The 57,671-nt window shown below is 39.9% G+C and carries 49 protein-coding genes, 1 tRNA gene and 1 CRISPR repeat array; of the genes, 16 read left to right on the forward strand and 34 right to left on the reverse strand.

The window, feature by feature from the left end; genetic code table 11:
- The first annotated feature begins 161 nt into the window (after positions 1-161).
- A CRISPR array of direct repeats spans positions 162-3,192; the repeat unit is 28 nt; unit sequence TTTCTAAGCTGCCTACATGGCAGTGAAC.
- Between the two features lie 131 nt (positions 3,193-3,323).
- From cas6f to efp, 13 genes are all read right to left on the reverse strand, one after another.
- A complete protein-coding gene (gene cas6f, locus DYI81_RS08005; RefSeq protein ID WP_117007235.1) occupies positions 3,324-3,938 on the reverse strand; it encodes a type I-F CRISPR-associated endoribonuclease Cas6/Csy4 in 615 nt (204 codons plus the stop codon).
- A 1-nt stretch (position 3,939) separates the two neighbouring features.
- On the reverse strand, positions 3,940-4,953 hold the full coding sequence (gene csy3, locus DYI81_RS08010) for a type I-F CRISPR-associated protein Csy3 (RefSeq protein ID WP_117007236.1): 1,014 nt from the start codon (positions 4,951-4,953) through the stop codon (positions 3,940-3,942).
- Positions 4,954-4,969: 16 nt separating this feature from the next.
- Positions 4,970-5,869 carry a type I-F CRISPR-associated protein Csy2 gene (csy2, locus tag DYI81_RS08015; protein WP_117007237.1) on the reverse strand — a complete coding sequence of 300 codons (900 nt, stop codon included), beginning with the start codon at positions 5,867-5,869 and terminating at the stop codon, positions 4,970-4,972.
- A complete protein-coding gene (gene csy1, locus DYI81_RS08020; protein WP_117007238.1) occupies positions 5,869-7,119 on the reverse strand; it encodes a type I-F CRISPR-associated protein Csy1 in 1,251 nt (416 codons plus the stop codon). Before csy1 ends, csy2 begins: the two co-directional genes overlap by 1 nt.
- Before the next feature lie 9 nt (positions 7,120-7,128).
- Positions 7,129-10,500, reverse strand: coding sequence for a type I-F CRISPR-associated helicase Cas3f (cas3f, locus tag DYI81_RS08025; RefSeq protein WP_117007239.1), 3,372 nt, complete (start codon positions 10,498-10,500; stop codon positions 7,129-7,131).
- Positions 10,497-11,465, reverse strand: coding sequence for a type I-F CRISPR-associated endonuclease Cas1f (gene cas1f, locus DYI81_RS08030; protein WP_117007240.1), 969 nt, complete (start codon positions 11,463-11,465; stop codon positions 10,497-10,499). Before cas1f ends, cas3f begins: the two co-directional genes overlap by 4 nt.
- Before the next feature lie 158 nt (positions 11,466-11,623).
- Positions 11,624-11,700, reverse strand: a tRNA-Val gene (locus tag DYI81_RS08035).
- A 46-nt stretch (positions 11,701-11,746) separates the two neighbouring features.
- The gene (locus DYI81_RS08040; RefSeq protein WP_117007241.1) at positions 11,747-13,747 is read right to left on the reverse strand and encodes a transglutaminaseTgpA domain-containing protein; all 2,001 of its coding nucleotides are present in this window, start codon (positions 13,745-13,747) and stop codon (positions 11,747-11,749) included.
- Positions 13,748-13,750: 3 nt separating this feature from the next.
- Entirely contained in the window at positions 13,751-14,656 is a 906-nt protein-coding gene (locus DYI81_RS08045) for a DUF58 domain-containing protein (RefSeq protein WP_117007242.1), read from the reverse strand.
- A gap of 12 nt (positions 14,657-14,668) precedes the next feature.
- Complete coding sequence (locus DYI81_RS08050; protein ID WP_106984748.1) at positions 14,669-15,580, reverse strand: AAA family ATPase; 912 nt, start codon at positions 15,578-15,580, stop codon at positions 14,669-14,671.
- Between the two features lie 295 nt (positions 15,581-15,875).
- A complete protein-coding gene (locus tag DYI81_RS08055; RefSeq protein WP_106984723.1) occupies positions 15,876-16,178 on the reverse strand; it encodes a YbdD/YjiX family protein in 303 nt (100 codons plus the stop codon).
- Positions 16,179-16,191: 13 nt separating this feature from the next.
- Entirely contained in the window at positions 16,192-18,291 is a 2,100-nt protein-coding gene (locus DYI81_RS08060; RefSeq protein WP_106984722.1) for a carbon starvation CstA family protein, read from the reverse strand.
- Between the two features lie 182 nt (positions 18,292-18,473).
- Entirely contained in the window at positions 18,474-19,043 is a 570-nt protein-coding gene (efp, locus tag DYI81_RS08065) for an elongation factor P (RefSeq protein WP_106984721.1), read from the reverse strand.
- Positions 19,044-19,429: 386 nt separating this feature from the next.
- Here efp and epmB point away from each other — a divergent pair, with 386 nt between their 5' ends.
- The 3 genes from epmB to DYI81_RS08080 are packed head-to-tail and all read left to right on the forward strand — an operon-like array spanning position 19,430 to position 24,359.
- Complete coding sequence (epmB, locus tag DYI81_RS08070; RefSeq protein WP_106984720.1) at positions 19,430-20,446, forward strand: EF-P beta-lysylation protein EpmB; 1,017 nt, start codon at positions 19,430-19,432, stop codon at positions 20,444-20,446.
- A gap of 14 nt (positions 20,447-20,460) precedes the next feature.
- Positions 20,461-22,206: a GTPase gene (locus DYI81_RS08075; protein ID WP_117007243.1), complete on the forward strand. Its 1,746-nt coding sequence runs from the start codon at positions 20,461-20,463 to the stop codon at positions 22,204-22,206.
- A complete protein-coding gene (locus DYI81_RS08080) occupies positions 22,188-24,359 on the forward strand; it encodes an EAL domain-containing protein (RefSeq protein ID WP_106984718.1) in 2,172 nt (723 codons plus the stop codon). Before DYI81_RS08075 ends, DYI81_RS08080 begins: the two co-directional genes overlap by 19 nt.
- A gap of 143 nt (positions 24,360-24,502) precedes the next feature.
- Here the strand turns inward: DYI81_RS08080 and rpmE are convergent, their stop codons facing one another.
- The 5 genes from rpmE to DYI81_RS08105 all read right to left on the reverse strand — a co-directional run bounded on the left by rpmE (position 24,503) and on the right by DYI81_RS08105 (position 29,438).
- Complete coding sequence (gene rpmE, locus DYI81_RS08085; RefSeq protein ID WP_106984717.1) at positions 24,503-24,727, reverse strand: 50S ribosomal protein L31; 225 nt, start codon at positions 24,725-24,727, stop codon at positions 24,503-24,505.
- Positions 24,728-24,926: 199 nt separating this feature from the next.
- Entirely contained in the window at positions 24,927-25,430 is a 504-nt protein-coding gene (locus DYI81_RS08090; protein ID WP_137287921.1) for a hypothetical protein, read from the reverse strand.
- 119 nt (positions 25,431-25,549) lie between these two features.
- On the reverse strand, positions 25,550-26,524 hold the full coding sequence (locus DYI81_RS08095) for a bile acid:sodium symporter family protein (protein WP_106984715.1): 975 nt from the start codon (positions 26,522-26,524) through the stop codon (positions 25,550-25,552).
- A gap of 175 nt (positions 26,525-26,699) precedes the next feature.
- Positions 26,700-27,101 carry a lactoylglutathione lyase gene (gene gloA / locus DYI81_RS08100; RefSeq protein WP_106984714.1) on the reverse strand — a complete coding sequence of 134 codons (402 nt, stop codon included), beginning with the start codon at positions 27,099-27,101 and terminating at the stop codon, positions 26,700-26,702.
- A gap of 195 nt (positions 27,102-27,296) precedes the next feature.
- A complete protein-coding gene (locus tag DYI81_RS08105) occupies positions 27,297-29,438 on the reverse strand; it encodes an MFS transporter (RefSeq protein WP_117007244.1) in 2,142 nt (713 codons plus the stop codon).
- A 180-nt stretch (positions 29,439-29,618) separates the two neighbouring features.
- On the opposite strand from DYI81_RS08105, the gene DYI81_RS08110 reads away from it, so the two are divergent.
- Complete coding sequence (locus tag DYI81_RS08110; RefSeq protein ID WP_117007245.1) at positions 29,619-32,258, forward strand: ATP-binding protein; 2,640 nt, start codon at positions 29,619-29,621, stop codon at positions 32,256-32,258.
- A 57-nt stretch (positions 32,259-32,315) separates the two neighbouring features.
- On the opposite strand, the gene grxD is transcribed toward DYI81_RS08110, so the two are convergent.
- The gene (grxD, locus tag DYI81_RS08115; protein WP_106984711.1) at positions 32,316-32,657 is read right to left on the reverse strand and encodes a Grx4 family monothiol glutaredoxin; all 342 of its coding nucleotides are present in this window, start codon (positions 32,655-32,657) and stop codon (positions 32,316-32,318) included.
- Positions 32,658-32,855: 198 nt separating this feature from the next.
- Between grxD and DYI81_RS08120 the strand changes: the two genes are divergently transcribed.
- A complete protein-coding gene (locus DYI81_RS08120) occupies positions 32,856-34,067 on the forward strand; it encodes an aspartate aminotransferase family protein (RefSeq protein ID WP_117007246.1) in 1,212 nt (403 codons plus the stop codon).
- Between the two features lie 75 nt (positions 34,068-34,142).
- Here the strand turns inward: DYI81_RS08120 and DYI81_RS08125 are convergent, their stop codons facing one another.
- The 3 genes from DYI81_RS08125 to surE all read right to left on the reverse strand — a co-directional run bounded on the left by DYI81_RS08125 (position 34,143) and on the right by surE (position 36,876).
- A complete protein-coding gene (locus DYI81_RS08125) occupies positions 34,143-35,072 on the reverse strand; it encodes a LysR family transcriptional regulator (RefSeq protein WP_117007247.1) in 930 nt (309 codons plus the stop codon).
- A gap of 91 nt (positions 35,073-35,163) precedes the next feature.
- Positions 35,164-35,988 carry a peptidoglycan DD-metalloendopeptidase family protein gene (locus tag DYI81_RS08130; RefSeq protein ID WP_117007248.1) on the reverse strand — a complete coding sequence of 275 codons (825 nt, stop codon included), beginning with the start codon at positions 35,986-35,988 and terminating at the stop codon, positions 35,164-35,166.
- 111 nt (positions 35,989-36,099) lie between these two features.
- A complete protein-coding gene (gene surE / locus DYI81_RS08135) occupies positions 36,100-36,876 on the reverse strand; it encodes a 5'/3'-nucleotidase SurE (protein ID WP_106984707.1) in 777 nt (258 codons plus the stop codon).
- 112 nt (positions 36,877-36,988) lie between these two features.
- On the opposite strand from surE, the gene DYI81_RS08140 reads away from it, so the two are divergent.
- The 4 genes from DYI81_RS08140 (at position 36,989) to DYI81_RS08155 (ending at position 39,867) form a co-directional block, all read left to right on the forward strand.
- Positions 36,989-37,366, forward strand: coding sequence for a hypothetical protein (locus DYI81_RS08140; protein WP_117007249.1), 378 nt, complete (start codon positions 36,989-36,991; stop codon positions 37,364-37,366).
- Between the two features lie 212 nt (positions 37,367-37,578).
- Positions 37,579-37,953, forward strand: a complete 375-nt coding sequence (locus DYI81_RS08145) for a hypothetical protein (RefSeq protein ID WP_106984705.1) — start codon at positions 37,579-37,581, stop codon at positions 37,951-37,953.
- Positions 37,954-38,069: 116 nt separating this feature from the next.
- Positions 38,070-39,218, forward strand: a complete 1,149-nt coding sequence (dacC, locus tag DYI81_RS08150) for a D-alanyl-D-alanine carboxypeptidase PBP5/6 (protein ID WP_106984704.1) — start codon at positions 38,070-38,072, stop codon at positions 39,216-39,218.
- A gap of 109 nt (positions 39,219-39,327) precedes the next feature.
- Entirely contained in the window at positions 39,328-39,867 is a 540-nt protein-coding gene (locus tag DYI81_RS08155) for a gamma carbonic anhydrase family protein (RefSeq protein WP_117007250.1), read from the forward strand.
- Positions 39,868-39,966: 99 nt separating this feature from the next.
- Here the strand turns inward: DYI81_RS08155 and DYI81_RS08160 are convergent, their stop codons facing one another.
- The gene (locus tag DYI81_RS08160; RefSeq protein ID WP_117007251.1) at positions 39,967-40,929 is read right to left on the reverse strand and encodes a multidrug resistance efflux transporter family protein; all 963 of its coding nucleotides are present in this window, start codon (positions 40,927-40,929) and stop codon (positions 39,967-39,969) included.
- Between the two features lie 116 nt (positions 40,930-41,045).
- On the opposite strand from DYI81_RS08160, the gene DYI81_RS08165 reads away from it, so the two are divergent.
- The 5 genes from DYI81_RS08165 to purB all read left to right on the forward strand — a co-directional run bounded on the left by DYI81_RS08165 (position 41,046) and on the right by purB (position 45,559).
- The gene (locus DYI81_RS08165; RefSeq protein ID WP_106984700.1) at positions 41,046-41,576 is read left to right on the forward strand and encodes an XRE family transcriptional regulator; all 531 of its coding nucleotides are present in this window, start codon (positions 41,046-41,048) and stop codon (positions 41,574-41,576) included.
- Between the two features lie 163 nt (positions 41,577-41,739).
- Complete coding sequence (locus tag DYI81_RS08170; RefSeq protein ID WP_106984699.1) at positions 41,740-42,225, forward strand: NUDIX hydrolase; 486 nt, start codon at positions 41,740-41,742, stop codon at positions 42,223-42,225.
- Positions 42,226-42,229: 4 nt separating this feature from the next.
- Positions 42,230-43,366 (forward strand): tRNA 2-thiouridine(34) synthase MnmA, encoded by a 1,137-nt coding sequence (gene mnmA / locus DYI81_RS08175; RefSeq protein WP_117007252.1) that lies wholly within the window; start codon positions 42,230-42,232, stop codon positions 43,364-43,366.
- A gap of 13 nt (positions 43,367-43,379) precedes the next feature.
- Entirely contained in the window at positions 43,380-44,111 is a 732-nt protein-coding gene (gene hflD, locus DYI81_RS08180; RefSeq protein WP_117007253.1) for a high frequency lysogenization protein HflD, read from the forward strand.
- 59 nt (positions 44,112-44,170) lie between these two features.
- Positions 44,171-45,559: an adenylosuccinate lyase gene (purB, locus tag DYI81_RS08185; RefSeq protein ID WP_106984697.1), complete on the forward strand. Its 1,389-nt coding sequence runs from the start codon at positions 44,171-44,173 to the stop codon at positions 45,557-45,559.
- A gap of 186 nt (positions 45,560-45,745) precedes the next feature.
- On the opposite strand, the gene DYI81_RS08190 is transcribed toward purB, so the two are convergent.
- A complete protein-coding gene (locus tag DYI81_RS08190; protein WP_106984696.1) occupies positions 45,746-45,988 on the reverse strand; it encodes a hypothetical protein in 243 nt (80 codons plus the stop codon).
- 250 nt (positions 45,989-46,238) lie between these two features.
- On the opposite strand from DYI81_RS08190, the gene DYI81_RS08195 reads away from it, so the two are divergent.
- Positions 46,239-46,877 (forward strand): DUF2238 domain-containing protein, encoded by a 639-nt coding sequence (locus DYI81_RS08195; RefSeq protein ID WP_106984695.1) that lies wholly within the window; start codon positions 46,239-46,241, stop codon positions 46,875-46,877.
- Positions 46,878-46,908: 31 nt separating this feature from the next.
- Here the strand turns inward: DYI81_RS08195 and DYI81_RS08200 are convergent, their stop codons facing one another.
- The 10 genes from DYI81_RS08200 to DYI81_RS08245 all read right to left on the reverse strand — a co-directional run bounded on the left by DYI81_RS08200 (position 46,909) and on the right by DYI81_RS08245 (position 55,992).
- A complete protein-coding gene (locus DYI81_RS08200; RefSeq protein ID WP_117007254.1) occupies positions 46,909-47,331 on the reverse strand; it encodes a hypothetical protein in 423 nt (140 codons plus the stop codon).
- Positions 47,332-47,367: 36 nt separating this feature from the next.
- Positions 47,368-47,784: a hypothetical protein gene (locus DYI81_RS08205; protein WP_117007255.1), complete on the reverse strand. Its 417-nt coding sequence runs from the start codon at positions 47,782-47,784 to the stop codon at positions 47,368-47,370.
- A gap of 21 nt (positions 47,785-47,805) precedes the next feature.
- Positions 47,806-48,267 (reverse strand): hypothetical protein, encoded by a 462-nt coding sequence (locus DYI81_RS08210; RefSeq protein ID WP_117007256.1) that lies wholly within the window; start codon positions 48,265-48,267, stop codon positions 47,806-47,808.
- Positions 48,268-48,374: 107 nt separating this feature from the next.
- On the reverse strand, positions 48,375-49,337 hold the full coding sequence (gene sohB, locus DYI81_RS08215) for a protease SohB (RefSeq protein WP_117007257.1): 963 nt from the start codon (positions 49,335-49,337) through the stop codon (positions 48,375-48,377).
- Between the two features lie 137 nt (positions 49,338-49,474).
- Entirely contained in the window at positions 49,475-50,152 is a 678-nt protein-coding gene (locus tag DYI81_RS08220; protein WP_117007258.1) for a hypothetical protein, read from the reverse strand.
- Between the two features lie 228 nt (positions 50,153-50,380).
- Entirely contained in the window at positions 50,381-51,055 is a 675-nt protein-coding gene (locus DYI81_RS08225; RefSeq protein ID WP_117007259.1) for a hypothetical protein, read from the reverse strand.
- 103 nt (positions 51,056-51,158) lie between these two features.
- Positions 51,159-52,085: a phosphate ABC transporter ATP-binding protein PstB gene (gene pstB / locus DYI81_RS08230; RefSeq protein ID WP_106984688.1), complete on the reverse strand. Its 927-nt coding sequence runs from the start codon at positions 52,083-52,085 to the stop codon at positions 51,159-51,161.
- Between the two features lie 12 nt (positions 52,086-52,097).
- Complete coding sequence (gene pstA / locus DYI81_RS08235; RefSeq protein ID WP_117007260.1) at positions 52,098-53,489, reverse strand: phosphate ABC transporter permease PstA; 1,392 nt, start codon at positions 53,487-53,489, stop codon at positions 52,098-52,100.
- The gene (pstC, locus tag DYI81_RS08240) at positions 53,489-54,868 is read right to left on the reverse strand and encodes a phosphate ABC transporter permease subunit PstC (protein WP_106984686.1); all 1,380 of its coding nucleotides are present in this window, start codon (positions 54,866-54,868) and stop codon (positions 53,489-53,491) included. The genes pstA and pstC overlap by 1 nt, the downstream gene beginning before the upstream one ends.
- Before the next feature lie 98 nt (positions 54,869-54,966).
- Positions 54,967-55,992, reverse strand: coding sequence for a substrate-binding domain-containing protein (locus DYI81_RS08245; RefSeq protein ID WP_117007261.1), 1,026 nt, complete (start codon positions 55,990-55,992; stop codon positions 54,967-54,969).
- Positions 55,993-56,421: 429 nt separating this feature from the next.
- Here DYI81_RS08245 and DYI81_RS08250 point away from each other — a divergent pair, with 429 nt between their 5' ends.
- Positions 56,422-57,474, forward strand: coding sequence for a Rieske 2Fe-2S domain-containing protein (locus tag DYI81_RS08250; RefSeq protein ID WP_106984684.1), 1,053 nt, complete (start codon positions 56,422-56,424; stop codon positions 57,472-57,474).
- The last annotated feature ends 197 nt before the right edge of the window (positions 57,475-57,671 follow it).

A 57,671-nucleotide genomic window follows, 5' to 3' on the forward strand; every position in this document is an offset into this window, starting at 1 on the left:
GGATAGTCTTTTTCAGATTCAATCAATAATTGAACCGCTCTTTCTCTGATTTCAGGGGTATATTTTAATTTGGTCATCGGAACATTCTCTCAGAATACTGAGTCTCCGACAAACCCGGTACGGTTCAACGGCAAGTTATCTGCTGATGCATTACAAATATTTTTCTAAGCTGCCTACATGGCAGTGAACTCATAACAAATATCCAGATAATGTTTCTGCTCTTTCTAAGCTGCCTACATGGCAGTGAACGACGCTTCCAGTTACCCTTATGCTCAACATTTTTTCTAAGCTGCCTACATGGCAGTGAACTTAAAACTTCTGTTATTGCTTTAGCTTCTATTTTTCTAAGCTGCCTACATGGCAGTGAACAGATGAAGGTGGATCAATTCCTGTCATTTTTGTTTCTAAGCTGCCTACATGGCAGTGAACGTAACTTGCCTTCGACCAGTACTTCTTCAAGTTTTCTAAGCTGCCTACATGGCAGTGAACCCTAAAACCAGTGCTGATATTTCCAAAAATTTTTTCTAAGCTGCCTACATGGCAGTGAACTTTACCTAATTCCAAGGTATTACCAGTCACATTTTCTAAGCTGCCTACATGGCAGTGAACGTCATAACGTACCGTTAATTCGTGACGCTTTTTTTCTAAGCTGCCTACATGGCAGTGAACATTCATCAGCTCGTTGCGCCACTGCTCGATATTTTCTAAGCTGCCTACATGGCAGTGAACTCCAAATCAAATACGTGTGTATCTGTCTCATATTTCTAAGCTGCCTACATGGCAGTGAACTTGTAGTTTGGAACGGTCCAATTGCACCTGTTTTTCTAAGCTGCCTACATGGCAGTGAACCTTGAATAATCAGCTTCCCGCCTTTTTCCGATTTTCTAAGCTGCCTACATGGCAGTGAACCGGGATTGAAATTTATGTATGCCAAGACAGAATTTCTAAGCTGCCTACATGGCAGTGAACGGTACCCATTGTCAAAAGCAATACCCATACTTTTTCTAAGCTGCCTACATGGCAGTGAACCATCGCCTTTAAACAACATTTCGCTTAACGCTTTTCTAAGCTGCCTACATGGCAGTGAACTATCCAACTTACAGCCACTGCCATACAGATCATTTCTAAGCTGCCTACATGGCAGTGAACGGTGGTGCTGCAGCAAATAGCAACTTTACTTTTTTCTAAGCTGCCTACATGGCAGTGAACTAGCCAGAAGGTCTTTCAGCAGTACCGCCAGTTTTCTAAGCTGCCTACATGGCAGTGAACATTTTCTTTTGTCCAATTAATCCATTCACAGATTTCTAAGCTGCCTACATGGCAGTGAACGACCATTCATCTTTGTACAACCCGAAAATACGTTTCTAAGCTGCCTACATGGCAGTGAACAATTATTCTTTATTGTTGGTTTCTGTGCGATTTTTCTAAGCTGCCTACATGGCAGTGAACGAGAACACATGGGAAGCATATCTTTCTTTGAAGTTTCTAAGCTGCCTACATGGCAGTGAACTTCGGATTGCTGATGATGATGACCGATCCATATTTCTAAGCTGCCTACATGGCAGTGAACGCATGAATATTTTCTATAAGACTACTGGTGACTTTCTAAGCTGCCTACATGGCAGTGAACAGTTTGGTAAAGCATCTATCCCGGGCTTTGTCTTTCTAAGCTGCCTACATGGCAGTGAACGATTCAAATTCCTGTACCCCCATCTTATTAATTTTCTAAGCTGCCTACATGGCAGTGAACAAATACCTGACAGCTCAATTGTGTGCTCGACTTTTCTAAGCTGCCTACATGGCAGTGAACATGCAGATCCGACCGTCTGTGTCCCGAATATTTTTCTAAGCTGCCTACATGGCAGTGAACCCAGATCCAATGCCAAAGGTTCCAGCCCATCTTTTCTAAGCTGCCTACATGGCAGTGAACTAAAAAGAATGTCAATGCGTCGCCACCCATTCTTTCTAAGCTGCCTACATGGCAGTGAACCACAACCAACATTAAACCACTCTCTATCCACTTTTCTAAGCTGCCTACATGGCAGTGAACTAAAGCAGAGCGTGTGAATCGCGGAATGCGCATTTCTAAGCTGCCTACATGGCAGTGAACCTCCCAGTCTGGAAGAGATGTCGACCATTCTGTTTCTAAGCTGCCTACATGGCAGTGAACACACAAATGACCTTTTTGAACCGTGCCAATGATTTCTAAGCTGCCTACATGGCAGTGAACCATTGTGTCTTGAGCTAAACGCTTGTTGCTCGTTTCTAAGCTGCCTACATGGCAGTGAACCAAGCATCTGCTTAACATTAGCTTTTTTTTCATTTCTAAGCTGCCTACATGGCAGTGAACATTCGAAACAGTTGCCAAGATCGTCTTTGATCGTTTCTAAGCTGCCTACATGGCAGTGAACACTTTAACATGTGTGAATGATACATCAAGATATTTCTAAGCTGCCTACATGGCAGTGAACCCTCAGCTATTCCAACTGATCAAACTGCTGAATTTCTAAGCTGCCTACATGGCAGTGAACTTGACGTTATGAAGCGTTTTATTGAGCCAGTATTTCTAAGCTGCCTACATGGCAGTGAACAATCGGTTGTGCCTGTAGAGGTGGTATCAGATTTTCTAAGCTGCCTACATGGCAGTGAACCATGCTCTTATGGAGGGCATTGATTACGTGATTTTCTAAGCTGCCTACATGGCAGTGAACTACCTGTGTAATGAGTCGGGAGACTTTCATAATTTCTAAGCTGCCTACATGGCAGTGAACGATTTTAAGCCTGAAGAACAAAAACCGATTGAATTTCTAAGCTGCCTACATGGCAGTGAACAACCGATTCAACAACAACTCCAAACCCTGACGTTTCTAAGCTGCCTACATGGCAGTGAACATACGGTGCAAAATTGGCATCTGTTTACTACTTTTCTAAGCTGCCTACATGGCAGTGAACATGGCCGTCATTACGATTATGTAAATTTATATTTTCTAAGCTGCCTACATGGCAGTGAACATAAAAATGTTGGCAATAAACCAATTGACTTTTTTCTAAGCTGCCTACATGGCAGTGAACTCATTTGTAAACGCTCTGTAACTAAATAACTATTTCTAAGCTGCCTACATGGCAGTGAACCATTACAAAATTTAGAAGAAGAATGTCGAAAATTTCTAAGCTGCCTACATGGCAGTGAACAGTAATTTTATAGCAAAAAATAAAGCTATAACAGCAGTTTAACCCTTAAATCTATAAAAAGACCCAAGGTTTAAACCACTATCATAACTTATTGATTTTATTAAGCTGTTAAAGAGTAAAAAAATATTGGGTTAAAATTCGGGTACCGATGATTCGGAACTTAATCCATAAGTGCTAAAAACCTGATTTTCAGATTTATCAGCAGATTGCTTTTCGATAAATAATTTAAAACGTTTTTCACCTTGCTGATCAGACGTACTTAAACTTTTCATTTCGATATACGGCAAGTTGGTTGTTGTCACCACATTGCTATATCGAGCAAGTGCTTCATCAAAGCCAATATCTCCACGTTTTACACGGTGACGAGCCAAACGCTGAGCATTGGTTTTCACTTGTTTACGTTTATAAACTGCATAGCCTTTGATGTCGCTAGGTACTTCACGGATAGAAGTAATATGTACATAATCTTCTAAACGTTCTAGCCATTTTCGGATATCCAATTTTGCTAAATCGGATTCAGATTGAGCAAATAAGCGTAATTTTTTACCTAAGTTGACTTTGGCTTTTTGTTGATCGGTCTTTTCTTCAAAAATATATTGAGGAAAAGACACACCAATACTGACCTTGTCATTAACATCTTTTATTTCAGCCAAAGCAATATGTAACTGTGTATAAAGCTTTGACCAAATAAAATATGATGAGATTTCAGCTTGATCAATCAGGGTAATCTCCTGATAAAACTTCATATTAAGCGTCCTTTCCACTTTGACCAAACACACCACCACGCACGAGTACAGCCATCACATAATGTTCTTGTTCGGCATTTTCTAAAGATTCACCTAATGCATATTTATCAAATAAGCTAAAGAAATCCTGTTTAGCTTTAGGTGTACGATATGCTTTGCCTAAATTAGTGACGGCACCATATGGTTCAATTGCAATGGCTGATTTTTGCTCTGCAAATTCTGGATACCATGTATCAATGGTGCGTAAAGCATTACCCACTTTTTGTGAATGCATCGCAGCCACATTATTCACTTGATATAGAATTTTACTTTTATCGCCCTTGCCCTTATCAAGTACAAGTTCCTCACTTGGATACACTTCTTGTGCTTGACCAACTAAAGCATAGGCTTCAATTTTAATCAGTAAATAAGGTAATTCACCTTTTAAAGCCTGTGCAATTTGATCTGCTAAATTCTCTACTTTGGCATCTACTGTATCAAAATCATGTAATTTATAGTCAAAGGCATTAAATCTTACCGATTCTTGATCATTAACTGTAACCACAACTTCTATTTTTTCTGCACCAACACGGTTACGCCATAAAAACCGTGCATTGGCAATATTTAATGCATAACGTTTGGCGAGCTCTGAAAAACCATAAGTTTTAATATAATTCTGCGCCACTGCTTTATAAGATTTAAAAAAGTTTTCATTATTACACGCCGATGGTTGCTCAATTCCACCCAATACTTTTAAAGTAAAAGCCACTTTTAACGTATCTTGATGTTCAGCCAATGCACAAGCATCAACAATTTGAAGATTAGCATTTTCCACTTTTGCATCTAATTTTAATGGATCAGCATCAGCAGCTTTTAAACGGTTTGAGATTGTGCCGCGTACAGATTTTTCAATTAGTTTTAAAGCAGATTGCTCTGTGCGATTTTCCCAAGTTGTTCCATAAAAATAACCATCTGATGGTACAAGTTTTTTTTCAAATGCAAGTACGCTAGCAACTGCTTTTTCATTTTTAGCCATGAGCGAATATCCTTTTTTATAAAGTTAAAATAGATTGTGTTGTTAAGTTTTGGCAAAGGTATAAATTATTTTCTAAATCAACATGATATTGCCATAAAAGTTGATCAATACTTTCAATACGATACGGCATAACAAATTCACCTAAAGTCAGCACACTTTCAGCAAATCGGTGTGGTGTATTGGCATCACGTTGGTTTTTTGCTTGTCCAAGTTCAGAAATGCCTTGAAAACCTACCGCAATGGGCACCAGCCAACCTTGGGCTTTACGCTTAGATGTCCATGTCACCTTTTCATCATCATCTAGCGTTGAGTTATGTGTCACTTTGAGATAGTCCAACACCGCATCTAAAGCATCTAAGCCGTCATTCATACCTTGTAGCACTAAGTCACGACGTTCAATCAGAACATGTCCTAACATTAGTTGATTTAAAATTGGACGAAGTTGTTTCGTTTGATCTTCTTCTTCGTCAAAATTTAAAATCTTACATGGCTTAACTGATAAAACATCGCCACTGGCAAATTTCATACTTATAACCAATTGCTGTACAAGTTGTAAAAACTCATCTTTTTCATCAGGATCAATATTTTCACATTCAATCAGCAAAGATACGTCTAAATGACAACGTGCTTCTTCAATAAATGCAGGTCGATTGCCATCTTTATCTAAAGGGTTCGCTGTTCCTACAATCGAATGGACAAAGTCGCCACGTCCCTTATAGGTTTGTAAGTTAAAATCATGACAACTGACTGCAATTTTTGTCAGTTCAATCTCTGCATTTTTGCTGTGTAGCTTGCGTTGTAACGCGTGTACAGCACCTAACCAAGCCGTCATGGCAGGAAAACCAATGGTATATGGGCTACTCATTGCATTGGCATTATGGATTTTTAAATGTGGAATCAATAAAAATTGACGCATTAAAAGAACTCCTTGGCGTGTTGCAATGAATGTTCTACCCGTTGTTGTACATCTAATAATTCTCCTGTCCCCAAGGTATAAGAATCATTAATTGCTTTTTCATAACTGCGTAAAATCCAACGGGCAATATTTTGGCTAATTTCATCACGCCATTCAGCATCATTTTCTCGTTCATTTTGGTATTGCTGATCTAACCAAATTCGCTGTAATTTAGGTAAACCTAGATAATAATCTTGATCTGACCACGTCTCAGGATAAGTCTCACGAATTTTAAATGCTTGTAATAAAACTTGATCAATTACAAACCCAATGATGTTGTGTATTGCGGTACGAATATCAATATTATTAATATCTAACTGCATGAATTTATGTAGTTGAGCAAAACTTTCCTGATAATTTTTGCGATACAAACACTGAGCAAAAAAATCTGTTTTAGGCAATCGAATCGCACGTTTTTCTAAAGTTGGCGGACAGCTTGAGAGAAGATATGCTCGCCCTGCATTTTGGCTATTAAGTACGCTGACATTTTGTGGTTGTGTCCCACCATAAGCTGTGACTGTTAAATCAAAAATATCAGCATAACCTTCCGTATCATGCTTATTTTTCTTACGATTTTCTTTGGCAAATTTAGTTTGCTCAGAAAATCGTATGTGATCAATTTTCTGTTTTAATCGAGTGATTAATCCTGATGGTGTCAAAATTGACAGTAAATGATATTCATCTTGTGCAATAGGGAAATAAACCTGTTTAATCAAATGATCCGTTTTACTTGTCGTATCATTTTGTTTAATCATTAAAAAATTAGTTTTCAATGTTTCAAAATCTAACGAAGCTTGTTGAATCAAATTTTTTAGATTTTGATCATCTTGCTCAAAACCATCTAAAACAGAAAGTTCATTGCTTAATGACAAACATAAAAATTTATAAACGTCCATTGAAGCCGCATTACCAAATACATCTAATGGATAGTCCACATTGCCTGTACGTAAATAACCATCTTTATTGGCAGATACAGGGGCAATAATGCTTGAAGTCTTTGCACTTGGATGACTAAATTTACTTGGATGACTCACCATCGACAGTTGTACAACACGTTTTGCTGCATCAAGTAACCATTCTTTTAAATGAAATTTATCGTCTGCTTGTTGCTGTAACTCTGCAATTTCTATGTCATTCGTGGTTTTTTTTAAACGGTCTTTTAACCATAATTCTTTACGTTCATTTAAAAAAGTATGAATGCTTGCAGTCATATCTCCTCCTTAATTTTTTATAATTAATCCAAATTGATCTGAATATAACAACGCTTTATCTTCATCATATTCAGGCAACATGATTTCCCCATAACGTTTTGATAATACTTCCATCTTTGTTTCAATATCCTCATTTTCTTGCAAAGAATCAACCGCCATACGACGTAAAATGTCGCTGTAATTTCGATCTAACCATAAACGTAATTTTTCACATTTATTAAGCTCTAAATGCGTGATTTGATAAAAACCATTACGGTTAATATACTTGCCAAAATCATCTTTAATGCAAAACGTAAGCTTATGCGCTTGCCATACTGCAAATAATTGAATATTGGGTGAGCTTTGTCTAAATGGGGCAAATCTTTGCGGTAAAGCGGTTAAAAACCATGTTTGCGTGAGCCACGCATTTAAAGGTTTTGCACCCATCTTGTTATAACTTGTCAAACTATCTGCTAAAACTGCATGCTCTAAATCTGCTAATTTTTGCGTGGCTTGTAAAATTTGCTTTGCTTGAATACGCGGAATCGCATTAATGCCTAAACTTACGTCATCATCTAAAAGTTCTGATAAATTTTTGGTACTTAATTTAAATTTATCATTATTTATTTCAAACCCTGGCTTTTCAAAAGCAACTTGTGCACCTCTCAAACCCTTTAAGTTATATTGCATTAACGCAATATTCGGCTGAGTAATATGCTGACTGATTTTCCGATGACGTAAAACACGCCCTGCCAATTGAATAATGGAACGATAAGACGAAGGTTCCACAATAGCCCAATCAAAATCGTGATCCCGTCCAACCTCTTCTACTGGCGTTGCCACTAAAATAAAGATCACATGCTCGGCATCAGTACGATCTAAATGCTGACGAATCACGCCATCATTACCTGTATCTAAAAATGCCTGTGGTTGTTCGCCTTGTTTTTCCTTGCGTTTTAAAGCTTGGTCTAAATGCCGTTCTTGTTCACTGCGTAATAACATCACTTGTCGGCTATGATATGCCATCACACGTGGTGCAATATTGTCTGACCATTCTGCATTGAGTAAATATCGAGTTAATGCCACGCATGGTGGAATATTGGCAACGCGAATCACGCCAAAAGAGACTTTTTTCCCTGTTTTTTGATCAATTGTATGATGTGCTAGATGTAGTTTTTCAGCATGTAGCTTAATCCGTTCAAAATACTGCTGTTGTATGCTTTCATCTAATTTCACTTGCTCTTTAGCAGAGACTAAATCTGAACAATCAACAATATAAGCCTTATGTTTAATGATTTGTTGTTGCAATTGTTCTGCACGAATCTGTACAAATTTTTTATGGTCTTGTTGATAGGCATTAATACTTTGAATATCTTCAACCATCGTAATTTGGGTTTTAACTTCATCTACCCACATGGCCACAGCTTGCGTATTTTTAATTTTTTTAAAGGCACAATAGAGTTGCCAACCTTGTTGATAAGCATTAAAAAACCCTTCAGCCAGTGCAGGTGGAATCGTTGCTGATGAAATCATCACTTTACGACCTAACATACCTGTTAAATGCACTAATCGAGCAATCGCAATTAAATCTTGTCCATTAAAATCATCAACCTCATCAATTACGAGGTCAGAGGATGATAAGCGCAAACTCGGTAAAATATATTTTCCACCTCGTTTGGTTTCCGTCGCAGCAATAATATGATCAATCGTACAGGCTAAAACAGGTTTATATAAAAATGCTTTATTTTTCTCGGCTTGATTTTGTGGAAATAAAACATTCATAAAATCTGCTTGTGGTAGCACATCATAATCAAGTTCATTGTCTAATAATGTTTCGAGTGATTCTGAGCCTATTTCTTCTACATTAATTTCATTTTCATCTGCTTTAGATTTATTTTTTTGATGTAACTCTTGTACCGCTTTTGAGCCAATAAATACCGCAAGTTCATCACTTTGCAAGCCAATATCATTACGATAAGAATCCCCTGTCTGTAAGGTTAAAGTTCTTAATCCTAAAGCTAAGATATAACGCAATGAATCTGCATTTGGTGACAATGCCTGCATAATTTTGGCATTGGCAATAGTTTTCCCCTTGCCGGTACTTGCCATATTGACAATAAACCAGCCTTGTTTTTGAGCATCTTCATGTTTTTGAATAAAACTTTGAATTCCTTTGACTGCTTGATCTTGCCACCCAAACCCATCAGGACTTTTCTTTTTAAGTTTAGCAATATCATAAGCAGGTTCCATATCATCAGCTAAACGGCTTAATGATTGTGCCACTTTCATGGCATTATCACTGACATGTACCAAATGCTCGTCTAAGTATTGTTTAGGTTGTTTAGTTTTAAAATCTGTATTCGCTATTAATTTCAGTGAAGTTTCCCAATCCTTATCAGCATCACAAGACGAATAATAATGATCCCCTAACATTAAACACAAACGTGCATGATGCAAAATGACACGCCAACTGCCATCTTCAAAAATAATGCTGTGATGCTTAGTTTCTTGTAATAACCGTGCTGACCATTTTTTAATTTGCTTCGTCCAATGGTTTGATTGGCTTAATAAGCCCAGCTCAAATTCAAAACATTTTAAAACGCGCTGTTGATATTCATCATCAAATTTATTTTGATAGCCCCAATCTGCTTTAATGCTTTTCAGCATTGCAGATAATGTTTCTCGTTTTGTACTGGCATAATCTTTACGACGTTCTTCTTCTTTTAAATCAGGTAAACGATGATGCGACACAATCAGCCAAGCCACCAATTGTGCAAAAGGTGGCAATTGATCTAAGGCTTTCGTTTGATCTAAACCTGTTAAAACCGCTTGTTTTAAATCATCTTCATGCGAATGTTGCTCCATCAGCATTTTCAACCATGCTTCATCGGTTGTTGTATTTCCTGATGATTGCACTAGTGCATTCAGTAATAGGCAAGAAATCCATTCATGTCTAAGAGGATCACCTTTCTTCGCATTTTTACTCTTTGGTTGTAGTTTTTCTTGAAATAAAACAGAAGCTTTTCCCCAATCATGTAATAACGCAGAAATTGCGACTAATGCTTTGATTAAAGGTAAATAGTGCCAATCATTTTCCCATTTGTTTTGATCTAACTTTTTCTGTGTTGTATTTACAGGCACAATTCCCTCGTTATTAAACTTATTCCGATTCCCCACCACCCACAGCAACTCACTTCGACGTCTACCCCGTATCCAATGACAACTGACTGCTGTACTTTTTGTCACAGTTTTACGCAATAATTTCTTAACGGCGATTAGACCATCTTCTGTAATGATGGTTTGCCACGTGTTATCGCCAATTCGGTCAGCAAAAGCATCGAGTACTCGCCGTGTACGTGGAATGGCTTTCTTTTCGCATTGGCTAATGAAGGTCACAATCATAATGCATCACCTTCATCATTATGATTTTTGCAAGCTTGCGCTTTGACATTATCAAACATGAAGTCCAAACATTTATGCTCTGTGAATTTCTGCAATATTTGTTGTCTGAATTCTTGCTCAGTCATTTTTTCTTTGGCACAGATAAATGCGTATGGAAGTACCACAGCGTCTTTAATTAAATCTGCAATATCAAAAACTAAAGCACCACGTCGAGTCTTACCATGCATCACCGCAAAGCCATGTGGAATTCCTAGTACCCAAAGCGTAGTTGCAGCGAGGCCATAAGCAAGATAATTTCCATGATTCAAAAAGTCATTCGCCAAATCCCCTTGCTCAGGATTACGGCTAAAATCCTTCAGCCCTGTACGTGTGGCAGCAATTTTATACAATTGCTTTGTCGTTGCTGCTTCAGCAAGAAGTAAATCCCCAACTTTGCTTTGCTGTGAAATTTTTGCGGTATAATTATTCAGCGCTTGTTGAATGTCCAGATCATCAACATGAAAACCATATTCTTTTAAGTCTCGATCTTTAGACCAAATTTTTTGAATAAACTCAATTCGAGCCAATTGAAATTGTTTTGCCACCTCTAAGCGTTTGGCATCATCAAACCAAAATTGCATCCAACCTTGCATATATTCAGTCGGGCGATACTCACTTTGTGGCGTCATCCATTCAATTTCACAGCCCATAAAGAGTGGTGTGCCACCACCGCCACAGAAGCCAACTAATACTCCTGCACTCGCAAGCATGCGCATCGCAGCTTGTGTAATTGATGTTCCTGTGCCGAGCATAAGAACGGTAGTATTCGCGATTGGAATATTCCAATACTGATTTTCGTTTTTAGCTTCAGTTAAATATAAAACGCGCCCATCTTTTTGCATCACTCGTGCATATTCAATGTAGTAAAGATTAGCCCGCTTTGAATGCAATATCGCTTTTAAATCGGATGGATTCAGCTGTTCCATTTTATTTATTTTTCAGAAGTTATTTATTTTATTATAAAAATTTTAATAACGAATACAATTCGACTAAATTACCACCACGACAAATCGTGTCGTTTAGTTTTATATAATCCAATGCATAAAAAAAGCAGAATCGAAATGATTCTGCTTTTTTAAAATCTTGGTAGGTATATCCAGACTCGAACTGGAGACCTCTACGATGTCAACGTAGCGCTCTAACCAACTGAGCTATACACCTGAAGTCCAAGCATCATATTCATTTTTATTTGGCTAGACAAGTTTTTTCATAACTTTTTAAGCATGCTTGAACATCTTTTAAGCAAGCATTTAAACTGTTCGAGCGCATCTTGTTTCTCTAAATCATTGGGTGCATACATCTGCTGAATATATAAGTCAGCCAATGCCTTAAAGTCATCTTGCTTGGCTTTATCTACATGATTTTGTAACCGTAACATCCACGCACTAAAGGTTTCTGCAGGAAGCCTCTTAAAACGCGGTGCAACATCCGCATTAAACTTAAAAATTACACGTTGCCAAGCATTGACTTGTTGACGTGCTCGCCAATAAATCCATATAAAATACACGCCAGCTATTACGAGTAGTCCAATGATTAGTGCAATAGCGCCTGCATAACTTGAACTTAAACCTATACGACCAAACCAGTTTTTTTGGGTTTCAGCATTATAACCAACGACCTTACTTTGCCATTGGTAACTTGCATAATCACTCCAAATCCTTAATTGCGTCAGCATAGCGAAACTTCGTTGACTTAAAGCAGAACTAGAATCTCCCAATACACGCGTATCAGAACCCATATAATTTTGCATTCCATTGTCTATACGCTGTGGTGCAATCATTGCGGTTGGGTCATACCGATGCCATTTTCCATTTAACCAAACTTCGGTCCATGCATGTGCGTCGAGTTGGCGCACCTCCCAGCTTTTGCCATCTGGTGCAGCCTGTCCACCCTGATACCCAACAACTACGCGTGCAGGAATACCAACATAACGCATGAGCATCACAAAGCTCGAAGCATAATGCTCACAAAAGCCTTGTTTGCTCTTAAATAAAAAGTCATCTACACGATCTTGTCCTAGCACACCAGGTGATAGTGTGTAAGCAAAGCCTTGTTGTTTATACCATTGCAATACATGTTGAATATACACAGCAGGCTGTTGATGACTCTGACTATAAATTTTCTGTGCCAATTGCTGTGCTTTAGGATCTTTTGATTTTTGTGTTGCCGTAAAATGCTGGTATAAAGTAAATGCTTCATCTTGTCTAATTGGCATTAACTCTTGAGTCTGAATTAAACTCAGCGATATAGGCTCAGGCTTTAACAGCATACGGCGTGGCGTAATCCGTCCATCAATGGCCAATACATAGGATGTCGTATTGGGAATCGACTGCTCTAAGCCCGTAATCCACTGCACCCGTGGATCTGCCGCTAAATATTGATATTGCCAGCGCACATCTGCATTCAGTTCCTGCAAACGGCTAGGTACAACTTCACGTTGGTTAAAATGGCTACTGGTCCATCGCTGTCCATCATAGAGATCCAGCACCATTGCCCGCCAATATAATTCATGACGTACGGGTAATTGACTCATCTCGCCAATAACCCGAAAGGCCAACTCACTAGACTGCGATAGTTTGGCAATATCTCCCGGCGACATGCTATCGCTAATACCTGTCACGCTTGAATCATCGGGAATGGGTATATGCCACAGGGGTGGCAAGCGTGGGAAAAACAAAAAGAGCAACACAAAAAATGGCACCGCATACAATAAAAACTTAGCCACATGCGCCAAGTCTTGTTTTAAAGCTATAGTTTTTTGATGCTCGAACTCGCTGGTTTGTATACGGTACAAGCCCGTAAAACAGCTCAGCAAACTTAAAATGACGATCACAGCCATCGCAAAGGATTGACTGAACAGAAATGAACTTGCAGATACAAATAAGGCAAAATTAAATAAAATGATCAGATCGCGCTTATTTTTACTTTCCAAAGCTTTGGCAAATAAAAATGTACTCAGCACTGCAACGCCTGCTTCTACCCCAATAAAGCTTCGATAACTAAAATAGATACTCAATAAAGCAATAAAAGTGAGTAAAAAAGTCCAATGCCTTTTTAAAGAACCATCTACATGATGGCGTCGTAAAAATAAGCATAGCCACATCACAAAAAAGCTAATACTCAATGCAACAGGTAAAAACATGGCCTGAGCGATGAGTAGTAAAGCCAAACTCAAGAGCATTGAAACGCGAACAGAATACGCAACCATAATTTAAGCCTGTGCCAATAAAAGTTGAGCTTGGTACAACTGTGCATCCCCCAAACCGCTGCTTAATTCAGCATGGGGCAAATACATGGCATAATTCAATTGCTGTTGCTCACACTGTTCCACCAACCCCATCATCATGCTCAGCTTCTCTTCATGTGAGGCACTTGGCATGTGATTGTAGTCAATATCAATACGATGCTGATCCGAATACTGCTCAAACACTTTGATATATAGCCCCTGCCCACGTGCAACTTGCTTCCACGATACGGCCTGTAAGGAATCTCCTTCCCGAAATGCCCGTAGTTCACGAAACTCATCCATTTCTTTATCAAACTGCTGTGGATGATGTTTATTTTCCAACTCAGGAGACAGCGCCTGTGGTGCAATCCAGCTGGATTTATTTAAATATAAATAGCTCCATGCACGCACCAAACCGAAGGGATAAATCGAATAAATCTGTATATTCGGATAATGAAATTGTCCTCTTTGCGGTGCATACAATGGTATACGCAACTGTTGCTTCTGCTCCGTCACACACAGTTTAAACAGTTGATCTTCACAACGAATCCACAGATAGCGCGTGAGTACTTGGTTTTGGCGTATGTATACATCTAAATGAAGGACTTGCCCAACTTGGCCCAATTCCGAGACATTGATTTCCAAACGCATGCCATGTAATTGCTTAAAAGTGAGATAAAAACTCATGCACAGTACAGCACTAATTAAAAAGCAAAAGCCTAAAATTAGATTGTTGGCATAGTTCACCCCTGCCACAAAAGTAATAAAAATGAGGACTAAAAATAAATAACCCTGCTGATACATAAACACCAAGACATCTTTTTGGGTCAGAGTTTTCTCACCTGTATATGCAAAGCGTTTCGTCAGCCACTTCTGCCATAAGGACGCCAAAATATTGCCTCCTTAGATTAACTTCACACGTTGCAACAGCAATTCTGCCTCATGCGGATTTAGCCCGATACGGTGCGATGCAACCGCTGTAAAAACTGCCTGCACATCATCTGGAATCACAAAAGATCGTTTTTCAATGAGCGCATACGATTGAGCCGAACGTTTTAAGGCCAATACCCCTCGAGTTGATAATCCATGTCGGCCTTTACGGCTTTCTTCCGCCAAGTCCAAAATATAATCCAAAACTTGATCGCCCACATAAATCTGATGGACTAAGGACTGAAGCATTAAGATGTCCTGTTCTTCAAAGACATGAGCCAAAGTTGCAATCAATTGTTGGCGCGTATTTTGTTGTAATAGTAGTTTTTCAGCATGGCGCGATGGATAACCTAAAGATAAGCGCATGAGAAAACGGTCTAATTGTGATTCTGGCAATGCATAAGTACCACTTTGAAAGAGCGGGTTTTGTGTTGCAATGACCCAAAATGGCTTAGGCAAAGCATAACGTGCACCATCGACTGTCACGAATCCTTCTTCCATCGCTTCAAGAAGTGCACTTTGTGTTTTTGGACTACAACGGTTAATTTCATCCGCCAATAGTATTTGGGTAAAAACTGGCCCTTGTTTAAACTCAAACTGGTGTTCTTTTTGGTTAAACATATTCACGCCAATCACATCACTCGCGAGCATGTCATTGGTAAATTGAATGCGCTGAAATTGTAAGCCAGCCAAATGCGCCAAACTGCTTGATAGTGTGGTTTTCCCCAAACCTGGTAAGTCTTCAAATAAGACATGACCACCTGCAAGTAAGCTACACAATGCCAATTTAGTTTGTTGGTTTTTATCTAAAATAATTTGATTAATTTGGGTTAGAAATTCTTCAATTTTCGGGTAATACAGCGCAAGTTGCTGTTCATCCAGCATTTCATTTGGCACTGTAATAGTCTTTTCTTTTCCCCAAAACACGCTTCATTCCCCAATAAAAAACGGTATGGCTTTAACATACCGTGTTTTCATCAATATGCAAAACTTATAACTCAATGATTTTTCTAATATCTAATGACATCAATAGCTATCTGTCTAATGCCAAATATATAAAAAATACCCATCAATAACGTGCGCCAATACAGCCTCTGTGTTTTTCCTATTCATATAACAGTATTTTAGCAGAACAAAAAAAAGCGCCTCGAAAGGCGCTTTTTTATCATTTAACGTGGTCTTAACAAGGACACTTCTTCATATTTCCACCTGCTGTCGGATAGCGTGCATCCACACAGTAGCGATAAAAAGTTTTGGCATCCATGGCTTCCAAATCAGGATGGTGCTTCTTCATGTGTTCCAAATAATTTTGATAATCTGGCACACCTACCATCAAGCGAAAACTCTGCTGCAAGCGTTGCCACAAAGTCGCAATTCTTGACCAGTTTTTTGGATTCAGAATCAAATCCTTTTGCGACATGATGGTCATTTTAATGATTTTATAAATCACTGTTTTGCCACTTTTTGCAAATTTCAGATTCATCTCTGTCTCCTCATTAATGGTGATTAGATGCCACAATGTCTTTAGGATCACGGTACACAGCTTCACCCTCAACCACAGATGGTTGTGGATTTGCGAGTGCACGACGTACCACACCAATGGCTGCAAATAACATCACGAACGCCACAATCATAAAGAATGCGCACAATGCAGCATTAATTTGATTTGATAAAGCCACGGTATGCATTTCAGCCATAGTTTTTGCTGGCGCCAACAATTCATTTTTTGCTATTGCCGCATTAAAACGATCTGCCTGCGCCAAGAAACCAATTTTCGGGTTTTCGTGGAAGATTTTTTGCCAGCCAGCGGTCATTGATGTAACGAATAAGAATACTGTTGGAATGATTGTCACCCAAACATATTTTTCTTTTTTCATTTTGAACAGAATAACCGTACCCAAAATAAGCGCCATGGCTGCCAAAATTTGGTTACCAATACCAAACAGTGGCCATAAGCTATTAATGCCCCCGAGCGGATCGACCACACCTTGATAAACAAAGAAGCCCCAGCCTGCAACTGCGACAGCTGTGCCTAATAAGTTACCAAAGAAATTGTGCGAGTTTTTCACTGCAGGAATTACAATACCAACTGTGTCTTGCACCATAAAACGACATGCACGCGTACCTGCATCCACGGCCGTTAAAATAAATAATGCTTCAAACAGAATTGCAAAGTGATACCAGAATGCCATCATTGAACGGTTATTAAAAATTTCCGTAATAATGTGTGCCATACCAATCGCAAAGGTTGGTGCACCACCTGTACGTGACAGAATTGAGTTTTCACCCACTTCTTGTGCAAGTAGCGTCAATGCTTCAGGCGTTACCACAAAACCAAGTGTACGTACTGCTTCAGCCGCGCTTTCAACAGTTGTTCCAAGTACAGCAGCTGGTGAGTTAATGGCAAAATACACGCCAGGTTCAAGAATCGTTGCGCAGACCATAGCCATAATCGCAACAAAAGACTCCATTAGCATGCCGCCATAGCCGATCACACGAATATCTTTTTCATTATTAACCAATTTTGGTGTGGTGCCCGAAGAAACTAAAGCATGGAAACCAGAAATTGCACCGCAGGCAATGGTAATAAATAAGAATGGGAACATCGAGCCTGCGAATACTGGCCCTGTACCATCGACAAAATGCGTCACAGAAGGCATTTTCAGCATTGGCATTGCCACCATAATCCCCACGGCCAAACCAGCAATGACGCCAATTTTTAAGAACGTAGATAAATAGTCACGTGGTGCCAATAACAACCATACAGGCAATACAGAAGCCACAAAACCATAGCCAATCAGCCACCAAGTCAACTCAGTACCTGTTAGCGTAAAGAATGGCCCCCAATACGGATGCTGTGCAACATCACCACCATAGATAATGCCTGCCATCATCAGTACAAAACCAATAATCGACACTTCTGCAATTTTCCCTGGGCGGATATAGCGCATATAAATGCCCATAAAAATTGCAATTGGAATAGTGGCTGCAATACTAAACACACCCCACGGGCTATTCGTAAGGGCTTTGACAACGACCAATGCCAAGACGGCAAGAATGATGATCATCACACCCAAAGCGCCCAACATCACAATGATGCCGGCAAATGAACCCAGCTCTTGTTTGGCCATTTCACCTAGTGAGCGACCATCGCGACGTGTAGATATAAACAAGACTAAAAAGTCTTGAACTGCACCCGCCAAGACCACACCAACCAAAAGCCAAATTGTGCCGGGTAAATAACCCATTTGTGCTGCTAAGATCGGACCGACTAAAGGACCTGCACCGGCAATGGCTGCAAAATGATGCCCAAACAATACGCCTTTGTTAGTTGGTACGTAGTCTAAACCATCATTTAAGCGATGTGCAGGTGTTAAACGGCGCTCATTGAGTTCAAATACCTTGTTGGCAATAAATAAACTATAAAAACGGTATGCAATACTATAAACACAGATTGCTGCTAAAATTAGCCAGACGGCATTTACATGCTCTCCACGGCTAACGGCCAGTATCCCAAAAGATACTGCACCTACAATGGCCACTAAGAGCCATACAATTTTCGAAACCAAGCCTGGCTTCGATTGTATATTTTCCATGTCAATCCCTCATTTCTGTTGAAATAAATCAGCTTATTTTTTCTAGTTCGAGGTACTGCTGTTTCATCCTGTGAAACTGTACTCCTGTGACTGTTGATTTCCTCTACGACTTTGGCATAAACGCCCATAAAAAAGGGATGATTTTTCATCATCCCTTCTGATAATAGTCTAAAAATTAGCTATTATGCACGTTCTAAATAGTCACCAGTACGAGTGTCTACACGAACTTTATCTTCTTGTTGTACAAACAATGGAACACGTACTACTGCACCTGTTTCAAGTTTTGCAGGCTTACCGCCACCGCCAGAAGTATCACCACGTACACCTGGATCAGTCTCAACGATTTGAAGTACAACGAAGTTAGGTGCAGTTACGTTCAATGGCACGCCGTTGAATAACATAATTGTACATTTTTCGTTAGAATCGTCTTTTAACCATTTAGCAGCATCGCTCATTGCTGTTTTGTCAGCTGCGATTTGCTCAAATGATACTGGATCCATGAAGTTCCACATTTCGCCATCGTTGTACAAGTATTCCATTTCTACTTCTACAATGTCAGCTGCTTCTAAACTTTCACCAGATTTAAATGTTTTTTCTAAAACTTTACCAGTTTTAAGGTTACGTAATTTTACGCGGTTGAAGGCTTGGCCCTTACCTGGTTTAACGTATTCGTTTTCCATGATTGAACATGGGTTACCATCAAGCATGACCTTAAGGCCTGACTTGAAATCATTCGTAGAAAAATAGGCCATGACTGGCGCACTCCAAACTTACTAACTTTAATCTATTAACGTACAAGAACGACAATGCAAACCATTTAAAATGTTGTTATTGTGACCTATACAAAAGACACGTATCTATTATTTTACCATTCTATGCCCGCAAAACGAATAAAATCAGCATAAAAAATCCGTAACTATTCGTTTGCTGCTTAGCGCATACTCGAAAAAACCCGAAAAGCTTCCCCTACATGAGGCTTCGCATTAGAATTGTGCCATACTTCGGACGAGAACCTAACAGCTTCTAATCCGAACAATTCTTAATCTAGATTTATCTTCTATACCCTCAAAGATCTTCTTTTGAAGCCCTATATAAGCAGAATCAGATCATTCATCTAGCACAATTTCAAGCACGTGGCATGATAAACTATTTATACCAAGAGCAAAACTGGCAAACCCAACTGAGCAATTTAGTGACTGATCCAGCAGAACTGCTTGAGCTATTACAACTTTCTCCAGAGCAACTCTTGTCTGGCGCTCTATTGGCCAGTAAACAGTTCAAACTGCGCGTACCTCGTGCATTCGTCGGAAAAATGCAATTGGGTAATGCATTCGACCCCCTCCTTTTACAAGTTCTCCCGCATCATTTAGAGCTTGAAGAACACGAAGGATTTGTCACTGATCCACTGGGTGAAGAGCAAGCCAATCAACAGCCAGGCGTATTACACAAATATAAGTCACGCTTTCTTTTAACGCTCACAGGCGCATGTGCCGTTCACTGTCGTTATTGCTTCCGTAGGCATTTCCCCTATCAAGAAAACCTACCTAAACAAGATGATTGGCCAAATATTCGTGACTATTTAGTAAGTCAGCCTGATATTAATGAAGTGATTTTAAGTGGTGGCGATCCATTAACTTTATCTGATCGCAAACTTCAGCTTTGGATTGAACGCTTAGAATCACTTCCACAAATTAAATTTTTGAGAATTCATTCACGCGTTCCTATTGTTATCCCCAATCGGATCAATGATGCGTTTATTTCTATTTTAAAAAACAGTAGGCTGCGGATTATTCTAGTGGTACACTCAAACCATGCATCAGAATTAGATGATTTCACTTGTAGCCAACTTTCTAAACTGGTCAAGGAACAAATTACAGTCCTCAATCAGGCTGTTTTACTCAAAGGGGTCAATGATTCTGCCGACGTTTTAGTCGATTTAAGCTATCGCTTATTTGATGCAGGCGTTATGCCATACTATTTACATGTCCTAGACAAAGTTAAAGGTGCTCATCATTTTGATCGATCACCGCAGGACATAGATGACATTTATAAAGCGGTTTTAGCGAACCTACCGGGGTATTTGGTTCCTAAACTAGTTCGGGAAATTGCGGGCGAGAAAAATAAAACACCGCTTTTTGGGGTTTCAACTTTTTGAGTTAAATAATAAAGATGACTAAGCGTACTTCAGACATATTTCAGAAATCGACTGAACTTAAGCTGGATCAACTCAGTTTTTGTCCTACCACTGCCAAAGGTTTGCAGGAATGGCTAAATAGCGTCTCCATTTTACAATTGGGGACTTCATCTAAATCATTATTTAATGCTTTGCTTGAAATTTCTGAATTGAAATGCCAAGAAATGTTGCGATTTGACTTGGTGCAAATCCTACATCCAACCTTAGAAAATGTACTCACTAGCTTAGAAAAGCATTTTGCCAATCACAGTTTAATTACCACTGATCGTAATGACCAGATTATTGAATTGGCGATGTTGTTGCGTAGCCATTTTGCCAAAATCTATATTGATATCGCGATGCGTTGCAATACGCAGCTCAATCAACAAAAATTTTCTATTTTTTCGTTTGGTCATAAAAAGAGTCTGCAAACAGCACGTACAGCATCTATTTTTTATGCTTTGCAACAATTGGCGATGTTGTTATATCAACAACAAATGCTTTATAGCACACCTATTCCTGGTCAATGGCATGCAACACATCAATTGGTTGAATATGCGATTCAAAACAATTTTGATCAAACCAATATTAATCAGCTTCTAGGTACGCAACACGAAATCACCACCATTGCGCAAGTGTACTCACAGCTGATTTTATTGGATATATTTAATACCAACCAAATACGACCAGCAGAAATTCAGGGGCTATATTTATGTAGTTATGATTGGGCCAAACTCATTCAAATTCTACCCAAAGAAACGACTTTATCGCGCTATGTGGTGGACTCAAATAAAGACCATCCACCTATATTTAACTCACATCAAGCGTCGCATTACACACCCGATATTTTTATTTCGACACAAAACTTGCTTGACCATCTCACGGAAACACAAACCAAAAGTGGTCAGTACTTATCAAAAAATGAAAAGCTATTCCTCACGCCTGCCTTGCATTTCCATATTCATAACTTATTAATGAATAATGTGGAACGTAAACATGAGCGTTATGATTACTCTGCTGAAATTAATATTTGCTTTGGCTTATCAGTTGCACATTTCTATCTGTCTAAAGGTAAATTACTGCAAGAAACACTCGAGTTAGAATCCAACTATAATCTTCAGAATGAATCGAGTTTCATCAACTCAATGGATAATAACATTCAAACTTCTGTTTCAAATGCCAAAGCACTGGACCGTGAAGCGAAACAGATTCATTCTGCTGAAGTTCTCGACATCAGTGTCAATGGTTACCGTATTAAATGGACCGGTGCTACACCAGCAAACTTAAAAACGGGCGAGTTTATTTTGGTACAAGAAAATGCCCAAAGCCAATGGCGCGGTGGTGTTATTCGTTGGATTAAGCAATCTGCGGAAAAGAGCTTAGAGCTGGGCTTAGAAATTTTAACCCAAGATATGTATCCATGTGCGGGGCATATTCGTACCGATCGAAATACGCATAATTATCAACCTGCTCTCTTGGTTCAAACCGCTCAACTTGACCAAACCAGCACAACACTAATTTTACCTGGTTCTAATCTATTCCGCGAAAAGCAAACAATACATTTACGTTTAGGCAAAGAGGAACTTAAAGTTTATCTAACCAAGGCTCAATTGATCACCCAAAGTTTTATTCGTTTTGAATACGAATTACTCAATGATCAACAAGAGCATCTAGTCACCGAATTTATTAATAAACAAGTGAACGACACGAAAAATCACGATTTATGGGAAGCGTTGAAGTGAGAAATCCATTATTGTCCAAAAAATTAAAGCGTACCGAAACACGTCTGCTCATCATTGATGACAACCAAATACGTTTTAACCAAATACGTGATCTTCTAACTCAAAGCGAACATCAAGTTGAAGCCGTGCTACTCGATGACTTACAAGGTTTCGAAAAACAGCTCAACCTCAATTGGGATTTGATTATTTTCGGTCGTGCTTATGACTTAAAATATGAACAAGCTTTAAGCTTAATTCGACTGTCAAAGCAACCTAATCTACCGATTTTATTGTTAAAGCCGGATGACTACCAAGCAGACCAATACCCTGCTTATGTGCATAAAGGCATTTATGACATCTTAAATCTAGACTACCCAGATCGTTTTTATTTGGGTTTAATTCGTGCCCTTTCGTTCAGTCGTTTAATGCAAACACAGCAACAACTGTTAAATGAACTAGAAACAGCACAAAGCCAAGCACAATCGCTGGTTGTAGATAGCCATAAAGCATTAGCTGTAATTCAAGAAGGCATTCATATTCAAGCGAATGCAGAGTATTTATCACTGTTTGGTTTAAAGTCTGAAGATGAAATCATCGGCTTACCTTTACTCGATGTCTTACAACCTAAAGATTTACCTGATTTCAAAACACGCTTCAAAAAAATCAGCCAAGGTCAGTTTGACTTTGGTCGTTTTGAGCTTGACTCGCAAAACAGCAAACTCAGCACCAAGAATCCTTTAAAAATAGAATTCATTCCTGCTGCTGAAGATGATGCACTACAAATTGCAATTGATATCGAAAGTACAAGTGGTACAAAAACTTCGAATGATGGTTCGCAAAGTAAGCCAAATACCTATCAGCAAATAAAGCGTGCTATTACACAACAGCCATCAAATATTAATGCGTTGGTTTTATTTGCTTTGGCCTCTGCACCAGAACAAATTTTCCAGTCTGACTGGAACACGCTAAAAAGTTATTTTGAACAAGTTAAAAATTTCTTAAAAGAACAAACCAATGCACCATTGTTTAAAATTGATGGTGGTGTTTATGTTGGTTTATTCCAAGCAGAATCTCAAGCGATACTTGAATCTAAACTCATTGGTTTAAATGCACTTCGTAAACCGCAGTTATTAACCGTGAATAACAATAGCTACCCACTCAATTTACGTTTAGGTTATAGCGTTTTAGAGCAAGAGTTACGAGATGAAACTGTCTTGGAACAATGTGTTGAAAAAGCATTCTTGACTGAGTTACCTCAAAATCAACCTGCACCAGAACTGGAACTTTCAATTCCAAGTCTAGAGTTTGCACCACAATCTCCAGCGGTAACTCTCGAAGCTCAAGCAACAGAAACACAAATACCAAGCGTACAATTCAACACAAGTATTGAAGAACTTGCGCCAATTTCAGCATTGAATGAGTCGCCTATCATTAAGGCACTTCGCACTTGTTTAGAACGTGGTGAAATTCATCTTAAATATCAGCAGCTATACGATAAAGATGACCAGAACATGTACACCTATGAGGTGACCAGTGGTTTTATCTACGACAATAAATGGCGCGATATTTCACAACTCAAAGAACTGGCTGAAGACTCAGAATTATCCATTAAGCTCGATCGTTGGATTATGGTGGAATCATGCAAGCAATTACATAATTTCATCACCCAATATCCTGAAGCAAAATTAATTATTAACTTGAATAAAGAAATCTTACTCAAAGACCGTAGCTTCCCTGAGTTTGTTGCCAAACTGTTGACGATTATTCGTAGTAAGCAACAACATCCTCTGATTTTACAGTTTTCAGAAGATGATATTTATCAATCTCTTGCAGATGCTCAAAAAGCAATTATTGAACTTCGTCGTCATGGCGCTGAAATCGCCATTCGTGATTTTGGTCAATCAATGTTTAGTGAAAGCCTATTAACTCAAGTTGAAGCGAATTGCTTAACATTGCACCCTGAATTAACGCACATGTTAAATTCAGATAAATTATGCGAAGAACTCCAACTCAAAATTGTTGCCTTCAGAGATATTAAGCCCGTACAAATTATGTTACGTGGTCTTAATGACATGACACTGTTTGCCAATGCTTGGAATGTGGATGCACGCTTTATTCAAGGTGATTACTTCCAGAAAAAATTGGATCACTTGATTGATGTACAAGATCAATAATCATCCTCTACATTTAAGTTAAAACCAAAAAAGCCACATTCAATTGAATGTGGCTTTTTTATATAAAGCACCATACGTCAAATGCAAAATACTGGACATAAAAAAAAGCAGGCAAAATGCCTGCTTTTTTTTGGTTTTGGGTATTAACGTTTGATAGAACGTGACATACCAGCAAAACGTTGCTTGAACTTGTCGATACGACCGCCAGTGTCAACGTTCTTTTGCTTACCAGTGTAGAAAGGGTGGCAAGCTGAACATACGTCTAGGTAGATAGATTCTTTACCTAAAGCTGAACGAGTTTCGATTACGTTACCGCAAGAGCAAGTAGCAACTAATTTTTCGTATTTTGGGTGAATATCGGCGCGCATCGTCGATTACTCCATAAAGTTTAAGAAGGTTTTGCTGTCATCGCAATTGACCACTCTCCTACAAGGAGGAGGAAGTGCCTAAAAGGCAGATCAACACCATAACAGACCATTCTTTTGGCCCACCGAGACGGATACCGTCAGAGCTAAGCACAACAAGTTGGGAAAAATTATAGCTGATTTTTTACTGTTAATAAATAGCTCATTCTGACTGAATGACTTTCTTCTGTGCTTTTGCTTGCTCTGAAATTTGTTTAAATTTCATCTCTACACTTTGCTGAAAAGTGTGCTGGTCAAAATGATTCAAGCGCTGAATTAATACAGGACAATAAGTCGCTGAATCCACTTGCTGTAGAGATCTGCTCATCATTTCCAGTGCTTCTTGAAACTGCTGCTTAACGTCTGCATCTACAGGTGAATTAAGTTCCTCTTCTTTAAATAATTCTTCATCATGATTCAAATTAAGCACAGAGATTGCACCCTCTTTGGCGGCCTTGAGCACTTTTACTTTAGCGCCCGTATAGGCTTGTTCAAGTTCAGAATTGAGCTGTGGCTGTTGATCACGGCAAAAGTCCAGCATCGGCTGCAGCGTCAACAAAGGCATCTTTACGATAAGATCTCGATTCACTCTTAGTGTTAAATCATCAGCTATACACACTGTACTGTAGCTGAGAATTAAAAACAGTCCAGCTATTCTTGTTTTCATTTTATCCATTCTGTTCTTAAATTTTAGTCATAGACAACACACTCAGTTTACATGATCCATTAAAAGACTCGATACCTTCCGAGTCTTTTAATCACTTAAACTATTAGATTCAATGCAATTTATTCAACACCACGACTCTGCTTTGACCATAAATTGGCAATTACACCGCAGACCATTAGCTGGATTTGATGGAATATCATAATTGGCAATACGATCATTCCTAATGGCTGACCAATAAATAAAATCTGCGCCATTGGCACACCACTGGCCAAGGTTTTTTTAGAACCGCAAAAGAAAATAGTTTTTTGATCTGCACGATTAAAGCCCATCCAGCGTGGTACATACAGTGCCAATAGCATAATGAGCGTGAGTAGCACAGAACAGGCCAGAATCAGTAGGATTAAGGTCTGAGCACTCACCTGTTGCCACAAGCCTGCTACAACAGCACTACTAAATGCACCATAAACCACCATTAAAATTGAGCCTTGATCAAACACTTTTACAATCTTCGGCATTTTTTTCATATAAGGGAATACATAAGGTCTTAGTAATTGCCCCAATACAAATGGAACCAAAAGCAATAAGGTAATTTGCACTATAGATGCAGTCGGATCAAAATTATGTGTGGTTTCACCTAAAATAAAAAAACTTACTAATAGCGGGGTAATAAACATCCCTACAATATTGGAAAATGAAGCACTACATACGGCACCTGCGACATTACCCTGTGCTACAGATGTAAATGCAATCGAAGATTGCACTGTAGAAGGTAAAAAGCACATAAATAAGAAGCCCCAATACAGCTCCTGCCCTAACATTGGTACCAATAACGGTTTACACAGCAAACCAATGATTGGAAACAATGCAAAAGTAAATGCAAAAACAACACCATGCAACTTCCAATGCATTAATCCTTCTACCACAGCTTCACGCGATAGTTTGGCGCCATGTAAGAAAAATAAAACCGCAATTGCAACTGTCGTGATCGTGCCAAAAATTTCAGCAGCTTGTCCTGAAACGGGCAAAAAAGTGGCCAAAACCACCATGATAAATAACAGTACTGTAAATCGGTCCAACGCCAGCATCTTCAGCATGTCCGCATCCTTTCAATGATTTATCTATTTTATTTAGCTGAGATCAGCTGTTAAAAAGCCCAGTAAGCCTAGAATTTACCTCTGGGTAAAAACCATCTTACTGGGCTTTTCTATTGAAACTGCATTTTCATGCGTGATGTTCAATATTTTGACTGTATTTCAAGCATCTTTCTGATTAGTTATTACGCGCATTGTTGTCTTGCTGAATCAGTTCAATTTTGTAACCATCTGGGTCTTCTACAAATGCAATGACTGTCACGCCACCTTTCATTGGACCCGCTTCACGAACGACATTACCACCACGCGCTTTAATTTCTTCACAGGCTTTATACGCATCATCTACTGCAATTGCAATATGACCATAGGCATTGCCCAATTCATAGCTCGCTGTATCCCAATTATGCGTTAACTCAAGTACTGTATGGTTTTCTTCACCACCATAGCCTACAAATGCCAAGGTAAAACGCCCTTCTTCATAGTCACGTTTACGAAGTAAAGTCATACCCAGCACTTCAGTATAGAACGCTAACGAACGTTCTAAATTGCCTACTCGCAACATGGTATGCAACATACGCATCATCATTTTCCTAAATCTTAAATTATTGTTGAATACTATAGGGATTTAATCCCCAAAGTTCAATTTTAGTCGCAAAGCTTATACAGTTCATTAACTCACTCAATATGCTATTTTTTTGTAAAAAATCATGCTCATTCAATCTTAAAAAACCCGCGAAATTATCGCGGTTTTTTTTAATCAAACTATACTCAAAGTCTATTGCGTGGTTTTTTGTTCATGTTCTTTGAGCAATTTTGCAACCCAAACCACTAAAAACAAAATTGGAATACCAATTAATGCAGTCATTAAGAAAAATTTTGGATAGCCAATATTGGTCACGATCGTACCCGAATAACCGCCTAAAATTTTAGGTGTTAAGGTCATTAAAGAACTGAAAATTGCATACTGCACTGCCGTAAACGATACACTGGTTAAGCTGGATAAAAATGCAATAAATGCTGCCCCAGCCAAGCCAGAGGCTAAATTATCCACAATGATCGCAAAGTATAGCCACATTGAACTATATGACTTAATCACTTTACCTTTCAGCTCAACCCAGCCATTTTCTGCTTGCGCCAGCTGTATTGGTTGTACATCTACACTAAGCACCCCTGCCATATTGGCAACAGTATTAACTTCATAAGCATGTGTTTGTGTAGCAATAATACGCTCAGCATCCAACAGCTGTACTTCAACTTTGTGGCTAGCCGATTCAGCCAAGGCTTTTCCTGGAATCGTCGCGGTAAAAATACCTGCTTTGTCTAATTTAGCTTCAAAGGTTTGGCCATCGAGTTGCACCTGCAGTTTTTGTTGCTCATTTAGAGCATGCGCTGTTTGACCACGCACCACAATGCTATTTTGGCTTTCTTGCGCATTAACCACATTGTCTGCCGTAATCGGAAATACGAGTAATGCCTTGTTTGCTTGATCATTAAGATATGGCATCTCTACTGTTACAGCGCCACTTTTATCTTGCATATAAGTTGCACTCACGTGTATCGCCTCACCAGAGCGCAAATCAGCAACAGGAACTTTTTGCGTCCATGCACCCGTTTCATCTGCCTGCACTTGATAGCTTTTACCACCAGCCTGTACAGTAACTTCACCGAGTGGCTGACCTGATTTTACCAAACCAATAAAAATTAAATTGGTCGAACTGGCTAAAATCGCACCCACAAACATTAATTTCATAATGTTCATACGCTGTGCCAGTAAGCCTCCTAAAAAGCCACCGACCAAGCTAAAAATAACACCATAGACTTTTACCGCTTCAGCAATTTGCTCTTTACTAAAATTTAAGTCTTGGTAAAACACATTAGAAATAACACCGGCAATAATGTCTGAAATACGGTAGAAACCAATCAAAAGCAATAAAACCAATGCCAGCTTTACACCATAGCGCTTAAAAAAATCAGCAACAGGATTGACCCAAGTTTCATAAGCCATCTGCTTGTTTACTGCACCAGCTTTGACTAAGCCACCACCTACGAGTAAAGCAATTGCCCCAGACCCAATAAAACGTATAGATTCCAAGCCAAAGAGTAACAATGAATCCTGTACCTCAAACTGAGTGTTCAGTGCTTCAACTGCATTCCCTGAAAAAATATAGCTAAGTACAAAACTGACCACAGCCACAAAAAACACACCGACCAAACGGTAATAATCAAAGCGCTGATAATTTTTATGGATACGTTCTACTTGTGGTTCACGAATCACTAAGGTCGTAATAATTCCCACAAGCATGACAGCAGCCATAGCAAAATAGGTCGTGCGCCAAGCCTCATATATATAATTACCTTTAGCCGTGCCCAAATAAGCTGCTAAAAATAACGCACCAGCACCAGCAACAATCATACCAATGCGATAACCCGCATTATAGGTAGAAGCTAATACGGTCTGCATTTCAGTTTCTGCCAATTCAATACGGTACGCATCAATCACAATGTCTTGTGTGGCTGCCGAAAAGCCCAAAAGTACTGCGCCTGCTGCCATTTGGTAAATATAACTCTGTCCAAGTGCAGGATCCGACAACGCCATAATGGCAATAGCACAGATAATCAGACACTGAGCAATCAGCAACCAAGCACGGCGACGCCCCATTAATTTGGTCAATACAGGCACTGGGAGCTCATCAATTAAAGGTGCCCAGACAAATTTAAAGGAATAACCTAAAGCGGCCCAACTAAAAAATGTTACGGCGCTCTTATCAATGCCCGCCTCACCTAACCACAGTGACAAGCTAGAAAATATCAGCAGAATTGGAATACCTGCCGAAAAGCCTAAAAACAGCATGATCAGCGCACGTTTATCTAGAAATGCGGTAAATGCCGCTTTCCATCCTGAAGCTTGTGTTGTCATTACATTATTTTTGTCTGAAAATGAATGATGCTATTCAAGCGCTTAATCCGCTTGGTTTCAACCAAATTTATAAAATCTGTACGTAATTTTGTCGAGAAAATCAGCCATGTTGCTTGATCTTTTCAGGCATTTCTGTATACCTTTAAATTCTGCCGTTATTAATATGTTTTGGATTCAACAGTGACCAAAAAACTCGAAACTCTTCAATCTTCTCTTTCCACACCCACTGCTAACCAAAACGAAGTGCCAGAAGCTAAAAAAATAATCAGTGTTTTTGATCAACCAGAGATTCAAACTACCTTGAGCAAAACTCAGCTTCAATTTGAACAACTGACTTATTTAACTGACCTGAAAAAAATTCCAACATCGACCAAACGCTTAAAACCCTTAAATAATTTTTTAGGTCAAGATCGTGCCCGTGCTTCAGTAGAAGCAGGAATTGCATTGCCTTATTCTGGCTATAATATTTTTGCTGTAGGTACGGCTGGTCTAGGCAAACGCACCATGATTAAGCGCTTGCTCCAACAGCACGCTAAAACGATGCCTACGCCAAATGACTGGGTCTATGTCAATAACTTTCAGGTACAACGCCAACCTTTGGCATTAAAACTACCTGCAGGTCAAGCACCTAAGTTTCAAACACAATTACATCAAACGTGGCAGACCATTTTAAAGCAACTTGAACGTCGCTTTACCGCTGAAACTTATCACAACAATATCGAACTGATTCGTCAACGGACAGGTGATGAACAGAATTTAGCCTTATTTGAGCTAACCAAAGAAGGTGAAGATCTCGACCTTAAACTCATCACTCAAAATGATGAACATCACTTTGTCCCAATGCATTTTAAAGACAATAAAATGCAAGAAATGTCTAAAGAAGAGATTCATGCACTCAGTAGCCAACAACGTGCGGAAATCTCTGCCAATATTCGCTACATGGACAAAAAGCTGGATCGCCTTGGCCTACATTTAGGCGATCTAGAAGATGATGCTCGCGATAAAGTTCAGCATTTAAATCGTGATATTGCCAAGCAAGTGGTCATGCCTCGTATTGAATCAATGCTCAATAAATTTAAAGAAGTTGAAGGCCTTGCCCAATATCTAAAACTGTATGCAGAAGACATTATCGAAAATGTAGAAATCGTTTTAGAACAAGAAGAAGACGATTTCCGACCAGGAATTTTTAACCGTGTGCCAGCGCGCTACCAAGCCAATATTGTGGTAACTCACAAAGCCAATGCAGGTGCTCCTGTCATTTTTGAAGACTTCCCAACCCATTACAATTTATTGGGTCATGTCGAGCAACTGACTCAAAATGGCACCATCACAACAGACTTTACCTTAATTCGACCAGGTGCTTTACATAAAGCCAATGGTGGTTTTTTAATGCTTGAAGCTGAGCAATTACTTGAACAGCCTTATGCATGGCAAGGATTAAAACGCGCACTGAAATCAGGTCAACTCAAGCTGTCTTCTCTGGAGCACATGCTCACACTTACAGGTAGCATTTCGATTGAGCCTGCTGCCATTCCGCTCAACATTAAAGTTATTTTACTGGCTGAGCCTGAAATTTATTATGAAATTTTAGAACTTGAACCAGAGCTTGGTAGCGTATTTAAAATTCGTGCGGACTTTACCGACACGCTACAGCGTAATGATGACAATGAACATGCTTATATGCAGTTAATTGCAGACTATGTACAGTCGGACAAATTACTTCCATTTGATCGTTCCGCATTATCTGCACTCTTAACAGATTCAAGTCGCCAAGCCGAAGACCAAAGTTCACTGTCTTTACATGCACTGACTTTGGGTGACTTAATTCGCGAAGCACACCACCATGCAGTACAAGCCAATGACAGCATGGTCACAGAACAGCACATCAATACGGCGCTCGACCATCGTAAATATCGACTTGGCTATTTACGCGAGTTGTATTGGCAAGACTTAACCCGTGGTACGCAATTGATTGAAACGCGTGGCCACCGTTTAGGACAAATTAATGCTCTTTCGGTCATTCAATATGCTGATGTCGAATTTGGTCTACCCTCACGCTTAACCGCTTCAGTTTATCAAGGCGGTGGCGATATCCTAGATATTGAACGCAGTGTTGAACTGGGTGGCTCATTGCATGCCAAAGGTGTTTTGCTCATGTCGAGCTTCCTCAAAGCTCACTTTGGTCGCGAACAAACACTCCACTTCTCAGCTGCCTTAGCTTTTGAGCAAAGCTATGGTCAAGTTGATGGAGACAGCGCTACCGTAGCGGAACTCTCTGCCTTAATTTCTGCGATTAGCCAGCTCCCAATTGATCAATCTTGGGCAATTACAGGCTCTATGAACCAATTGGGTCAAGTACAACCCATCGGTGGTGTCAATGCCAAAATTGAAGGTTTCTATGATGCATGTAAATTACAAGGTTTAACGGGCCAGCAAGGCGTCATTATTCCTCGTCAAAATATGCAACACTTAATGCTCCGTAAAGATGTAATTGAAGCCGTGCAAAATGGTCAATTCCATATTCATGCCATCGACAATATTGCACAAGCCTTAGAAATCCTGATGGCGCGTCCTGTCGGTACGCTCGATAAAAAAGGCCGTTATAGCAAAAATTCGATTTTTGCTGCTGTTATGGAACAACTTGAATACTGGCAAGCAATAGAAGATGGCGCAGCTTTTGAGGAAGAAGAAGACAGCAAGAAAAAGAAAAAAAAGAAGAAAGACAAAAAAAAGAAAAAAGCTGAACTCAAAGCACAGCAACAAGCAGATGCTGAAGTAAGTTCTTCGACGGATGCAAATGCATCTACTGAAGAAAAATAATCATCTGATAGACACAAAAAAAGCGCCGTTTATCGGCGCTTTTTTACTTACTCTGAATTAAGCTTCAGGAGCTGGGCTGAATTCTTCAACTAAAGTTTTTAATTCGCCTTTTTGGAACATGTCCAACATAATGTCGCTACCACCGATCAACTCACCGTTGATCCATAATTGCGGGAAAGTTGGCCAGTTTGCAATGATTGGCAAAGTTGCACGAATATCTGGGTTTTCCAAGATATTTACATAAGCAAATGGACGGCCAATTTGACTGAGCGCTTCAACAGCACGTGCAGAAAAACCACACTGTGGGAATTGTGGTGTGCCTTTCATGTAAAGTAAAACAGCATGTTTAGCAATTTGGTCGCGAATTAACGCTTCTGTATCACGAGCTTGTTCAGTCATTGATATATCCTCAATAAATCTGCATCGCATTATACCCAAAACTCAACAAAACAGTATGACTAAAGCAATATTTCCAATTTTATTTACAATCGGGCTTTAAATCATGGGTATATTTTGTTTATATAGAACACCTTGATACTTTCATTTATAAAGTAGCAAAAGTAAATTTTCAATCCTCCGAACAGATAAGAGTTAGTCATGAACAACATTACCCTTGCGCCTGTGCAAACTGATCAACCCTCTCACTTGATGCCTGTATTTGGCCGTCAAAAGATCAGCTTTGTCCGAGGCCGAGGTTCTTATCTTTATACTGAAGATGGTACAGAATACTTCGACGCACTCACAGGTATTGCCGTGTGTGGTTTAGGTCATTCACACCCAGCAGTAACAGAAGCTATTGCAGAGCAAGCTGCAACTCTAATTCATACCAGCAATATTTTTGAAGTGCCTTGGCAAACAGCAGCAGCGCAAAAGCTTGCTGAAGTTGCAGGCATGGAAGAAGTTTTCTTCTCAAATAGTGGTGCAGAATCAAACGAAGGTGCAATTAAAATTGCACGTAAATTTGCACACTTACAAGGGATTAGCACACCAAAAATTATTGTTGCAGATCATTCTTTCCATGGTCGTACACTTGCAACACTGTCTGCAACAGGCAACAAAAAAGTACAAGATGGTTTTGCACCACTGGTAGAAGGCTTTATTCGTGTACCTTTTGGTGATATTGAAGCGATTGAAGAAGCAGCCATTAATCACCCAGATATCGTGGCAATTTTAGTTGAACCGATTCAAGGTGAAGGTGGTGTAAATACTGCACCTCAAGGTTTTAGCTATTTAGAAGACATCCGTCGCATTTGTAACCAACACAACTGGTTGATGATGTTAGACGAAGTACAAACTGGTAATGGCCGTACAGGCAAATACTTTGCTTACCAACACACCAATATTGTGCCTGACGTATTGACCACTGCCAAAGGTTTAGGCAATGGCTTCCCTATTGGTGCAGTAATGACTCAAGGTCGTGGTGTAGGCGTATTAACTGCAGGTAACCACGGTTCAACTTACAGTGGTACACTTTTGGGCTCACGTGTGGTTTACACTGTTATTGAAACCATTCAAAAAGAAAACTTGGTTGCTAATGCTGCTGAAAAAGGTGCTTACATCGTTCAACAATTGACTGAAAAGCTTCAAGATCAGCAAGTCACAGTACGCGGCTTTGGCTTAATGATTGGTATTGAATTACCTAAAGCTTGCGCTGATTTAGTGGATATCGCCCGTGATGAATACCATTTGATTTTAAATGTCACTGCAGGCTCTGTAATTCGTTTGCTCCCTGCATTAAACATCACACAAGAACAAGCTGATCTTTTAGTTGATCGTATTGTTCGTATGGTAAAAGCATATTTAGCTTAAACTTAATGCCATATAAAAAGCCGCTTATTGCGGCTTTTTTATACTTAAAAAGTCTAAGATAATAGTTTAAAAGTCTCATGAAACTTCTTTATAGACTCGACCACCTGAAAGTAGAGAGAAATATTGCTTCAAAATTTCAAGGCTTCGTTGCACTTTAGTGGATTGTTGTTCAGATTTTGGCATGACCGCATATAGAGTGAATGTTGGTAATTTCCACTCTGGTAAAACTTCAACTAAATTGCCATTCATTAAATCTTTTTGCACATCTAAATACAACATACGTGCTATTCCATGGCCCTGCATGCACATATTTTTTGCAATAAGCGTGTTATTGGTTGAATAACGCGATGCAATATCTAATACGATAGTTTCGGCACTCACTGCATGCTGAAATGCAAAACTATGATTGTGTTTTGCCAGATTCGTCATAATCACATCATGTCGAGTTAAATCTTCAGGGCGTGAAATAAATGAATGCTGATGAATATAACTTGGTGAGGCCACCAAAATTTGATCTACACGCGCGAGCGCTACAGATTGTACATTTGAATCTTCTATTCTATGGCCTATTCGTAGCGCAATATCAATGCGACTTTCTTTTAGATCGGCAAATTGATAATCGGCATCAATATGAATATTTAAACTATTATACGTAGACATCCATTGTGACAATGCTGGAATAATATGATTGGCACACATTTCAGGTGTCGAAACAATGCGTAAATCACCAACCAAATCATCGCGTAATTCATTAATTCTAATTTTGCCACGCTCAGCTGCCGACAACATGTCTTGGCAACTATGAAAAAAAGCCTGTCCAGCTTCTGTCAGGCTTAATTTTCGTGTAGAACGATGCAACAATACAACTTCCATATCCTGTTCTAAAGAACGGATTTGTTGACTGACAGCACTGGTGGTAATACCCAGCTCTCGTGCCGCGCCGCTAAATGAGTTTTTTTCTACTACACAAGCAAAAACACCCATACCCCGAAGTTGATCTAACATGAAGTTCCCTCATAAAACTTTGAGCTGTTTTTGTAATATTAAAAACAACTCATTGTATTATACGAAGAAATTTATGATTTGCATTATCTATTTAATTATTTGGTAAAATTGAAATTGGATTGATAGGTTTCCCGTCTAAACGAACCTGAAACTCCAACATTGTTCGAGATGTACCAGAAGAACCCATCTCCGCAATTTTTTGACCAGCTGTTACATTTTGTCCACTTTTCACTAAAATTTTACTGTTGTGGGCGTATGCAGTGATATAACCACTTACATGCTTGATCAAGACCAAATTACCGTATTCTTTTAAACCATCAGCAGCATAAACCACTTGGCCATCAGCAGCAGCCACAATTGGATCACCAACATTCCCTGAATAACGTGTGCCTTTGACATTATTGGCTAAATTAAAGCTTTCAAGTACAGGGCCTGTTGCAGGACGTACCCAACGCAATGAACTTGACGTGACTGGTGTGCTTGGAGCAGTCACGGGTGCTACAGGTGTACGCACAGTCTGTGATGGTGTCGTTGGTGTATTTTGTGGCAATGCAATCGATTGACGCTGAATTGGTGCAGCCTGCGTTACTGCTTGCGTAGAAGCCACACGACGAGATGACGAATTTTTTAGGCGTAGTGATTGGCCCACATAAATACGATACGGCGCTGCAATATCATTCATCTCTGCAACACTGATATAACTCAAACCATAACGGGCAGCAATTCCACTTAAAGTGTCACCTGAACGCACTGTATAAAAATCTGGAGCAGCAACATAACGAGCTGAATTATTCACCTGAGGTTTTGACGCACAACCACTCAATACCAAGGCAGAAGCAGTGGTCGCAGCAAGTACAAAAGTTTTGAATATAGTAGCTGGGGCTGTAGAGGCAACTTTTGAAAACACCAGGGACATTATTTTCCTCTCTAACAAAAATGAAGCGAATGGTGTGAATGCGCTAAGATTAGCAAAAAACAACTGCAAATAAGCTTCACAGTTGTGTTTTTCACAAAGTTATAACACTTGTTACTGTTTTTGGCTAAATTGTGTGTGTAAGTCCATCAAAATATCGTAATTTGTCGCATCCATTTGAATTGGCGTAATACTGACAAAGCCATTGGCAACGGCAAAGAAGTCCGATTCAATACCAAATACCCCTTTTTTAGGCTCTGCAACAGCTTCGCCTGATAAACCGATCCAAAATACTTGACGGCCACGTGGGTCGACTTGTGTGGTAATTGGCTTAGATTGGCGACGACGACCTTGATAAGTGACTTGTGCACCTTTTAATTCAGCCACATCTGGAATATTAATATTAAAGATGTGTCGTGATGGCAATGCTGGTAAACCGCCTGCAATAAAGTCATGTACCCACTGCGCTGCTTGTGCGAAATCTTGTGGATCGTTATAACCGCGTACATTTGGCCCTGCCAATGACACGGCAATTGCAGGTTGTGCCATTAAGCGTCCTTCAAATGCCGCCCCTACTGTACCTGAATACAGCACATCGTCCCCTAAATTTGCCCCGCAGTTAATACCACTGACCACCAAGTCAAATTCAAAATCGAATAGCCCATTCATAGACAAATACACGCAATCTGCAGGTGTACCATTTACAGCCCACATATCTGGTGCAATTTGAATTGGACGTAATGGGCGATCTAAAGTTAAGGCACTAGAAAAACCACTACGTTCTGCTTCGGGAGCAACAATCACCACACGACCTAAAGGTCTTAAGGCATGAGCTAAAGCTTGGATCCCTGGTGCAAATACACCATCATCATTGGCGATTAAAATATTCACTGAAAAAACCTGTTACTGTTTAAAAATGACCGTTCAGAACATTTAATTGATATATATAGAGAATTATATATATTAAAATTCCGACATCCATCAAAAATGTGTGAATTAAAAAATGATTACAACTTTATCATTTCGTCGCTTACTGGGGTTAAGCTTGGCTGCTGTATTGTCTCAAGCAGTTATTGCTGATGAAGGACTAACGCCTGCTGAAGCCAACACAATTATTAAGGAAGATATCGCATCAACTCAAGTAATGGCGGAAGTTTGCCCTGCAATTATTGGTAAAAATGCCAAATTTGACAGCAACATTCAAAGCTTAATCAAAAGCTATTTAGCAGACTACTCAGAAAAGTCGATGACTTATGAAAAGCTACAAGCAGATGCTGAATATAAATCTTTCTTAGCAGAGTCTCGTACTGCAGCGAAAGAATCTTCTAAAGAAGAGCAAAAATCTGTATGTGATGACGTTTTAAATTACGAAGAAGAATAATGCGTTAAATATTCTCATTCCAATCACCTCATCAGATCAGTAGGTTTGAAGATATAAACCGTCTAAAACTTAGGCGGTTTATATTATACAGTCATTCATTATTCCTTCATGGTTTCAACACCTTCAATACAAAAGCTAGCTGATATTTACCTAAATTCGTTTTAAGCTACAATTCATTCTAGTTATACAACTTTTAAAATTAGGTTTTTTAAATGAAATATCCTCTGCTAAAAACTTTGACTGCTCTTACACTCTCTGCATTTACTCTTCATGTTTATGCTGAAAATGTCGATGTCACACCAAGCGACACTCAAGTAACTCAGCAAGAATTAGCAGCAATGTATGTCCTATCTGATATTTGCCCTTCACTGATTGAAGCAAAAGCACAAGGCAAATTTGAACAAGGTTATGCCAAACTTTTAAAAGAGAATATGCCACAGGTCAAAAATCCAGTTCAAAGCTTAAAAGCCCTATCACAAGAGCCAAAATTTGCACCAATTTTGCAAGAAGCCCAAGCAGATGCAAAAAAAGCAGGTGATGCGAAAAACTTAGAAATTTGCCAAGAATTGACGACATACGCAAATTAAGCTCACTTCGTTACAATACTTTTAAAATAAGCCTTTCTCACCCGTAGAAGTCAGCCTAGCTTTGTCCTAAAATGCTAGGCTCTTGCGCTTATAACAAGTTATTGGAACCACTTAGAATGACCCGAAAAACCGCCCTTGCCGCATTAGTTCTTGCACCTTCTTTTTCATTTGCGGCAACAGTCCTATCTGCACCCCCAGAATTGAATAATAAATCTTATGTGCTGATGGACTATGAGACTGGGCAAATCCTTGCTGCAAAAAATGAAAACGAAAAATTAGCACCTGCTTCAATGACAAAAATGATGACCAGTTACATCATTGAACAAAAGTTATTGAGTGGCGAGCTAACTGAAAATGAAAAAGTGCGCATGAATGAATCTGCATGGTGCCGTGGTACTAGCGCAGAATCTTGTATGTATGTGCCATTAAATGGAACAGCAACAGCACTTGAAATGCTTCGCGGTATTATTATCCAATCGGGTAATGATGCATCTAAAGCAATGGCTGAACACATTGCAGGCAATGAAGGCACTTTCGTTCACATGATGAACCAAGAGTCTAAACGTATTGGCATGAGCAATACGCACTTCATCAATGCCACAGGTATGCCAGCAGAAGGTCACTATTCAACTGCAAAAGACATGGCAACGCTTGCACAGCACATTATTCATGACAGCTCTAAGTACTATCCGATCTATTCTGAAAAAGAATTTACTTTCAACGGTATTAAGCAAGGTAACCGTAATGCCTTACTTTATACTGACCCAAGTGTGGATGGTTTAAAAACAGGCCATACAGATGAAGCAGGTTACTGCCTAACAACGTCTGCAAAACGTGGTCCTTTACGTTTAATTTCAGTGATTTTTGGTGCACCAAGCATGAACGAACGTGCGTCACAAACACGTGAAATTTTAGCTTGGGGTTATGCAAACTTTGAAACGGTTAAAGTTCAGCCTGCAAAACAAGTCTTAGCAAAAGCGAAGGTTTGGTATGGTAAAGACAGCGAAGTACAAATTGGCTTACCAGAAAACTTTAATGTAACGATGCCTAAAGGCGAAGCAAACGCGATCAAAACGCAATTGGTGGTACAACCTAAATTGACTGCACCTTTAAAACAAGGTCAAGTTGTAGGTAAATACGTTGCGACTTTAAATGGTAAAGTAATTGCTGAAAAACCATTGGTGGCATTAAATGCCGTAGAAGAAGCAGGCTTCTTTGCAAAAATGATTGATCACATCAAACAATTCTTTGCTAACTTATTCTAAAATTTTCGAAAGCTGATTTTTTCAGCTTAGACCAAAGCATCCACACCTCGGTTTGGGTGCTTTTTTATTTTATACTCTAAGGAATATTTATTATTTGCGACGGACCGTGATGAACAAAAATATCCGCCCCTATTTACACCATCATCCCAAAATTGAAGCCACTTGCTATATTGATGAAATGTCAGTGGTGATTGGTGAAGTTCAACTGGCGGAAAATGTCTCAGTTTGGCCTTTTGCCGTGATCCGTGGCGATGTCAATCACATTCATATTGGCAAAAATTCCAATGTGCAAGATCATGCCATGCTCCATGTTAGCCATAAAAAAGCCGATAAGCCTGAAGGCTCTCCACTTATTATTGGTGAAGATGTCACGATTGGTCATCATGTTAAATTACATGGCTGTACCATTGGCAACCGGGTATTGGTTGGCATCAGTAGTATTATTTTAGATGATGCCATTATTGAAGATGATGTGATGATTGGTGCAGGCTCGCTAGTTCCACCGCGTAAACGCTTAGAAAGTGGCTATTTATATGTAGGAAGTCCTGTACAAAAAGTCCGTCCACTCACGGATAAAGAAAAAGAGTTTTTACCCTATTCAGCACGGCATTATGTAAAGGTTGCGAATAATTATCTAGAGCAAAGTTAAGCTAAAAATATAAAAAGCGCGGCATAACGCGCTTTTTATTATCATCAATAATTAATCAATTCATCCTTATGCGAACGCTTCAAACCTTATAAGCAAAGGCTAGCTGCCTTCTTGTAACTTCGCGCTTTTTTGAATTTTTATAGAAGCCATACTGTGTACCACCATACCTAAGCCAATTAAAAATACGCCGAATAGTGCAAGCTTCGATGGTAAACCCATATTTAAAAAAATCATTTCGCCCAATAAGGTAAATAGCAACTCACCAGCTTGAGTGGCTTCAACCATCGCCAATTGATTTGGCTGGGTATGCACCAAATTGGTTGCTGAGAAAAACAATAAAGTCGCAATTACCCCAGAAAATAAAGCCACTAAAAATGCGTATGAAACCTGACTACTTGAAGGCAATCCATGATCGAGCAAGCCAAACACGGCAATCACCGCCCAAAACGGTAAACTTGCCAACGTCATATTGAGTACCCGCTCAGGTGTTTCTACTTTGCCTTGACACACTTGCATCATTTTTCGATTGCCTAATGGGTACATAAAGGCTGCAAATACCACTGGAATAAAGCCTGCTAAAGCCAATGTCCAACTGATACTGCTCATTTGATCCCACAAAATCAGAATCACCCCTAAAATAATCACACTCGACCACTTTAGCTCTTTCCAAGGCAGTTTCGACCATACACTGCCCTGAGCCTGAGGCGTACCTGCGCCTAAAAACGGCACCAGTAAAGATCCCGCAATAATTGTCGTTTGCCAACTTCCAGCGACCAACCAACCTGGAGAATAAATACTTGCAAAGGTTAATGGCGCGTAAAACAGTCCAAAGCCAACCGTGCTCCAGAGTAAATATTGTTTAAAATTCTCTTTTAAATGTTGCAAGCTGGACGCTAACTTGCCACGAACAGCAACAATCAAAAGTAGCATTGGCACCATACAAAAGAAGCGCAACGAAGAGCTCCACATCCAGCTTCCGCCCTCTATTTCCATCGCCCGATTAAAAATAAAGGCCGTAGAAAAAAAACAGGATGCTAATAATCCATAAATAATCGCGCGCACATTACCACCTGCTATTTAAAATTTTTAAATCAATCTTCAGCAATAAAAAGCTTGTGCGTTATAATGCACAAGAATTTCATTGTACGTTATAACGCACAATATAAATAGGTGATGAAATGTCCATATTGCTAAAGCATATTGCTAGTCAACTCAAAAAACTTCGTACAGAAAAAGGTTGGAGTTTGGATCAAACCGCAAAAGAGACGGGTATTAGTAAGGCTATGCTGGGTCAAATTGAGCGTGAAGAATCTAATCCGACTGTGCAAACGCTTTGGAAGATTGCCCTAGGGTTTCACAGCTCTTTAAGTGCCTTCTTACCTGCAGAACAGCAAAATCCAGCCGTGCTTAAGCATCAAGACGAAGCGCTCTCTGTTAAAGTCTTACAAGCATTTGATGCCACACTTGGATATGAAATTTTACACATTACTTTAAAAGCTAACTCATCGCATGATTCATCTATCCATGAAAAAGGTGTGATTGAAGATATTTTGCCTTTGAATGGCAGTATCACTATTCAGACTGAAGATCAGCACTATGTGGCCAATACTGGAGAAAGTATTCGTTTTCATGCAGATCAGGTACATCGCTACCTTAATCACAGTAATCACGACGTAATTTTTTATAATATTATTCATTATGCAAAATAAATGTGAGTGTTTGATCAGTCTGTTAAAATGCTGATCGGTTCAGGCAAAATTTCCAGTGAAACTCGGCATCTTTATCACCCTGTAAGCTTTAATGTTCAGTTCGACATAGCCACACACCCCAAAATTTTATACAATAGCGCATCCCTTACCATGGTGCTGTTATATGACCGCTTGGACTGCGCACGTTACCGTTGCAACTGTTGTTGAAAAAGACGGAAAATTCCTGTTTGTTGAAGAACATACCCAAGGCGTAACGCATACTGTGTTTAATCAGCCTGCAGGTCATGTCGAATGCGGTGAAACCATCATTCAAGCAGCCATACGCGAAACCATGGAAGAAACTGGCCATGCGGTAGACGTAGATGCGCTTTTAGGCATTTATACTTATACGCCTCCAATGTATCCAGACCGTACCTATTTCCGTTTCTGCTTTTTAGCGCATGTGCTGGAATATTTTCCAGAAGCAGAATTGGACACAGGCATTGTTGGTCCAAAATGGATGACATTAGAAGAACTGCTAGAAACAGCTCGTGCGCGTAGCCCGCTAGTTATTAAAGCAGTTCAAGATGCTTTGTCTGGTCAAAAATATCCTTTATCGCTCGTTTATGAGCACCAAAATTCTCCCCTCATTTCAAATTTGGATGCCTAATCCTATGCAACAACGTGTCATCGTCGGTATGTCTGGTGGTGTAGACTCATCTGTGTCTGCAGCGCTTCTTCTTCAGCAAGGCTATCAAGTTGAAGGCCTATTCATGAAAAACTGGGAAGAAGATGACGGCACGGAATACTGCACAGCAATGGACGACCTTGCTGATGCACAAGCTGTTTGCGATAAAATCGGTATTAAATTACACACAGCAAACTTTGCAATGGAATATTGGGACCGCGTGTTCGAACATTTCCTTGCAGAATATGCCGCTGGCCGTACCCCTAACCCAGATATTCTGTGCAACAAAGAAATTAAATTCCGTGCGTTTTTAGACCATGCTGTGAACCTTGGTGCAGACTTTATTGCCACTGGCCATTACTGCCGTAGAGGGGAAACACTTAAAAACTCACGTGGTGAAGAATATGCACCTTTACTTCGCGGTGTAGACAACAACAAAGACCAAACTTACTTTTTACATGCCGTTCATGGCCGTGAAATTAACAAAACTCTGTTCCCTGTCGGCGAGATTGAAAAACCGCAAGTTCGTAAAATTGCGGAAGAATTAGGTCTAGCCACTGCGAAGAAAAAAGACTCAACAGGCATCTGCTTTATTGGCGAACGACGTTTTAATGACTTCTTAAAACAATATTTACCAGCGCAGCCTGGAAAAATTGTGCTTGAAGATGGCAAAGAGGTTGGTGATCATCACGGCTTAATGTACTATACGCTCGGCCAGCGCGGTGGCATTGGTATTGGTGGTATGAAAGGCGTTGCAGAAGGCGCTTGGTTTGTACTGCATAAAGATATCAAAGGTAACCGTTTAGTGGTCGGCCAAGGCCATGAACATCCACTCATGCAAAGCACCATTTTATGGTCTGAAGCCATTGATTGGGTTGCAGGTGAGCAAGAAATTCCTGAAACAGGTTTCCGCTGTACTGCAAAAACACGTTACCGCCAAGATGATCAGGCATGTACCTTGTACAAAGACCCAGACGCACCAAATGGCGTACGTGTAGAATTTGATGAAGCACAGCGCGCCGTGACACCAGGTCAAAGCGTTGTATTCTATGCAGGTGAAGTTTGTTTAGGCGGTGGTGTAATTCATCATACCAATGCACCTAAACCGGATTTTATTCAATAAGGATTGTCTCGGCATGACAGAGTTACCGTTTCAACAGCCCCAGACTCTGAACACCCGCCAAAATCGCGCATTAGCGTTGGCAGGTGTTTTTCAAGCCACCCAGTTAACGCACATGACTGCGCTAACGGGTCGCCAGAGTATTGGTGAAAGCGGTAACTTCTATTTTGAACAATTGATTAAAGCCAGCTTAAATATTCGACCAAGTGGCCCATGCCAGTGTCAAACTTTAGCTTTCTTTAATCAATTGGCCGACATCTCCCTCGGTTTAAAAACCTTAGAAAACAGCATTAACCACCCATTTAATACGTCACCTAAATCTAGATTGCCAAAACTTGCCAATACTAAACTGCCAATGAACTACGCAATGGCGCTGCTGCAGCTGGAAAAGAAAGTCTACAGCAATCCCAAATTTGTCGAAATTATTGAACAGTCCCAGCAAAAAATATTAAAACAGCTTTCATTTTTTGATAATAACTATTTACACCCCAGCATCATTGCCAACCTCGCGCAAACCTATGTCGAAACCGCCGGATCTATTAATCCCCGCATCATGGTTCGCGGCAATGCTGAAGCATTTAAAGACTCAAGCCATACCAACCGCATCCGCGCATCGCTGTTTACCGGCCTGCAAATGGCGCATTTGTGGCGTCAGCTCGGCGGCAGTTCTTGGGGCATGATTTTCAGCAAGCGCAAGTTGCTGCAGGATATTCAGGATCTTGCCCGTTTACAGTATCAGACTGTTTGAATGATGCTGTACTCGGGCTTTTTTGTTTTACGTTTAATTCCAAAGTTTAAGGAATCGCTATGAACGCTTTAACCGCACTTTCTCCATTAGATGGACGCTACGCAAGCAAATGTGATGCACTCCGTCCCTTCCTCTCTGAGTTTGGTTTAATCCACGCTCGTGTGACTGTTGAAGTGCGTTGGTTACAAGCGCTTGCAAACCGTCCTGAAATCACAGAAGTGCCAGCTTTCTCAGCTGAAACAAATGCAGCGCTTGACGCAATTGTTGCAAACTTCTCTGAAGACAATGCAAACCGCATTAAAGAAATCGAACGTACAACCAACCACGACGTTAAAGCCGTTGAGTACTTCCTAAAAGAACAAATTGCTGACATCGCAGAACTTAAAAATGCGGGTGAATTCATTCACTTTGCATGTACTTCTGAAGACATCAACAACTTGTCTCATGCGTTAATGCTGAAAAACGGTCGTGCAGTACTGGTTGAATCTATGCAACAAATCGTAGATGCGATTGCTGCTTTGGCTGAAACTCACGCTGAACAACCAATGTTGTCTCGTACACACGGTCAAACTGCAAGCCCGACAACTTTGGGTAAAGAAATGGCAAACGTGGCTTACCGCCTTGCTCGCCAAATCAAACAATTCAACAATGTTGAACTTCTAGGTAAAATTAACGGTGCTGTAGGTAACTACAATGCGCACTACTCTGCTTACCCAGAAATCAACTGGCCTGCTCACTCGCAAGCATTTGTTGAATCACTAGGTTTAACATTCAACCCGTACACAACTCAAATTGAGCCGCACGACTACATCGCAGAAATGTTCGATGCACTGCGCCGTTTCAACACTGTGTTAATTGACTTTAACCGTGACGTTTGGGGCTACATCTCGCTTGGTTTCTTCAAACAGCGTTTGAAAGAAGGTGAAGTGGGTTCTTCAACTATGCCGCATAAAGTTAACCCAATTGACTTCGAAAACTCTGAAGGTAACTTGGGTATTGCAAATGCAGTATTGGCTCACCTTGGCGAAAAACTTCCTATTTCTCGCTGGCAACGTGACTTAACTGACTCTACAGTTCTTCGTAACATGGGTGTTGGTTTGGCGCAAAGCTTAATCGCTTTTGAAGCTTGCTTAAAAGGTATTGGTAAACTTGAATTGAATGCTGCACGTATTCTTGAAGATCTTGACCACGCTCAAGAAGTTCTTGCTGAACCAATTCAAACTGTTATGCGCCGTTACAACGTTGAAAAACCATACGAAAAACTAAAAGCCCTTACTCGCGGTCAAGCAATGACACGTGACATGATGGTTGATTTCGTCAACGGTAACGAACTTTCTGCAGTTCCTGCTGAAGATCGTGCGCGCCTTGCAGAAATGACTCCTGCAACTTACACAGGTAATGCAGCAGAACAAGCAAAACAAATCAAAGACTTGATTGCTAAAATCTAATTTAGCTTAAAGTAAAAAAAGCGAAGCTCAGGCTTCGCTTTTTTTATTCAACATAGGCTTGTCGAAATCACCACTAAAAGCTTCTTCTGCCCTTAGAATGAAGAGTATTGCGCTGCAGGTGGATGAGGACTTTAACCGCTCCCTTGCGAAACAGTGTTTCTCATCTCCTACAAGGAGAGAGAATTTTTATTCCACAGGACAATACTTCGCCCAATCATCCTTCATACATTGTAATTCACAGCCAGTAAGTAAGTCGCTAAAGTAAATATAATACGTTGCATTTGGATACTGAATTTCATGGCGATACAACATACCACGCAAAGAGACAGACAACTCTTCTGGGAAATCACCATTTAACTGGTTTAGTTCTTCAAATTCATAGTTAAAATAGCAATTTTGTTGTGCAACAAATGCTTCTACAACCGCCATGCGCTGTCTCGAATCAATTTAAAATACAGTCGCTAAGTGTAACGGATTCAAGCGCTAAATTGCCAATTCGACATACTCACTCAGGATGTCATCATCGCAGTTTCTTCTCATAAGCATAAAGTACGTCGCCCCTTTCACAAGAGAAAAGACTAAAACCTGTTTAACAAAATTCAATGCTAAAAACTCAGTTTCACATTAAACTCAAACCGTAAAATTTAGCTTCTCTTTTAACTTTTCACGAATAACAAAAATGATTGAAACAAAACTACAGCTTAAACATTGGATCATGCTGAGCATTTTGCTGATCGCTATCGTGTTGGCGAGCATTGATCCCTTAGAGTTTGCACCTTACTTACTGCATCAGGTCGGCACAGTACTCATGCTTGGCTTACTGTTTTTATGCTTCTACAAAGTTGGCCTAAGCTTTTATAGCTTCGCACTCTACATCGGCTTTTTACTCATTCACATTCTTGGCGCACATTATCTGTATTCTTATGTGCCTTATAGTGATTGGACGCAAACACTCTTTGGCTTCAAGCTCGATCAAACTATGGGTTGGTCACGTAATATGTATGATCGCTTGGTGCATTTGGCATACGGCTTATTGCTCTATCCGCTGTTTCTTCGCTTATTTCAGGTTTGGTTGCCCTCACTCAAACCATTTACGCTGTATGTATTGGTCATTCAATTTGTAATGGCTACCAGCCTGTTTTATGAATGGATTGAGTGGCTGATTGCAATCGGACTCTCTCCTGAAGAAGCAGAAAACTATAACGGCCAACAAGGCGACATGTGGGATGCGCATAAAGATATGTTGCTGGCAACACTGGGAGCAATGATCACTGGCGCTATGTGTTTAATCAAATCAAAATCTATTGAAGAAAGTTAAACAGATGTCCTCAGGCATTTAAGCTAAACATTTATGTAGTCCAATCAATTAAAATTGAATCTGACATGTGCGGATTCAATTTTCGGTCATAATATTTAAAGCAAACTTTTGCGTCCACTGGCATTTTTTGCAGCTCATCATCTATGCGTAAATGCCGTGTAAATTTTGCATGATTCACTAAAATTTCAACCCGCTCAAAAGGCTGTCTTTTGTTTTTATTGCCACTGCTCATATAACGCTGATAAGCCACAACTGTGCCACAAGCTTCAGAGCGAATATCGGTCTGCTGTGATGAATAATAAATATAGCCTGCCAGCAACGTCGCTGCTGGGCCAAACAACAACACATACTGTTTTAAGGTCTGAGTTTCCACGCTACGAAAATGTAGCAGATACAGCCAAGGCCAAACTATGAAGCAAATGACGCCAGCTAAAATAAACAGCAGTGTCATCATGTGTGCAATTTCCTCAACCCGCAATAATAGAGCAAATTAGCGATCAACCCATTTAAAAATTTTAGATTCAGCCAAATCTGGGTATGCAAATTTATCCAAATATTCAAAACAGACATAAGTACCTTTATCTTTACGACTCATATTGTCATCAAAGCGTAAATGTCGATTATATTTTCGGCCATCAAATAGAATCGTAATTCGCTCAAAATGATCATTCTTAGTTGAATAGGTCTTATAAAACTGCACAACACCGCATGCCTGTGACGGTAAAATTACTTTTTCTTCTTTTAAATACGCAGCTAAAGCTAAAATTAAACAACCCGGCAACACAGCATAATATGGATAAGTATCCCGATGATTTTTATCCTTTAATTTGGGCACAATAAAAATAACCGTCATAAATGGGACGATCACCAAAGTCAGCAAACCCATAAAAACCATCATGCCAAACATGATTCCCCTCTAAATGAGCTGCTATGGCGCGAGCCACTCAACAATGTTTGAACTTTTTAAATGTGAATATTTAAAGCGGTCATAAAAGCGGAAACATACTCTTTCATTCACTTGCTTACGCGCCAAACCCGCATCAAAGCGCATATCGCGGGTATAGGCTGAACCTTCAAATTTTAATAAAATTTTTTCATAGGGATTGCAACGCGCCTGAGCTCTACCACTACAGTTCTCATAATGCTTATAGCCCACTACGACAGCACATGCTTTTGAAAGTACCATGGGCTTTTCTTTTTTCATCGACATGCCAACATGATAAGACACTCCCCCAAACACCAACATTAAGCCCATCACCACAAAGGGAAAGACTGCCCATTTTTCCCCTTCTTTTTCGGCTTTGGGCAAATACACCACTAAGCTTGCAATAAATCCAAAGAAACAAAAGAAAAATAAAATTAACCCTAAAATAATCAAAAAATTAGACATGATTCCAGTCGATATTTCACTTAAAGAGCAATCTACCACATTCGTTTATCTTTCCATAAAAAAAGCCCACCAAAGTGAGCTTTAAATACATCATAACCAAAACAATTTTAGAGTTTTGGATCACGCAACTGCACCAGACTCGAATTGGCTTTACTGAATGACTCCATCACTTTAGACATTACCGCAGGCACCAATGAATCTGCCATTTGCGCTGCCTGCAAGCCTAGTTTTTCACCCAAAGTCGGTTTTTTACGTGTCTGGATCAGGTACACATCATGCTGTGGTAATAAGCCTAATAAGTATTCATCTGATGTTTTAAGTTGATCCACCAAATTCAGATCAATTGCATCTTGGCCATACCAATGCTCGCCAGTTGCCACTTTTTCTACATTCAATTGCGGACGGTATTTTTCCACAAAGTGTTTGAATAAGTTATGCGTTTGTTGCAATTCTTCTTCAAACTTGGCTTTGCCTTCAGCGGTATTTTCACCAAACATGGTGACAGTACGTTTGAATTGGCCAGCTGTATATAACTCAAAGTCGATATGCTTTTCTTTTAGCAAGCGGTTGAAGTTCGGCACTTGTGCAACCACACCAATTGAACCGACAACTGCAAACGGCGCAGATACAATTTCAGATGCAATACATGCCATCATATAGCCACCGCTGGCAGCCACTTTATCTACACAAATAGTTAAATGGAAACCTGCGTCACGTAGGCGAACAAGTTGCGCAGCAGCCAAACCATAGCCATGAACCATGCCTCCAGGGCTTTCTAAACGAAGCACGACACGGTCACGCCCTGCTTTTGCAGTGGCTAAAATTAAAGTAATTTCTTCACGTAAACTCGCAACAGCAGATGCAGCTGTATCGCCATTAAAATCTAAGACATAAATTTTTTCATTGGTCTTTTTACGTGCACGCGCTTCTTTTGACAGTTGCTGTGTCAATTGCAAGAGCTCAAATTTTGAAGCAGTAGTTTGCGCAATTTTTTTTCTTTGTTCATTAATACGCGCATTCAAATGACTGATGCGAATTTCTGCAGGCAGTTTAGATGTATGAAATAACATAATATTTTCTTTTCTCAAATCGGCACGAGGCTTATATTTTTAGATTAGGCCAATTGTATGTTTTTTCAATAGCATTTTTGCGAATTACACCTTTTTCTCGATACTTGCTATTTTAAAGCACACTTGCTGGCTCAAACTTAGACATCTTCCGCAACTTGTTGTTCATCTTTTTCGAGTGCTTTACGTAATGCTCGCTCTGCCTGAACATGCAACAACTTATCTTGACGGTCAACCTCTGTCACAGCAAATAACCGAACATATAAGCAAAAGATCATATAGTAAAATACCCCAATGAGTGCGGCATTGATCGGCCACCATGTTTGAATCCAAAAATAACCGCGATGACTCGACTCGTTCGGGGTCAAAACTGAATACATCAGGATTAAAACTACAATCATTATCATGCAAACCAGTCCTTCCGAAAGCCAACTGTCTAGCAATGCCTTTTTACCCTGCGCTTCTGCTTTTAGAAATCTGTTCATTTTAAACTGCGCATGTGCCCGCGTATATTCACGCCATGCTTGTCGCCCTTCGCCTTGCTCGAACTGACGATGAATTAAAATATAAAGTACGGGCCCCATGATAATAATGGCGATCACAAATACATCGTACAACCAGCGGTGATAATTACTCATACCCGCACTGGATGCCGTTGCAAATAATCCATCATGAGGCACAAAAACAACTAAAATCAGGCTGACTGCAACCATAAATATCGCAACAGCATGTGCAATATAAGCTGTCCCAAAAACAGCTCTGAAATATTTCTTTTGCGTCTGTTTTAATAATTCAGCTTGCTGTTTATCTGGAGTCATGCGCTTCTTATGCCATGTTTAAAAACGTCACAATACAACAAATGGTATAAATAAATATTTGTATATCATAATTTTATTAAAAAAATTTCAAATTTTTTAAGTATTAAATTATTCCAATCACAACATAAGCCTAAATCATCGTGTTCAAAATGTTCCACTGCATTATTTAGCCCCCAACCGACCCAATTAAAAATATCTTTTAGATATATTGAACTTACACAGTCAGTGCTAGACCTGTTCTTCGGAGCTATCCTTTTGGAGCATGCTTTTCTTGGCCTGTCTTTGTGCTTCGCGTTTTAATTTTAGAAAATGCTTATGCATATCTTCCGTAGAAAAAAGCCTTAAGAAAAGATAACTTTGACAACAATATAATGCCCATATAATTAGAGCGTTAATAGGCCACCATGCCAAAATCCAAAATGATGATTTGTAGGCTCCTGCAAATGGTGTCATCCATACATACATTGCAATCACGCCAACCGTAAACCCTAATAACACTGCGTAAAATAAGATTTTACTTGAATATAGGATCGTCACTTTCGACTGCGATTGTGCATATTGATATTCTCTAAACCGCTCTTCTGCACTGATTTTAGTGGCGCAGTGCCATAGACGACGAAATTTCACATCATGTTTTTTGTGCTGTAAACGCAAAAAAATCACCACGCCTGTAATACATGAGCTAATCACATAAACATCATATAACCAGCGGTGATAATTGGTCATACCCGTACTTTGGGATGTGGCAAATAAACCTTCATGCGGTATAAACATCGCTACGATCAAGCTCATCATGACCACCAGGGAAGCATAGAGTTTGCCAAAATGTACTGTACCAAATAAAGCTTTATTCACTGAAGCTTGAATCTCTTCAGCCAATGCTTGTTGGTTGGAATATTTCATATTGCTTTATATTCATGTTCATATCTTAAATATTAAGCAATCAGCATAACAAAAAAAACAGAGCCCTAAGACTCTGTTTTTAAAAAATTTTAAATAATCCAAATTAACCGAAACGGCCGGTAATATAAGCTTCAGTTAACTGATGGTCCGGTTGCGTAAATACTTTTTCGGTTGAGTTTACTTCAATCAAGTCACCCAAATGGAAGTATGCAGTACGGTCTGATACGCGTGCTGCCTGTTGCATTGAGTGTGTCACAATCGCAATGGTGTATTGTGTAGAAAGCTCTGAAATTAACTCTTCGACTTTAGCCGTTGCAATTGGGTCGAGTGCAGAACATGGCTCATCCATTAAAATCACTTCAGGTGAAACCGCAATCGTACGCGCAATACATAAACGTTGTTGCTGACCGCCAGATAAGCCTGTACCAGGCTGGCTAAGACGATCTTTTACTTCGTCCCATAAGCCAGCTTTACGTAAACTATTTTCTACAATTTCTTCCATGTCGTATTTATCACGTGCTAGGCCATGTAATTTTGGACCGTATGCCACGTTATCAAAAATTGACTTTGGAAATGGGTTTGGCTTTTGGAAAACCATACCGACTTGAGCACGTAGTAACACCACGTCCAAATTCGGATCATAAATGTCTTGGTTGTCCAGCATCACCTTACCCGTTACACGACAGCTATCAATCGTGTCATTCATACGGTTTAAGGTACGTAAAAATGTAGACTTACCACAGCCTGATGGACCAATAAAAGCAATCACTTCATTTTCATAAATATTGAGATCAATGCCTTTAATTGCTTCAGCTTCATCATAATAAACATGCACATCTGTTGTGCTCAATTTTACATTTGCACTCTTTGCATCTTTTTTTGCAGAAGCTTGCGTATCAAATTGAGAGACAAAAGACGTTGCAGGAGCTTGAGCGACTGCGTCATCAGACGTAAATTGCGTTTCGTTTTGATTCACTGACTTATCCTGATTTGAGGAATTCGTTGTAGATGTTGCCGTTGCTGTATTCATGTTTTAATCCTATTACCAACGAACTTCAAATTTCTTTCGTAACCAAATAGCCAAGCTATTTAAGCCAATCATGAGTGCCAACAGTACAATAATGGCTGCTGCTGTTCTGCCCTCAAAGAAGTTACGCATTTCATTACCCTGCCATAAAAAGATTTGCACAGGTAATGCTGAAGATTGATCCAATGGTGTTGCAGGTACACTGGCTACAAATGCACTCATACCAATTAATAGCAGCGGTGCGGTCTCACCCAGTGCTTGCGCCACACCAATAATTGCACCTGTTAAAATCCCAGGTAAGGCCAAAGGCAATACATGGTGGAATACGGTTTGTAAGCGTGATGCACCCAAACCCAAAGCGGCTTGACGAATTGAAGGTGGCACAGCTTTAAGTGATGCACGTGTAGTAATAATGACTGTCGGAAGTGTCATTAAGCTTAAAACCAAACCACCTACCAACGGTGCAGATAGAGGTAAATGTAACCAACCGATGAAAATTGAAGCACCCAGCAAACCAAATACAATCGATGGAACTGCAGCCAAGTTATTAATATTCACTTCAATCACGTCTGTGATCCAGTTTTTAGGTGCAAACTCTTCGAGGTAAATTGCCGAAGCAACACCAATTGGAATTGAGATCACAATCACAATGAGCATCATGAATAACGAGCCCATAAATGCACCCGCCAAGCCCGAGGTTGCAGGTGAACTACGTGAGTCTGGGCTGGTGAAAATATTGGTGTTAAACGTATTGCTAATAATCCCTTGCGCTTTTAACTGGTCTGCCAATTGACGTATTTCTGGGCTCAACTGTTGTTGATCATCTGGCAATGAACGATTGATATTCCCCGCCAACCATACATCCACATTCGCATCAGCTAAAATTTTCAGGTCTTCTTTTTTACCCACCAAAGATGGATCCGCAAAGACCATATCGCGTAAACGATAAGCTTCTGAACTGGTATATAAACTCGTTAAATCGTCACGTTTTGCTTCAAGCGCTTTGTCTTTTGAAATAAGGCCGTTAACGATCAGCGCATCCCAATCCACCATGCCCATTTCAGTTTGCCATGCAATATAGCGTTCTTGATAATGTGCTGGCGCTTCACCCGTTTTTTGAACTGGCTTAGGTCCTGCTGTAATAATCGTTGGATCAAAATAGACAGGCACATTCATCGAGCTTTGCCAAAATGCTGGAAGACCTTTAATTAAGATACTTCCAAATAACAAGACAACAAAACACAAGCCCGTAATGACCGCTGAAAAGCCAAAGATACGAAATGCTTTTTCTTTACGATGACGCTTTGACAAAGAACTTTCGATAATTTTTTTACGCTTTTCTCGTTGCTCTGCTGCAACACGTGGATCCAATGCCTGATCCATAGAAGATGTATTTGAAGTACTCATTATTCGTATTGCTCACGGTATTTGCGCACGATATACAGTGCAACAATGTTGAGACCCAAGGTAATCACAAATAAGGTTAAACCCAATGCGAATGCCACCAACGCCTGCGGACTAGCAAAATCTGTATCGCCCGTTAACTGATTCACAATGGTAATCGTCACTGTTGATACTGCTTCTAAAGGGTTCACATGGAGAAGTGGGCTATTACCTGCAGCCAATACCACAATCATGGTTTCACCAATCGCACGTGAAGCGGCCAATAAGAATGCCCCAATGATGCCCGGCAATGCTGCTGGAAGTACCACTTGGCGGATGGTTTCAGATTTGGTTGCCCCTAAACCCAATGAACCATCACGCAGTGCACGAGGTACTTGAGTAATAATGTCGTCTGAAAGTGAAGACACAAAAGGAATAATCATAATGCCCATGACGAAACCCGCGGTAAGCGCACTCGTAGCATTAATGTCTAAGCCGATATAAGCCCCCATTTGTTTAATAAATGGGCCAATAATCATTAGTGCAAACACACCGTAGACGATGGTTGGAATACCCGCTAATACTTCAATTGCTGGTTTTGCCCAAGCTCTAAAACTCGGTTTAGCATATTCGGCTAAGTAAATAGCAATCATCAAACCAACTGGTACTGCAACAAGTAATGCAATACCACTGACCATCAACGTACCCCACAGCAATGGCAATAAACCATAACTGCCTTCGGCATTACCCGAGGTACTAAAGCCTGGATTCCATACCGTACCAAAGAAGAAATCCATTGGGCTCACAAAACTAAAAAAGCGCATTGCTTCGCTAAACATCGACATTACAATGCCGACCGTTGTTAAAATTGCCACGCCCGAACATAGTGCTAAGCCAATATTCAGTACTTTTTCGACTTGGTTACGTGCACGAAATTGCGATGCAACACGACGCTTCGCCCAGACCAATCCTAATAGCGCACTACACAGGACCACGGCCAATTTTGCAAAAGAGCCGATCGACTCCACGTGTTTTAAATGTTCTGCAGCTGCTATTTCATATTGAGCAGGCGTATCACTCACACCAAAGCCCGAAGCAATCGCTTGTACACGATCAATCAGCACACTAATACTTGCTGGATCCATAGTGGCTTTAATTTGCTCAGGCACATTGCTTAGCACTACATGCTTAAAAATGCTAGGTTCAACAATATTCCAAACAATCAAAATTAAAAAAGCTGGGATACCACACCAAAGTGCAACCAACGCGCCATAATAGCCTGGACGCGAATGCAGCATTGCCGAATTATTTCCCTTGCCAGCCAAGTTACGGCTTTTGGTTAAACCAACCTGATAGGCTATTGCTACAATTGCCAGTAGCACCCCTATAAGCAGTAGATTCATGTACTCTCCACCATTTTTTCAATTTTCATTATTTGAAAAAAATGTATTTGCAAAAAGCCAATGACAGGTTTCCCTGCCATCAGCAAATGGTCTTTCAATTACTTAACCGCTTTACCTGCTTTAAAGTCAGCAAGTACTTTTGCACGTTCTTTGTCAGACATTGAAATTAAGCCAGCTTTTTCTAACTTAGAGCCTTTGCCTGTTACTTTTTTGCTAATAAAGAATTCTGTGTATTCTTTTAAGCCTTTAATTGCTTTTAGGTGCTCGCCTTTCACGTAGAAGAACAATGGACGAGATACTGGGTAAGAACCGTTTAGAATCGTTTTCTCAGAAGGTACAACATTGTTTACTGTTGCAACACGTAGCTTGTCACGGTTTTGGTCATAGAAACCTAAACCAAATACACCCACTGCACTTGGAGATGTTTTCAAACGTGCTAATGTTTCTGTGTAATCGCCAGCAATTTCAATGACCCTGCCGTCTTTACGGAAGTTAGAACATGCTTTTTTCTGCGCGTCTTTATCTAATTTTGCGAAAGCTTCATAAGTTTCACAGCCAGCATCAACCATTTTCTCTTGGAACACTTCACGTGTACCGTGGTTAGATGCAGGAATCACTAAAGTGATCGGTTCATTTGGTAAAGATTTATCAATTTGATTCCAACGTGTGTACGGGTTAGGAATCATTTTGCCATTAGCAGGAAGCTCTGCGGCTAAAGCTGCAAATACATGCTGTGGACGTAATTTATAGGCAGCTTTATGTGAGTTAGATGCGAATACAATGCCGTCATAACCAATTTTGATTTCTAATACTTGATTTACACCAGCTTTTTTACAAGCAGCTAATTCAGTATCTTTAATTTTGCGTGATGCGTTTGCGATATCAATTGTATTATCACCCACACCATTACAGAATTGTTTCAAACCACCTGAAGTACCGCCAGAACCAACAACTGGTGTTTTAAATTGTGGGAATGTGTTGCCAAATTCTTCCGCTGCAATACTTGCATACGGTAAAACTGTAGAAGAACCAGCGATTTGAATCGTGTCACGCGCAGCGTTTGCAGTTGTTGCTACAGCCGCGCCAGTTAGTGCCAATGCAAGTGCGATATTATTGAAGCGCATTCTCATCTCTCTCAGTTGATGCATTTTTGGAGTACGCCACTTTGTTATTAAGTTTTGTACTTATTTGGATAACTGCATTTTGATTTTAGAATATGACAACTAAGTTACAACTTTATGACGCTTTGATGATAATTGACCACTAGGCTTTGATTTAAATAATTTTCTTTAAAATTCAATATGTAAGTTAATTTTACCAAATATATTCTTAGCACAGTTTTTTATATATTTTGGTAACACTTCAGCAGGATGTCATCTTTTAATGACACAGCAAGCTACTTTGCCTCCCTAAATCTCAACGCTACATCAGTCACTATACTCATCGTCAAAGTGCAGTGTTCTGATTTACCACATACTTCATTCCAATAATTGAAATTTATCTAAACACAAGCTTGACCTATATTCTAAAAAAGCCAGCTTGATGACAGAAAAATGAACAGCAAAACCATTGCGACCTTTAATCCTGATTTGCCAGTACACATGACATTTGAAGAACATGACTGGCATTTACTCGCTGAATATTGGTATCCAATCGCACTTGCGCGAGACATTACAGAGCAACCTTATGGCACGATGCTATTGGACATGCCTTTGGTGATTTATAAAATGAACGATCAGCTCATTGTCGCTAAAGATGCTTGCCCGCACCGCGGTGTTCCGCTCAGCTTAGGTAAAAATGATGGGCAAGGTGTGGTTTGTCGCTATCATGGTTTACGTTTTGGTGAACATGGCCATTGTAATCGCATTCCAGCCCATCCTGATCATAAAATTTCTCCGCGCTTTAACTTACGGACTTATGCCGCAGTCGAACGCTATGGTTTGGTCTGGTGTAATTTAACGGCCAATCCTGAAGCTGAGCCAAACATTCCAGTCATGCCTCATTGGGAGGATGCAGACTTTCAACAACTGGTGTGCCCAGCTGTAGATTTTCAGTGTTTTGCAGGCCGACAGCTCGAAGGCTTCATTGATGTTGCGCATTTTGCATGGGTGCATCCCGATACGTTTGGCGACCCTGAAAATGTAGAAGTGCCCGACTATAAAACTATTGAGACAGAAACAGGATTTAATGCAGATTACTGGAGCAGTGTTGGACGCTATCCCATTGGTTTAGAGCAGCGTGGCAAAGATGGCTTTCAATGGTTGCGTCATTTTGAAATTCATCTGCCGTTTACTGCAACCTTAACGATTCATTTTCCAAACGATAGTAAGCAAGTGATTATGAATGCAGCATCGCCGATGACTGCCCGCTCGACACGCTTATTTGCGCCTATCTGCCGTAATTATGACAAAGACTTGCCTATTGAAGATGCTTACGACTTTAACCTAAAAATATTTGAGGAAGACCGATTAGTCTCGGAATCACAAAAGCCGGAATATTTGCCTTTGGATTTAAGCATTGAAGCGCACTTCCCAGCAGACCGCAGTTCGAGCATGTACCGCAAGTTATTGCGTAAGAAGGGGTTTAGTCCATTGTTTGCGGCATAAGCAATATCATCTATTTTTAAGCATGTATAGCCGTGAATCATCGATGAAATTCATGATCTTCCCTTACTACGCTCTTTCCAAAAGGAGAAGTAACCTACGCTACGCATAGTACCACCTCGCCCGTGAAACTCTCACCCATACATGACTATCGTGACTGGCGACATGGATGTCGCCGTAAGGTAAAGGTCACATGGATG

Origin of the sequence: Acinetobacter sp. SWAC5 (assembly GCF_003419885.1) — a bacterium.
In the GTDB taxonomy this organism is placed as follows: Bacteria; Pseudomonadota; Gammaproteobacteria; order Pseudomonadales; family Moraxellaceae; genus Acinetobacter; species Acinetobacter cumulans.

Coding starts and splice junctions, on each gene's coding strand:
- cas6f (WP_117007235.1), bottom strand. CDS start 3,938: ATGAAGTTTTATCAGGAGATTACCCTGATTGATCAAGCTGAAATCTCA.
- csy3 (WP_117007236.1), bottom strand. CDS start 4,953: ATGGCTAAAAATGAAAAAGCAGTTGCTAGCGTACTTGCATTTGAAAAA.
- csy2 (WP_117007237.1), bottom strand. CDS start 5,869: ATGCGTCAATTTTTATTGATTCCACATTTAAAAATCCATAATGCCAAT.
- csy1 (WP_117007238.1), bottom strand. CDS start 7,119: ATGACTGCAAGCATTCATACTTTTTTAAATGAACGTAAAGAATTATGG.
- cas3f (WP_117007239.1), bottom strand. CDS start 10,500: ATGATTGTGACCTTCATTAGCCAATGCGAAAAGAAAGCCATTCCACGT.
- cas1f (WP_117007240.1), bottom strand. CDS start 11,465: ATGGAACAGCTGAATCCATCCGATTTAAAAGCGATATTGCATTCAAAG.
- DYI81_RS08040 (WP_117007241.1), bottom strand. CDS start 13,747: ATGGTTGCGTATTCTGTTCGCGTTTCAATGCTCTTGAGTTTGGCTTTA.
- DYI81_RS08050 (WP_106984748.1), bottom strand. CDS start 15,580: ATGCTGGATGAACAGCAACTTGCGCTGTATTACCCGAAAATTGAAGAA.
- DYI81_RS08055 (WP_106984723.1), bottom strand. CDS start 16,178: ATGAATCTGAAATTTGCAAAAAGTGGCAAAACAGTGATTTATAAAATC.
- DYI81_RS08060 (WP_106984722.1), bottom strand. CDS start 18,291: ATGGAAAATATACAATCGAAGCCAGGCTTGGTTTCGAAAATTGTATGG.
- efp (WP_106984721.1), bottom strand. CDS start 19,043: ATGGCCTATTTTTCTACGAATGATTTCAAGTCAGGCCTTAAGGTCATG.
- epmB (WP_106984720.1), top strand. CDS start 19,430: ATGATAAACTATTTATACCAAGAGCAAAACTGGCAAACCCAACTGAGC.
- DYI81_RS08075 (WP_117007243.1), top strand. CDS start 20,461: ATGACTAAGCGTACTTCAGACATATTTCAGAAATCGACTGAACTTAAG.
- DYI81_RS08080 (WP_106984718.1), top strand. CDS start 22,188: ATGGGAAGCGTTGAAGTGAGAAATCCATTATTGTCCAAAAAATTAAAG.
- rpmE (WP_106984717.1), bottom strand. CDS start 24,727: ATGCGCGCCGATATTCACCCAAAATACGAAAAATTAGTTGCTACTTGC.
- DYI81_RS08090 (WP_137287921.1), bottom strand. CDS start 25,430: ATGAAAACAAGAATAGCTGGACTGTTTTTAATTCTCAGCTACAGTACA.
- DYI81_RS08095 (WP_106984715.1), bottom strand. CDS start 26,524: ATGCTGAAGATGCTGGCGTTGGACCGATTTACAGTACTGTTATTTATC.
- gloA (WP_106984714.1), bottom strand. CDS start 27,101: ATGCGTATGTTGCATACCATGTTGCGAGTAGGCAATTTAGAACGTTCG.
- DYI81_RS08105 (WP_117007244.1), bottom strand. CDS start 29,438: ATGACAACACAAGCTTCAGGATGGAAAGCGGCATTTACCGCATTTCTA.
- grxD (WP_106984711.1), bottom strand. CDS start 32,657: ATGACTGAACAAGCTCGTGATACAGAAGCGTTAATTCGCGACCAAATT.
- DYI81_RS08120 (WP_117007246.1), top strand. CDS start 32,856: ATGAACAACATTACCCTTGCGCCTGTGCAAACTGATCAACCCTCTCAC.
- DYI81_RS08125 (WP_117007247.1), bottom strand. CDS start 35,072: ATGTTAGATCAACTTCGGGGTATGGGTGTTTTTGCTTGTGTAGTAGAA.
- DYI81_RS08130 (WP_117007248.1), bottom strand. CDS start 35,988: ATGTCCCTGGTGTTTTCAAAAGTTGCCTCTACAGCCCCAGCTACTATA.
- DYI81_RS08140 (WP_117007249.1), top strand. CDS start 36,989: ATGATTACAACTTTATCATTTCGTCGCTTACTGGGGTTAAGCTTGGCT.
- DYI81_RS08145 (WP_106984705.1), top strand. CDS start 37,579: ATGAAATATCCTCTGCTAAAAACTTTGACTGCTCTTACACTCTCTGCA.
- dacC (WP_106984704.1), top strand. CDS start 38,070: ATGACCCGAAAAACCGCCCTTGCCGCATTAGTTCTTGCACCTTCTTTT.
- DYI81_RS08155 (WP_117007250.1), top strand. CDS start 39,328: ATGAACAAAAATATCCGCCCCTATTTACACCATCATCCCAAAATTGAA.
- DYI81_RS08165 (WP_106984700.1), top strand. CDS start 41,046: ATGTCCATATTGCTAAAGCATATTGCTAGTCAACTCAAAAAACTTCGT.
- DYI81_RS08170 (WP_106984699.1), top strand. CDS start 41,740: ATGACCGCTTGGACTGCGCACGTTACCGTTGCAACTGTTGTTGAAAAA.
- mnmA (WP_117007252.1), top strand. CDS start 42,230: ATGCAACAACGTGTCATCGTCGGTATGTCTGGTGGTGTAGACTCATCT.
- hflD (WP_117007253.1), top strand. CDS start 43,380: ATGACAGAGTTACCGTTTCAACAGCCCCAGACTCTGAACACCCGCCAA.
- purB (WP_106984697.1), top strand. CDS start 44,171: ATGAACGCTTTAACCGCACTTTCTCCATTAGATGGACGCTACGCAAGC.
- DYI81_RS08190 (WP_106984696.1), bottom strand. CDS start 45,988: ATGGCGGTTGTAGAAGCATTTGTTGCACAACAAAATTGCTATTTTAAC.
- DYI81_RS08195 (WP_106984695.1), top strand. CDS start 46,239: ATGATTGAAACAAAACTACAGCTTAAACATTGGATCATGCTGAGCATT.
- DYI81_RS08200 (WP_117007254.1), bottom strand. CDS start 47,331: ATGATGACACTGCTGTTTATTTTAGCTGGCGTCATTTGCTTCATAGTT.
- DYI81_RS08205 (WP_117007255.1), bottom strand. CDS start 47,784: ATGTTTGGCATGATGGTTTTTATGGGTTTGCTGACTTTGGTGATCGTC.
- DYI81_RS08210 (WP_117007256.1), bottom strand. CDS start 48,267: ATGTCTAATTTTTTGATTATTTTAGGGTTAATTTTATTTTTCTTTTGT.
- sohB (WP_117007257.1), bottom strand. CDS start 49,337: ATGTTATTTCATACATCTAAACTGCCTGCAGAAATTCGCATCAGTCAT.
- DYI81_RS08220 (WP_117007258.1), bottom strand. CDS start 50,152: ATGACTCCAGATAAACAGCAAGCTGAATTATTAAAACAGACGCAAAAG.
- DYI81_RS08225 (WP_117007259.1), bottom strand. CDS start 51,055: ATGAAATATTCCAACCAACAAGCATTGGCTGAAGAGATTCAAGCTTCA.
- pstB (WP_106984688.1), bottom strand. CDS start 52,085: ATGAATACAGCAACGGCAACATCTACAACGAATTCCTCAAATCAGGAT.
- pstA (WP_117007260.1), bottom strand. CDS start 53,489: ATGAGTACTTCAAATACATCTTCTATGGATCAGGCATTGGATCCACGT.
- pstC (WP_106984686.1), bottom strand. CDS start 54,868: ATGAATCTACTGCTTATAGGGGTGCTACTGGCAATTGTAGCAATAGCC.
- DYI81_RS08245 (WP_117007261.1), bottom strand. CDS start 55,992: ATGCGCTTCAATAATATCGCACTTGCATTGGCACTAACTGGCGCGGCT.
- DYI81_RS08250 (WP_106984684.1), top strand. CDS start 56,422: ATGAACAGCAAAACCATTGCGACCTTTAATCCTGATTTGCCAGTACAC.